General features: G+C 66.6%; 51 protein-coding genes and 2 tRNA genes (1 of these 53 running past the window's edge). 33 read left to right on the top strand and 20 right to left on the bottom strand.

What is annotated here, in order from left to right; genetic code table 11:
• A protein-coding gene (gene serC, locus QCD70_RS15565; RefSeq protein ID WP_301217922.1) for a phosphoserine transaminase crosses the window boundary here: on the bottom strand, positions 1 to 607 show its 5' portion. It extends 506 nt beyond the left edge of the window; only the first 607 of its 1,113 coding nucleotides appear in the window; its start codon is at positions 605 to 607; its stop codon lies beyond the left edge, outside the window.
• 88 nt (positions 608 to 695) lie between these two features.
• Here serC and QCD70_RS15560 point away from each other — a divergent pair, with 88 nt between their 5' ends.
• The 5 genes from QCD70_RS15560 (at position 696) to QCD70_RS15540 (ending at position 5,659) form a co-directional block, all read left to right on the top strand.
• Complete coding sequence (locus QCD70_RS15560) at positions 696 to 1,388, top strand: metal-dependent transcriptional regulator (RefSeq protein ID WP_055927500.1); 693 nt, start codon at positions 696 to 698, stop codon at positions 1,386 to 1,388.
• Between the two features lie 231 nt (positions 1,389 to 1,619).
• A complete protein-coding gene (locus tag QCD70_RS15555) occupies positions 1,620 to 3,335 on the top strand; it encodes a hypothetical protein (RefSeq protein ID WP_301217920.1) in 1,716 nt (571 codons plus the stop codon).
• Positions 3,336 to 3,572: 237 nt separating this feature from the next.
• Positions 3,573 to 4,532, top strand: coding sequence for a C40 family peptidase (locus QCD70_RS15550; protein ID WP_301217918.1), 960 nt, complete (start codon positions 3,573 to 3,575; stop codon positions 4,530 to 4,532).
• 347 nt (positions 4,533 to 4,879) lie between these two features.
• Positions 4,880 to 5,377, top strand: a complete 498-nt coding sequence (locus tag QCD70_RS15545; RefSeq protein WP_055927508.1) for an HNH endonuclease — start codon at positions 4,880 to 4,882, stop codon at positions 5,375 to 5,377.
• A 207-nt stretch (positions 5,378 to 5,584) separates the two neighbouring features.
• Positions 5,585 to 5,659, top strand: a tRNA-Arg gene (locus QCD70_RS15540).
• Between the two features lie 364 nt (positions 5,660 to 6,023).
• Here the strand turns inward: QCD70_RS15540 and QCD70_RS15535 are convergent.
• Together QCD70_RS15535 and QCD70_RS15530 are read right to left on the bottom strand one after the other, a co-directional pair.
• Positions 6,024 to 6,917: an O-methyltransferase gene (locus QCD70_RS15535; protein WP_301217914.1), complete on the bottom strand. Its 894-nt coding sequence runs from the start codon at positions 6,915 to 6,917 to the stop codon at positions 6,024 to 6,026.
• Positions 6,917 to 8,332, bottom strand: coding sequence for an ATP-binding protein (locus tag QCD70_RS15530; RefSeq protein ID WP_301217912.1), 1,416 nt, complete (start codon positions 8,330 to 8,332; stop codon positions 6,917 to 6,919). The genes QCD70_RS15535 and QCD70_RS15530 overlap by 1 nt, the downstream gene beginning before the upstream one ends.
• 73 nt (positions 8,333 to 8,405) lie before the next feature.
• On the opposite strand from QCD70_RS15530, the gene QCD70_RS19255 reads away from it, so the two are divergent.
• Positions 8,406 to 9,785, top strand: coding sequence for a DNA cytosine methyltransferase (locus tag QCD70_RS19255; protein ID WP_367316736.1), 1,380 nt, complete (start codon positions 8,406 to 8,408; stop codon positions 9,783 to 9,785).
• 165 nt (positions 9,786 to 9,950) lie between these two features.
• Here the strand turns inward: QCD70_RS19255 and QCD70_RS15520 are convergent, their stop codons facing one another.
• The gene (locus tag QCD70_RS15520) at positions 9,951 to 10,382 is read right to left on the bottom strand and encodes a hypothetical protein (RefSeq protein ID WP_301217907.1); all 432 of its coding nucleotides are present in this window, start codon (positions 10,380 to 10,382) and stop codon (positions 9,951 to 9,953) included.
• Between the two features lie 75 nt (positions 10,383 to 10,457).
• On the opposite strand from QCD70_RS15520, the gene QCD70_RS15515 reads away from it, so the two are divergent.
• The 3 genes from QCD70_RS15515 (at position 10,458) to QCD70_RS15505 (ending at position 12,253) form a co-directional block, all read left to right on the top strand.
• Positions 10,458 to 10,895, top strand: coding sequence for an iron chaperone (locus tag QCD70_RS15515; protein ID WP_301217905.1), 438 nt, complete (start codon positions 10,458 to 10,460; stop codon positions 10,893 to 10,895).
• 119 nt (positions 10,896 to 11,014) lie between these two features.
• The gene (locus QCD70_RS15510; protein WP_301217903.1) at positions 11,015 to 11,572 is read left to right on the top strand and encodes a hypothetical protein; all 558 of its coding nucleotides are present in this window, start codon (positions 11,015 to 11,017) and stop codon (positions 11,570 to 11,572) included.
• A 174-nt stretch (positions 11,573 to 11,746) separates the two neighbouring features.
• Positions 11,747 to 12,253 (top strand): hypothetical protein, encoded by a 507-nt coding sequence (locus QCD70_RS15505; protein ID WP_301217901.1) that lies wholly within the window; start codon positions 11,747 to 11,749, stop codon positions 12,251 to 12,253.
• 46 nt (positions 12,254 to 12,299) lie between these two features.
• Here the strand turns inward: QCD70_RS15505 and QCD70_RS15500 are convergent, their stop codons facing one another.
• The 5 genes from QCD70_RS15500 to QCD70_RS15480 are packed head-to-tail and all read right to left on the bottom strand — an operon-like array spanning position 12,300 to position 15,453.
• Entirely contained in the window at positions 12,300 to 12,656 is a 357-nt protein-coding gene (locus tag QCD70_RS15500; protein ID WP_301217898.1) for a gamma-glutamylcyclotransferase family protein, read from the bottom strand.
• On the bottom strand, positions 12,643 to 12,948 hold the full coding sequence (locus tag QCD70_RS15495) for a CBU_0592 family membrane protein (RefSeq protein WP_301217895.1): 306 nt from the start codon (positions 12,946 to 12,948) through the stop codon (positions 12,643 to 12,645). The genes QCD70_RS15500 and QCD70_RS15495 overlap by 14 nt, the downstream gene beginning before the upstream one ends.
• Entirely contained in the window at positions 12,945 to 14,324 is a 1,380-nt protein-coding gene (locus QCD70_RS15490) for a hypothetical protein (protein ID WP_301217893.1), read from the bottom strand. Before QCD70_RS15490 ends, QCD70_RS15495 begins: the two co-directional genes overlap by 4 nt.
• Positions 14,321 to 15,019, bottom strand: a complete 699-nt coding sequence (gene folE / locus QCD70_RS15485; RefSeq protein WP_301217891.1) for a GTP cyclohydrolase I FolE — start codon at positions 15,017 to 15,019, stop codon at positions 14,321 to 14,323. The genes QCD70_RS15490 and folE overlap by 4 nt, the downstream gene beginning before the upstream one ends.
• Entirely contained in the window at positions 15,019 to 15,453 is a 435-nt protein-coding gene (locus QCD70_RS15480) for a 6-pyruvoyl trahydropterin synthase family protein (protein ID WP_301217888.1), read from the bottom strand. Before QCD70_RS15480 ends, folE begins: the two co-directional genes overlap by 1 nt.
• A gap of 245 nt (positions 15,454 to 15,698) precedes the next feature.
• On the opposite strand from QCD70_RS15480, the gene QCD70_RS15475 reads away from it, so the two are divergent.
• The 5 genes from QCD70_RS15475 (at position 15,699) to QCD70_RS15455 (ending at position 21,440) form a co-directional block, all read left to right on the top strand.
• Positions 15,699 to 17,936, top strand: a complete 2,238-nt coding sequence (locus tag QCD70_RS15475) for a glycoside hydrolase domain-containing protein (protein WP_301217886.1) — start codon at positions 15,699 to 15,701, stop codon at positions 17,934 to 17,936.
• Positions 17,933 to 19,219, top strand: coding sequence for a glycosyltransferase (locus QCD70_RS15470; RefSeq protein WP_301217883.1), 1,287 nt, complete (start codon positions 17,933 to 17,935; stop codon positions 19,217 to 19,219). Before QCD70_RS15475 ends, QCD70_RS15470 begins: the two co-directional genes overlap by 4 nt.
• Positions 19,220 to 19,222: 3 nt before the next feature.
• The gene (locus QCD70_RS15465) at positions 19,223 to 20,275 is read left to right on the top strand and encodes an acyltransferase family protein (RefSeq protein ID WP_301217881.1); all 1,053 of its coding nucleotides are present in this window, start codon (positions 19,223 to 19,225) and stop codon (positions 20,273 to 20,275) included.
• Positions 20,276 to 20,369: 94 nt separating this feature from the next.
• Complete coding sequence (locus QCD70_RS15460) at positions 20,370 to 20,660, top strand: DUF4190 domain-containing protein (RefSeq protein ID WP_301217879.1); 291 nt, start codon at positions 20,370 to 20,372, stop codon at positions 20,658 to 20,660.
• A 150-nt stretch (positions 20,661 to 20,810) separates the two neighbouring features.
• Entirely contained in the window at positions 20,811 to 21,440 is a 630-nt protein-coding gene (locus QCD70_RS15455; RefSeq protein ID WP_301217876.1) for a DUF6630 family protein, read from the top strand.
• Between the two features lie 3 nt (positions 21,441 to 21,443).
• On the opposite strand, the gene QCD70_RS15450 is transcribed toward QCD70_RS15455, so the two are convergent.
• On the bottom strand, positions 21,444 to 23,480 hold the full coding sequence (locus QCD70_RS15450; protein WP_301217874.1) for a flavin-containing monooxygenase: 2,037 nt from the start codon (positions 23,478 to 23,480) through the stop codon (positions 21,444 to 21,446).
• Positions 23,477 to 25,930 carry a 7,8-didemethyl-8-hydroxy-5-deazariboflavin synthase CofG gene (gene cofG / locus QCD70_RS15445; protein ID WP_301217872.1) on the bottom strand — a complete coding sequence of 818 codons (2,454 nt, stop codon included), beginning with the start codon at positions 25,928 to 25,930 and terminating at the stop codon, positions 23,477 to 23,479. The genes QCD70_RS15450 and cofG overlap by 4 nt, the downstream gene beginning before the upstream one ends.
• 212 nt (positions 25,931 to 26,142) lie before the next feature.
• Here cofG and QCD70_RS15440 point away from each other — a divergent pair, with 212 nt between their 5' ends.
• From QCD70_RS15440 to QCD70_RS15425, 4 genes are all read left to right on the top strand, one after another.
• Positions 26,143 to 26,973: an amino acid ABC transporter substrate-binding protein gene (locus tag QCD70_RS15440; protein WP_301217870.1), complete on the top strand. Its 831-nt coding sequence runs from the start codon at positions 26,143 to 26,145 to the stop codon at positions 26,971 to 26,973.
• A gap of 54 nt (positions 26,974 to 27,027) precedes the next feature.
• On the top strand, positions 27,028 to 27,696 hold the full coding sequence (locus QCD70_RS15435; RefSeq protein WP_301217869.1) for an amino acid ABC transporter permease: 669 nt from the start codon (positions 27,028 to 27,030) through the stop codon (positions 27,694 to 27,696).
• A complete protein-coding gene (locus QCD70_RS15430) occupies positions 27,683 to 28,483 on the top strand; it encodes an amino acid ABC transporter ATP-binding protein (protein WP_301217867.1) in 801 nt (266 codons plus the stop codon). Before QCD70_RS15435 ends, QCD70_RS15430 begins: the two co-directional genes overlap by 14 nt.
• A 93-nt stretch (positions 28,484 to 28,576) precedes the next feature.
• On the top strand, positions 28,577 to 29,329 hold the full coding sequence (locus QCD70_RS15425) for a helicase associated domain-containing protein (protein WP_301217865.1): 753 nt from the start codon (positions 28,577 to 28,579) through the stop codon (positions 29,327 to 29,329).
• Here QCD70_RS15425 and QCD70_RS15420 read toward each other — a convergent pair.
• Positions 29,298 to 30,083 carry a DUF817 domain-containing protein gene (locus tag QCD70_RS15420; protein ID WP_301217863.1) on the bottom strand — a complete coding sequence of 262 codons (786 nt, stop codon included), beginning with the start codon at positions 30,081 to 30,083 and terminating at the stop codon, positions 29,298 to 29,300. The genes QCD70_RS15425 and QCD70_RS15420 overlap by 32 nt on opposite strands.
• Positions 30,084 to 30,155: 72 nt before the next feature.
• On the opposite strand from QCD70_RS15420, the gene QCD70_RS15415 reads away from it, so the two are divergent.
• From QCD70_RS15415 to QCD70_RS15390, 6 genes are all read left to right on the top strand, one after another.
• Complete coding sequence (locus QCD70_RS15415; protein WP_301217860.1) at positions 30,156 to 30,602, top strand: pilus assembly protein CpaE; 447 nt, start codon at positions 30,156 to 30,158, stop codon at positions 30,600 to 30,602.
• A gap of 115 nt (positions 30,603 to 30,717) precedes the next feature.
• A complete protein-coding gene (locus QCD70_RS15410; protein WP_301217858.1) occupies positions 30,718 to 30,942 on the top strand; it encodes a hypothetical protein in 225 nt (74 codons plus the stop codon).
• Positions 30,943 to 31,064: 122 nt separating this feature from the next.
• On the top strand, positions 31,065 to 31,238 hold the full coding sequence (locus QCD70_RS15405; protein ID WP_082479635.1) for a CsbD family protein: 174 nt from the start codon (positions 31,065 to 31,067) through the stop codon (positions 31,236 to 31,238).
• Between the two features lie 121 nt (positions 31,239 to 31,359).
• On the top strand, positions 31,360 to 32,361 hold the full coding sequence (locus QCD70_RS15400; RefSeq protein ID WP_301217853.1) for an acyl-CoA dehydrogenase family protein: 1,002 nt from the start codon (positions 31,360 to 31,362) through the stop codon (positions 32,359 to 32,361).
• Complete coding sequence (locus QCD70_RS15395; protein ID WP_301217851.1) at positions 32,355 to 33,737, top strand: PIG-L family deacetylase; 1,383 nt, start codon at positions 32,355 to 32,357, stop codon at positions 33,735 to 33,737. The genes QCD70_RS15400 and QCD70_RS15395 overlap by 7 nt, the downstream gene beginning before the upstream one ends.
• A complete protein-coding gene (locus QCD70_RS15390; RefSeq protein WP_301217849.1) occupies positions 33,734 to 34,438 on the top strand; it encodes a glycosyltransferase in 705 nt (234 codons plus the stop codon). Before QCD70_RS15395 ends, QCD70_RS15390 begins: the two co-directional genes overlap by 4 nt.
• Before the next feature lie 43 nt (positions 34,439 to 34,481).
• Here QCD70_RS15390 and QCD70_RS15385 read toward each other — a convergent pair whose 3' ends face one another.
• A complete protein-coding gene (locus QCD70_RS15385; protein WP_301217847.1) occupies positions 34,482 to 35,561 on the bottom strand; it encodes an LLM class flavin-dependent oxidoreductase in 1,080 nt (359 codons plus the stop codon).
• 130 nt (positions 35,562 to 35,691) lie between these two features.
• Between QCD70_RS15385 and QCD70_RS15380 the strand changes: the two genes are divergently transcribed.
• The gene (locus QCD70_RS15380) at positions 35,692 to 39,480 is read left to right on the top strand and encodes an AAA family ATPase (RefSeq protein ID WP_301217845.1); all 3,789 of its coding nucleotides are present in this window, start codon (positions 35,692 to 35,694) and stop codon (positions 39,478 to 39,480) included.
• A 9-nt stretch (positions 39,481 to 39,489) separates the two neighbouring features.
• On the top strand, positions 39,490 to 39,729 hold the full coding sequence (locus QCD70_RS15375) for a hypothetical protein (protein WP_301217842.1): 240 nt from the start codon (positions 39,490 to 39,492) through the stop codon (positions 39,727 to 39,729).
• Between the two features lie 39 nt (positions 39,730 to 39,768).
• Here the strand turns inward: QCD70_RS15375 and mscL are convergent, their stop codons facing one another.
• Genes mscL through QCD70_RS15360 form a run of 3 tightly spaced genes read right to left on the bottom strand, consistent with a single transcriptional unit; the run spans position 39,769 to position 41,222 of the window.
• Complete coding sequence (gene mscL / locus QCD70_RS15370; RefSeq protein ID WP_301217840.1) at positions 39,769 to 40,200, bottom strand: large-conductance mechanosensitive channel protein MscL; 432 nt, start codon at positions 40,198 to 40,200, stop codon at positions 39,769 to 39,771.
• Between the two features lie 44 nt (positions 40,201 to 40,244).
• Positions 40,245 to 40,595 carry an FmdB family zinc ribbon protein gene (locus QCD70_RS15365; protein WP_301217838.1) on the bottom strand — a complete coding sequence of 117 codons (351 nt, stop codon included), beginning with the start codon at positions 40,593 to 40,595 and terminating at the stop codon, positions 40,245 to 40,247.
• A gap of 48 nt (positions 40,596 to 40,643) precedes the next feature.
• Complete coding sequence (locus QCD70_RS15360; protein ID WP_301217835.1) at positions 40,644 to 41,222, bottom strand: 5-formyltetrahydrofolate cyclo-ligase; 579 nt, start codon at positions 41,220 to 41,222, stop codon at positions 40,644 to 40,646.
• 85 nt (positions 41,223 to 41,307) lie between these two features.
• On the opposite strand from QCD70_RS15360, the gene galU reads away from it, so the two are divergent.
• From galU to QCD70_RS15330, 6 genes are all read left to right on the top strand, one after another.
• The gene (galU, locus tag QCD70_RS15355; protein ID WP_301217832.1) at positions 41,308 to 42,198 is read left to right on the top strand and encodes a UTP--glucose-1-phosphate uridylyltransferase GalU; all 891 of its coding nucleotides are present in this window, start codon (positions 41,308 to 41,310) and stop codon (positions 42,196 to 42,198) included.
• Between the two features lie 48 nt (positions 42,199 to 42,246).
• Positions 42,247 to 42,900, top strand: a complete 654-nt coding sequence (locus QCD70_RS15350; protein ID WP_301217830.1) for a GNAT family N-acetyltransferase — start codon at positions 42,247 to 42,249, stop codon at positions 42,898 to 42,900.
• 87 nt (positions 42,901 to 42,987) lie between these two features.
• Positions 42,988 to 43,881 (top strand): hypothetical protein, encoded by an 894-nt coding sequence (locus tag QCD70_RS15345; protein WP_301217827.1) that lies wholly within the window; start codon positions 42,988 to 42,990, stop codon positions 43,879 to 43,881.
• Positions 43,882 to 43,938: 57 nt separating this feature from the next.
• A tRNA-Ala gene (locus QCD70_RS15340) sits at positions 43,939 to 44,014 on the top strand.
• 127 nt (positions 44,015 to 44,141) lie between these two features.
• Positions 44,142 to 45,527 carry a magnesium chelatase gene (locus QCD70_RS15335; RefSeq protein ID WP_301217824.1) on the top strand — a complete coding sequence of 462 codons (1,386 nt, stop codon included), beginning with the start codon at positions 44,142 to 44,144 and terminating at the stop codon, positions 45,525 to 45,527.
• Complete coding sequence (locus QCD70_RS15330) at positions 45,520 to 47,523, top strand: vWA domain-containing protein (protein ID WP_301217821.1); 2,004 nt, start codon at positions 45,520 to 45,522, stop codon at positions 47,521 to 47,523. Before QCD70_RS15335 ends, QCD70_RS15330 begins: the two co-directional genes overlap by 8 nt.
• A gap of 25 nt (positions 47,524 to 47,548) precedes the next feature.
• Here the strand turns inward: QCD70_RS15330 and QCD70_RS15325 are convergent, their stop codons facing one another.
• Genes QCD70_RS15325 through QCD70_RS15310 form a run of 4 tightly spaced genes read right to left on the bottom strand, consistent with a single transcriptional unit; the run spans position 47,549 to position 54,053 of the window.
• Positions 47,549 to 48,409 (bottom strand): Fpg/Nei family DNA glycosylase, encoded by an 861-nt coding sequence (locus tag QCD70_RS15325; protein ID WP_301217818.1) that lies wholly within the window; start codon positions 48,407 to 48,409, stop codon positions 47,549 to 47,551.
• Between the two features lie 44 nt (positions 48,410 to 48,453).
• The gene (locus QCD70_RS15320; protein WP_301217816.1) at positions 48,454 to 51,861 is read right to left on the bottom strand and encodes an error-prone DNA polymerase; all 3,408 of its coding nucleotides are present in this window, start codon (positions 51,859 to 51,861) and stop codon (positions 48,454 to 48,456) included.
• A 12-nt stretch (positions 51,862 to 51,873) separates the two neighbouring features.
• The gene (locus tag QCD70_RS15315; RefSeq protein WP_301217814.1) at positions 51,874 to 53,418 is read right to left on the bottom strand and encodes a DNA polymerase Y family protein; all 1,545 of its coding nucleotides are present in this window, start codon (positions 53,416 to 53,418) and stop codon (positions 51,874 to 51,876) included.
• The gene (locus QCD70_RS15310; protein ID WP_301217811.1) at positions 53,415 to 54,053 is read right to left on the bottom strand and encodes a hypothetical protein; all 639 of its coding nucleotides are present in this window, start codon (positions 54,051 to 54,053) and stop codon (positions 53,415 to 53,417) included. Before QCD70_RS15310 ends, QCD70_RS15315 begins: the two co-directional genes overlap by 4 nt.
• 91 nt (positions 54,054 to 54,144) lie before the next feature.
• On the opposite strand from QCD70_RS15310, the gene QCD70_RS15305 reads away from it, so the two are divergent.
• Positions 54,145 to 56,739 (top strand): DEAD/DEAH box helicase, encoded by a 2,595-nt coding sequence (locus QCD70_RS15305; protein WP_301217808.1) that lies wholly within the window; start codon positions 54,145 to 54,147, stop codon positions 56,737 to 56,739.
• The last annotated feature ends 440 nt before the right edge of the window (positions 56,740 to 57,179 follow it).

Here is a 57,179-nt window from a genome sequence, read left to right as displayed (position 1 = left end):
AGAGGCCGCCGTCCGACGCGAAGTTCTTCTGCGGTGCGAAGTAGTACACGTCGGTCTCGGCGGCGTCGAACTGGATGCCGCCGGCCGCGCTGGTCGCGTCGACGACGGTGAGCGCGCCCGCGTCGCCGTGAACTCGTGAAACGGGAGCCATCACACCGGTGCTGGTCTCGTTGTGGGGCCAGGCGTAGACATCCACGCCCTCGACGACCTCGATCTCGCTACGCGACCCACCGGCGGCGTTGATGACGTGCGGTGCCTCGAGCCACGGGGCCTTCGCGGCTGCGGCGAACTTGGAGCCGAACTCGCCGAAGGTGAGGTGCTCGCTGCGCTTCTCGATGAGACCGAATGCGGCCGCGTCCCAGAACGCGGTCGAGCCGCCGTTGCCGAGCACGACCTCGTAGCCTTCGGGCAGAGAGAAGAGGTTCGAGAGGCCGTCGCGCACCGATCCGACGAGGTTCTTGACCGGTGCCTGGCGGTGAGACGTACCCAGTAGAGAGGCGCCTCGGGTGGCGAGGTCGACGAGCTGCTCGGGCCGCACCTTCGACGGTCCGCAGCCGAAACGGCCGTCGGTGGGCAGAAGGGCGCTGGGAATTGTCAGTTCAGGCATGGGGTTAAGTCTAGTGAGCCGAGCCTTACCCACCGTTCTCAAACGTTATGGTGGAGGCGTACGTGCGCAACTTCCTAAGGAGTGATCGTTGGCCGATCTCATTGACACCACGGAGATGTATCTCCGCACGATCCTCGAACTGGAGGAGGAGAACATCATTCCGCTGCGCGCTCGGATCTCGGAGCGCCTCGGCCACTCAGGCCCCACGGTCTCTCAGACGGTCGGCCGCATGGAGCGCGACGGGCTCGTCGTGGTCTCCGGAGACCGCCACCTCGAGCTCACCGGCATCGGCCGCACGAAGGCCGTCCATGTGATGCGCAAGCACCGCCTCGCCGAGCGACTGCTCAGCGACGTCATCGGGCTCGACTGGGAGTACGTGCACGAAGAGGCATGCCGCTGGGAGCATGTCATGAGCGAGCAGGTCGAACGTCGCATCATCGAGATGCTCGATCACCCCACCGAGTCGCCCTACGGCAACCCGATCCCCGGCCTCGACGAATTCGGCGACGCGGCAGCGGTGCCGTTCACCCGCGGCGTGGTCAACCTTCTCAGCCTCGTCCACGGTGCCGTCGGTCCGCAGACCAAGACCATCCGCCGCCTCGGCGAGCCGGCGCAAGTCGACCCCGAGCTTCTGCTGCAGCTCAAGCAGTTCGGCGTGGTTCCCGGCAACAAGGCCGCGTTCTCGCAGGTCGGCTCGTACATTCTGGTCGAGGTCGAGGGCTTCCCCGAGGGCCTCGAACTGCCCAACGAGGTCGCGGGTCACATCTTCGTCGGCATCTGACCGACAGGAGCGCATCCTGTCTGCGCGCTGGTCGCGGCCTGACAGCTGGCCGGGCCAGAGTGACAGATGAGGGAGATTCGCATACCCTCGAACAGTTCCCCCGCTCGTTCGGGCGGCGGAGCGCCGGATCAGGATGCGCCCTCCGACTGTCTCCTGCACTACCCGGACCCGTTCTGCGCCCAGACGGTCGGACATGTCTGCCATTGATGGCGTCGAAGGATCTCAAGCCCCGTGGTCGAACCCGCTGAATCGCAGAAGAACGTCGAGCATCCTCGACGACGCCGCGATTCACGCACGGCTCCGCCCGCCGCTCCGCTGAGCCGCCGGCAGCTGCGCGATCGCGAGCAGGCCGAAGCCGAGGCCGAGGCGCAGCACCGCGCCGCCGCAGCCCAGGCCGCCGCCGGGCTGAGCCGCCGCGAGCGGCGCGAGCGCGAGCTCGACGAGCGCTACTCCGAACGGCCCGCCGTCGTCGATCGGGTTCCGGATGCCGTGGCCGGGCCCGTCGCGCCCGTTGCGCCGCAGCCCGTGGTCGAGACGGTTCGCCTCGTCGAGCCGGAGGCTGTGCCGGAGCCGGATCCCGCGGCCGAGCCGGAGCTCGCGCCAGCGCCGGAGCCCGTCGTCGTCGCCGAGCTCGTGGAGACGCCGCAGCCGGAGGCTCCTCCCGCCGCCGACGCCCCGACCTCTCGGCGTGCGCGCCGCGCACGCGCCGCGGCCCCCATCGACGTCGACACCGCGGTGACGCACGAGCCGGCCCCCGAGCCGACGCCGGAACCGGCACCCGAGCCCGCCGTCGAGACGGTGGCTGAGACTCCCGTCGAGACGGTGATCGAAGCCAGCGGAGAGACGGCGATCGAGCCTGCCGTCGACGAGCGGATGCTCGCCGTCGCCAATCTCGAGACCGTGCCTCTCGAGATCGAACTGGTGGCGCAGCATCCGGTGGTCGAGGGCGAGACCGCCGAGCACATCGCGGCCGAGACGGTTCTGAGCGCCGAGGTCGACTTCGCCGAACCCCACGTGGCACCCGAACCGATCTCCGCGCTCGCCACGTCGGGAGCCGACGAGGCGCCTCCGTCTGTGCCCATCGCCTCGCCGCGGGTGCGACGCTCCGTGCCCGTCGCCGAGCTCATGTCGTCGTCGAGCGGCACCTTCGTGTCGCACGCCCGCTCGCAGCCGATCAAGCGCCGCGTTCTGGCCGGCTTCGTGATGATGATCGCCGCCCTGTTCGTGGTGTCGCTGTCGATTCCGTCGCTGGGCTTCGCGACTCCGTCGGACTTCGCTGCGGTGCAGAGCGTCGGCGACGTGACCGACAGCCAGAACCTCTCCGTGGGCGAGGGGCCGGCGCTGAACGCGGTTCGCGACGACTTCTACGCCGAGGGCGCCCCCGGCTCCCTCTACTCGACGACGAACAGCTACGTATCGAAGGAATCGCAGAAGCTCGCCCAGGAGCTGATGGCGGCCGTCGCGGCCGGCAGGCTCAAGGGCTCTGTACCCGATCACATCCCGGAGATCCAGGCACTGGCCGACGGCGTCGTGAAGCCCGACTGCGGAATCGACCTGCGCATCCTGCAGGTGATGGTGATCGCCGTGCGCACGTTCAACACCGTGGCGGTGAGCGACATCAACCGCAAATGCACCGGCCAGATCGAGGGTGGCGGAACGAGTTCGTCGCACTACATCAACGGTGGCGGCCACGCTGTGGACTTCTACCTGATCAACGGGGCCTCCGTTCCAGGCGCCGATGCGAACACGGTGAAGTTCGCCGAGACCCTCGACCCGATCATGCCTCCCGGCTCGAACCTGGGCCAGAGCGAGTGCCGCGCATCGGCCGGAATCTCGTTGAACCTGCAGAACTTCAAGGAGTTCAGCGACTCGTGCACCCACATGCACATCGACGTGGGAAGCGCGACCGAGGGTCTCAACGTGAACCTCGACACCGACTTCAAGTAGCGGTTTTTGCTGAGATCCATTCATCTTCTCCGTTACCGATTCGTTAAAAATGTCCCTTCGAAGGTGACAAAACGGTAACGCTCCCGTACCATCGGACGAGTCCAGACGGCCACATCCCGGCCTTGGACGGCGTCGAGACACCTCTTTCCCCCGTCTCTCGGCGAGCGTGACCCGCAGACAATTCAGTGGGACGGGGCGGCACCCTAGATGCTGCGAGAGGTGCCGGAGGTACAGATCTTGACCGAACTTCGTGAGCCGCTGGACGCCCCGAACGACCAGCAGAACCCGAACACCTCGATCGACACCCCAGCCGGTGTGAGCCGCACGGCCGCAGTGCCCGGATCGCGCCGCGAGCGTCGCGAGTCCGAGTCCGACATCGTTCCGTCGGTGCCGCGACCCACCACGGCGGTGACCCGCTCGGCGACGTCGATCATCGCGGCGCCCCGCGCATCCGCACCCGTCGCCAAGGCGACCGTGCAGACCGCCCCGCCGCGCCGCTTCAAGAAACCGACCCGCCGCAACGTCGCGGGTGGGGTCGTCATGACCTTCGCCCTGGGCCTCATCGCCACGATGGCGCTGCCCGCCTACGCATTCGGCAACGGCACCGCGGGTTTCGATGCGAACAATTCCACCGACTTGGCCGGAGCTGCGCAGAGCATCACGGTCGACGACACCGCCGCGGCGCTGGCCGTGAGCCGCGACGCCTACACCGCTCCCACGAGCGAAGAGCTGCAGGCAGCGCGCGACGCCGCCGCGGCCGCGGTCGCCGCCACTGAAGCCAGCACGGCCGCAGCCTCGACCGCCTCCGCCGAGGCCCCCGCCACCGGAACCTTCGCCGTCAACCCGCCCTCCGGCTCCTACAGCGGCCAGGCCGTCGTCGACTACGCCGAGCAGTTCGTCGGCGTCGTTCCATACAGCGCCGGCGCCACCCCCGAGGCCGGTTTCGGATGCGACGGGCTCACCCAGTACGTGTTCGGCCAGTTCGGCATCTACCTGCCGCGCATCGTCGGAAACCAGGCGGCCATGGGAATTCGCGTCTCGCCCGAAGACGCCCAGCCGGGCGACCTCGTGGTGTGGCCGATGTACCACATCGGCATCTACGACGGAGCCGGCGGAGTGATCGACTCGCCCGATTGGGGCCGCATGGTCGAGCACCGCGCGCTCTGGGGCAGCTACTATTTCGTGCGCATCGTCTAGATGCAATCGTCGCTGGCCGGTTTGTGAACAATCGGTTACAGCTCACCCGAACGGCGTGCCACGAATTTGTGGTACGCCGTTCGTGGGTTAGCCTTACTGCAATTATTCGAGCCTTTAGAGGAGACCTCGTGATATCTGGCAGGAGCATCCGCACCACGGGTTGCCGCCTGCTGAGTGTCAGGAGGCACACGAGTGGACGTTGTCTGAGCCGGGTTCGGCTCAGTTAGGGTGCTGTCATTTCGACGGTGCCCTTTTTTTGTGTCCATTTGCTCTTGTAATCGCTTGAAAATCGATGGGTGACACATCGGGTCCCTGCAAGCCGTGCAGGGCAATTCGAAAGGGCAACAATGCGAACACTTGTTTTGAACGCGGGATACGAGCCACTCGGAGTGGTCTCGTTCAAGCGCGCCATCGTTCTCGTGATGAACGAGAAGGCGACCATCATCGAGAGCGACGTCGAGCATCCGGTCTGGGCCACCTCTGGCCTGTTCGATCGGCCGAGCGTGATCATCCTGACGCGCTACGTGCGCATCCCCTCGACCAGGCTCATGCCCGTGTCGCGCAGGGGAGTGCTGCGCCGCGACGGCATGCGCTGCCTGTACTGCGGGGGCGCAGCGACCACCATCGACCACGTGCAGCCCAAGTCGCGCGGAGGCAAGGACACCTGGGAGAACCTCGTGGCCTGCTGCCTGCGCTGCAACAACATCAAGAGCGACCGCACCCCGGCCGAGATGGGCTGGACTCTGCGGGCCACGCCGAAGATGCCGCACCAGTCGGGCTGGACGGTCCGCGGAGCGGAGCGCGCGGAGCCGGCCTGGGAGGGCTACATCGAGAGCGCGGCGTAGCAGCTGGCTATCGAACGGCTTCGCCGTGCCCTATTTATTGACGGCTTCGCCGTGTTGACTGATTTGCGCTGGTCGAGTAGCCAAAGGCCGCCCGCGGCCGACGCGTATCGAGACCACCATCCCGCCGGATGCGCTGGTCGAGTAGGTCGCGCAGCGACCGTATCGAGACCACCCGACCTCGCCTCTAAGCTAAACTCCTAAAGGCCAGCCTCTGTAGCTCAATGGAAGAGCAATTCCGTCCTAAGGAACAGGTTGGGGGTTCGAGTCCCTCCAGGGGCACCAGACGAATCATGTTGATCCTCGGCTTGGTATTGGCAACTATGACGCCGCGACGGATCGGCTACTTCGGCGAGATTGACATGTTGGTCGTGGCCTGAGGGATCAACGACTTGAGAAGTAGCCGACGGCCTGTGGCTCGCACTTGCAGATTCTCCTAGCAACACATGTGTTCCTACATAGGGCAGACATGGAGGCCAATTTACTTCGCAGTTGGCGGGAGAAGCTCATTGTGATCGAATACTCCGCGCTACGTAGGATCGATTCTTCCCATTCAGGGCTAGTGGGGCAGTTGGCGAGCCCACGAGCGGTCAGTCGGGAGGAACCAACAAACCGCGAGGGTTCCCTCGGCTCACAAGATTCGTTCTGATTAGCGCGAGCCGACTCGCCACCGATAGACCTGAGCAAAAGCTTTTATCTCCGCAGACGAAATTCCTCTGATCTGCGGTAGTGGAGTCGGGATTCCAACAAGCTCCGTTTCCAGATAGGCGATTTCTTTCTCGGTGAGCACGGGCACGTTTATCTCGAATGGGTCGTCGTCGCCGCGAATGAAATGAAGATCCTCGAAGCGGCACGAATCAATTGTCCGATCTAAAGACGAGCTGGTGGTGATGCCACCCCATGTCAGCATCTTCGCGTCATCCGCGTAGTGAAAGTTGAAGAGTTGACGAAAAGGCAAACCGTGAGCCTGCCTTCCAGCCGCGTGCGCGGTTGCTTGGAGAACGCTTCGTTCGAGTTTGGTGGGTCCCCAGCCTGCCATGTCTTTCTCGGTGAGGGAGTCGTCTACGTGGCTGCCTAGGCTAGCGCGGAGGTTGCTCAGACGTTCAGGAACCGGGACTTTTGTCGTAGCGCCATTTACGGTGACAATGACGATGCTGCCAGGTTGGCTGGAGCGCACAACGAAGTCAACGTCTCGCAGAATGTCGGTGGTGAGCACGTCGGTGTAGTCGAGCCAAGTTATGGACAATTGAGTCCAGTCAACTTGAGGGAGTTGGTCGCGGGCTTCGCCCATTAGAACACGAATGCTCTTATAGGGCTTGTTGAAGTCGAGCCGGTGCTGCATGTTCGTGTCGCGCTCAATACTCGTCATCTGAGGAACGCCGAGTCCCCGGTGGAACTCGACGAAGTCTATAAACTCCAACCCTCCAAAACCGACGTATTGATACTTGACGAGAGGAGCAATCGCGGTCAGCCTTCGACAGGCATCGACAATCATCATGCGTTGAGCTGCCTTTGCCGGCCGAAACTCATACTGACGTGCCATCAGTCGATCTCTTGGTCGTAGAAGTAGTCGAAGGTGAGGCGGCCAACTTCAGAACCGCTGCTTGCCCCTATCGCTTGGGCAACCTCCTCAAATCGGTCCAAGTCAACGGCATACTGGATACGTTGAATCTTGGGTGTTGGAGGAGCCTTCGGCTTGGGTGGCGGAGCAGCCGGAGTGACCATCTGCGACGAAGTCGCGAGCGAACTGATTGGTTTGTCAGGTGTTTCGTCCAGAGCTACGAGCAAATCGGGCTTCACATCCTCGTCCTCAACACGAGCGCGTACCTGTTTTGCGCGGTTAATCACGGCTTGCACTGCGACTAGCGTTGTCTTCATTTCCGACTGAACCGCCCGGAACACAGGTGAGTCACGGTCGACGGCGGTCTTTGTTGTGTTCCACGGCAAGAGGCTGGCATCGTCTGCCGAAAGGTAGACGAAGCCTCTGAAGAGACGGTACTGGGGGTGGTACGCGGCTGCTGGATTGCCCCACCCAGTGATGGGTGTCCTGTCTGCGACGAGCAACAGCCTGTCGTTGCAGAAGAGGTACCACCCGGCGTCACCAGGGTCTTGGAAGTTCTCTGCCTGACCATCGTCCTCGGGATCGATTTCTTTCTCGCGCTTCGGCGGCGCTACGGTTCCGGCATAAAGCTTCACATCCACAACGCCGCCGTCAGCCCCAGAGACTTGAAATTCTTTGAAGACCGGTCGCACAACGTCTGATGCTTGGAGTGATGGCCTCGACGCCGAAAGTGGCTTGTCGCTATTGAGAAACAGTTGTAATCCGCTCTGGATTGACTCTTGATGACGAATCCGCAGTTCAGTCCGCAGCGCCTGCACGATGGTGGGATCGTTCAGATCGTCTTGGACACTCGGATGAAGGTTCGTCACCGAGATCATCGTTCCTGCTGCCTCGATCGGCAAGAGAGAAATGTTCTCTTCTACTCTGTTGAACTGGAATGTCCAGTCGCCCTGGATGGCCCAGTCCTCAACGTCTACTTCCAGATCGAAGCGTGAGCCGTCATCCTTGCCGGTCGCACCGCGGTGGGCAGATTCGACAGAAAAAGCGTTCCCGATCTTGAATATGGCGCGTTTCATTCCGACACCGAATTGACCAACTGAGCGTTTCACGCCCGTGAAACTTTTGGAGCGCCCGAATCGGAATGCGTAATGTCGAGCGATTTCAGCCGAGATGCCACCTGAGTTGTCCGCAATTGTGAAGGAGCCATTGCCGAAATTAATCTTCACCCATTGTCCCGATAGATCGCCATCGGGGTGGAGGCCGCGTGCTCCGTCCACGCTGTTGTCGAGGAGATCAACGATGGCGGGGAGTAGCTCGATGTCCTTCGTTAGCATTTCGATGAAGAAACGTTTCTCGGCGCCAGCATCGATCGTCGTGTCAGGGGTAGATGTGACCATTTACACATGATGCCCGACTTCTGCTGGCCCGAAGGGAACACGGGGTCTCTAGTTGCGTGCGTTCGAGTGCAAGATGTGCGATCGTCGTAGGATGCCTCTATCCACTAGCCGAGCGCGTTCGACGCGGCCCATCGCAGTAGATCTTTTCGCCGGCGCAGGCGGAATGAGTCTCGGGTTTGAACAGGCAGGCTATGATGTGGTCGCTGCTGTGGAATACGATCCCGTTCATGCCGCTACTCATGCCTTCAACTTTCCTCAGGGTGAGGTCGTATGTCGTGACGCCTCGAAGCTTCTGCCTGTTGATGTGATGGCAGCTGCCGAGCGCGGCTTTCGGCGGCTCCACCCCGGTGTCCCTTGGCCGGGCCGGATCGATGCACTGATCGGCGGCCCGCCTTGTCAAGGTTTCTCCACTGGGGGAAAGCGCGAACAGGGTGACGAGCGCAACAACCTGCTTCTGCATTTTGTTCGAATGGTTGAAGAGCTCAAGCCACAGACCTTCTGTCTGGAGAACGTGGCGGGCCTGCTCGAGAAGAAATTCGATGACGTTCGCGAGGAAGCGTTCGACCGACTCCGAAAGGCTGGGTATTCGCTCTCTGGGACCGACAAGCCCGTGAACAGTCTTCATTTCGGTGTGCCGCAGACCCGCCGGAGAGTCATCGTACTGGGGGCGCTGGGTGGGGCCGCTCCGTCGCGTCCTGTTCCCATCGAGGGCGAGGTGTCAGTGGAAGAAGCCCTTGATGGGCTGCCGTCGCCTATCGACTATGACGGACTGCTCGAATCGGATGAGGTAGAACTCAACCCAGAGGATGCTAAGAGGCGAGCATCGATCAAGAGCCCATACGCGCGCGCATTAGCTGGTGTCGACGTACTGCCTGGTGACAAGTCGAGACCAAGGTTGTGGGAACCATCCCGCTTGACAGGGTCGCGTCGGACCGTTCACACAGCGGAGACGGTCCAGCGGTTCGCGCTAACCGAGCGCGGAGCGGTCGAACCTAAGAGTCGCCTATACAGGCTCCCACTCGATGGGCCTTCTCGAACGCTAAGGGCGGGCACTGGCTCTGAGAGAGGGTCGCATACGTCTCCGCGGCCGATTCACCCTCATGAGAATCGTGTTGTAACTGTGCGGGAAGCGGCGCGGCTGCATGGCTACCCAGACTGGTTCCGGTTCCACACCACCAATTGGCATGGGCATCGACAGGTCGGCAATAGCGTCCCGCCGCCACTCGCGCGAGCGGCAGCTCTCGCGCTCCTGGGATCACTGACCTATGCGCCGAGCGCGCTTCGCGCTGCAATATCGCTCGGAGATGCATCCCTATTGACGCTGTCTCGCACGAAAGCGCAGCCAATAGTTGATGCGCTGGTCGACGAACTACCGGGGAAGAGGACGAGGAGACCGACCATCAAGATTGATGACGGCGACACGTTTGACGCCCGTGAAGCCGGAACCGGGTAAACATTCGCCCGATGCGGCGACGCTGATGGGCGGATGGTTCTGCTGTCGTTATGATTCAACGGGTGATGGTGCCGAGGAGAGTTCGTGCCTCAAGTTTTAGGCCAATGCGAGTTGCTAAGTTGAAGGCAGAAAACCGACGTTCGAATTATTCCGCGGCCTTTGGGCTCACATCGACGCGCGCAGAATGAGGTCCGCGATCGCCTTCTCTACCGCAGGCGTCAGCGTCATCACCGCGAATGACGTCGGCCACATCTCTCCGTCGTCGAGGGCCGCGTCTTCACTGAAGCCCAGGGTGCAGTAGCGCGTCTTGAACTTGGCCGCGCTCTGCACGAACAGGATGACCTTGCCCTCTGTGTTCGCATAGGCCGGCTGGCTGTACCAGGTCTTCGGCATCAGCTGGGGTGCGTGTTGCGCGACGAGTTCGTGGATGCGGCCCGCGATAGCGGCATCCGATTCGGGCATCTCTGCGATCGCCTTCGCTACGGCCTTCTCGCCCGCCTCGCGGTTCTTGCCCGCCTTGGCCTCGTCGCGCAGCTCCTTCGCGCGCTCCTTGACGGCGTCGCGTTCTTCTTTGCTCAGTCCTTCGGCAGCGGCCATGGTGGTCTCCTTCGGTCGTTCATCAACAGAGGCGCCACATGTGTGCGGCGGTGTTTTCAGAATAGGGATGCCCGCATGCTGCGCGCTTCTTCGATCCTGACCGATATTGATCAGCGCGACGAGGCGTGGGATTCTGGGCGCATGACAGAGAGGTTCACCTCGGTCGACGAGTACATCGAGTCGCAGCCCGCCGAGCAGCAGGCGATCCTGCGCGAGATCAGACGAGTTCTGCTCGAGGCGGTGCCCGGCGGTGAAGAGAAGTACCGCTATGACATGCCCGCCGTCATGTTCGACGGCCGCTACGGGCTGCACTACGCCGCCTGGAAGAAGTTCGTCGGCCTCTATCCGGTCGCTCGGCTCGACGACGGCGAACACGACGCGCTCGAAGAAGAGATCGCGCCCTATCGCGCAGCCAAAGACTCGATCAACTTTCCGTACTCGAAACCGATCCCGTATGACCTGATCGGGCGGGTGGCCGCGGCGCTCGCGGCGCGGCGAGTCGAGAGCGCCTAGAAGACAACGAGAATCTGTCGCCCGACTTCGATAGATTTGCCGAGGGTGATCGATTCGGGGACCGCTTGCTCGCCACGACTGATGTCGCGAATGAGCGGCCCGACGAAAGAAGTTTCAGCGTGCACAGAATCCTCGATCGCACCGCGGGTAGCCGCATGAGGGCGGCGGCCCTGCTCATGGTGACGGCCGCCGTCGCGGTCGGGCTCGTCGGATGCACTCCTGGTCCGCTCTCCGACGACCGGAGCACAGAGCCGACGACACAGAATTCACCTCCCGCCCAGGCCGGCGAGGCGCCTACCGTCGAGATCTCCTTCGAGCACGAGGGCAGGGAGGTTACGGTGACCGGCCACCCCGATCGCCCGCTCTGCCAACCCGACGGCGCCGCGCAGTGGAGTACGTGGTCGGCAGCCGACGACTCGGGCGCGAGCATCCCAGATAGGGCAGGCGATGATGTGTTCGTCGGCGCATGGGCCGTATCCGACTTCGCCGTCTTGTTCACCGGCAAGGGTGCCGTGCTGAACGAGGACGACGGCATCATGTTTGGCACCGAGATTCCGGGTGAGGTGCTCATCCTCGAGAGGTCATCGACCGATCTGCGTGTTGCCGAGCTCGACACCGACGACGCCGTCAGAGTCGACGCGACCCTCACGTTCGCGCTCGAGTGCGCGGCCGATTAGAGGCTGCCGCCGCCCAATGATTTGCTTGCGGCAATGCGTCGACGGCTACTCAATAAACAAGAAGAAACATTCGCCCGACTTCGATAGATTCGTCGAGGGTGATCGATTCGGGGACCGCGCACTCGCCATGGCTCATGTCGCGAACACGGCGGCCCGACGAGAGAAGTCTTTAGCGTGCACAGAATCCTCGATCTTCGAATCACTCGCTGGCCGATCAAACTGGCCTACATCGTCGTCGTCTGCCTGATCAGGTACCCCTTTCTCGCGCTTCTCTCGGCTGTGGGCCTGCACCCTCTTGCCGTGAACATCATCGATTCGATCGTGCTGCTCGCGGTGATCTTTCTGGCCACGCGCATTTTTCGGGGCGCAGGAGAACCGGTCACTCCCGCGCGCCCCTGGTGGCAGATGACCGCGTGGCCCAAACTCAGCCGGCGATTGGGCATCCTCCTGTTGGTCGGCACAGCATTTACGCTCGTATTCGTTGTACTCACCGTGACCGGCGTTATTGAGGAAAGCGCTTCGAACCGCCTCACGCTCGGCGAGTGGATAGCCAGCCTCGTGTTCAACGTGATCGTCTGCGCTTTCTACCTGAATTCGGCAATCAGGCAGACTCGCGGCGGCGTCACGCGGCCCGTGTCGCCCGCAGCCCCGACGTTCAAACCGTGGAGCAAGCTCGGCTAACCGGGAGTCAGGCGCGGGCTACGAGTGGTCGGCCGACGCGCTCCAATCAGACGGGGAAGTAAACCCAAGCCTCGATCTCGTTGTCGATCCGGACTAATTGCCGCGCGTATTCGGGGGCCTCGAAGCCGTCCGCAATGCGCAATTCTTCTGGTGTCAGTGCGAGAAGCTGCCCTCTCAAGATCGAATCCGGATGAGCGGATGGTTGGAGAACGAGTCGGGTGTCGCTCGTGCCGAAGATCGGGTCGTGATGATCTGCGGGTACCGGAACCTCGATGACTTCGAATCCTGAGAGGTGAGCAGGCCGCGACTCGAATGCGCGTCCGAACATGGCTTCTTGAACCTCTCGTCTTTGCAGAGCTCCGTAGGAGAAGACCAGAAGATCCGTCGAATCATCGTGCTGCATCGGTGACTCCTTCCGGATCTGCCACATCTGTATGTGACGCCTTGATCCTCTGCCGCAGCCAGGCGATGCACCCGTAGATGCTGATCGCCAGCCAGAAGATCTCGATGATGGCTGACGATAGGTTCCAATGAAAAGCCAGCGAGAAGAGTACGAGCACCGAGGCTGTGGCGTTGAGGGAGGAATAGCTGAGGTCGCTGACTTTGAGAACAGATATCTGGAGAAGAAAGTAAGTCACTACGACAATCGAGACGCCGACAATGCCGACAATATTTGCGATTTCTGGAATGTTCACGGAACGATTCCTTTCAATTTGTATGGGCCAAGGGAGTGTGACCGTGCTTTTACAGAACGAACAGCGGAATCGACGTGTTCGATGATGTTCTTCGCCGTCTTGGTTGCAGAGACGGGACGGCCCGCGAACATGATCGGTTCGTCGTGGTACCAGCCTTCATAGAGACCTCGCTGGGCCTCGAACTCGACGCGGATACGAAGTAGGTCGAACCACGAAAGCTTCATCAGGTGCGTCGCATCGTTGAGGTCGTCAGTGCCGAGTATGTCTCGGACGACACCCCGCAGGCCCATGATTCTGGGGTCTCTCGATTCTTCTGATTCCGCTTGCAGATGCCTTAGCGGGGCGCCGAGGGTTTCCCTGAGGCGTTCCGTATCTGGGTGCTGCAAGCCGTTCACAATGTCGCCTATCTTCTCGAACAGGCTGTCCATCGGATGAACGACAATATGGAGCGGCCACAGGTAGATCGACGAGAGGTAACTCCAGAGGCGGGTGGAGAGGGGGTCGTTGTTGTGGCCCTTCCCTATCGTTTCCACGAAGGATGCGACTGCCTCGAAGTAACGGATGGCATGAGTCAATATCGCTTCGTGATCATCGGAGGTCAACAGACCTGCAGTCAATGAACGATGAGTGCGATGCGCCCAGTATTCATAGTTGAAGGTGCTCATCATGTCTGCGCCCCAGGATTCGACGTCTGCGGCTGCGGCAGCCAAAGACATCGGACTTAGCTTTCCGATTCCGAACGACGGATTGGTGTAAAGCGCGATGTGATGCAGATAGTCGTGGATGGCGTGATCCCAGGCGTGATCATATAGCTCGACCACGTGCTCAAACCCACTGGTTTGCAGAAGTCGCATTACCTCGGGATCGAGCGTAGTCACGCTAAGCAATACTCCGGCGCCTCGCGCGTCGTTCAACTCACGATCAATCCTGATGAAGCCCCAACTATTGACATAACCATCGAACGTGTATGTCCTCGGGAAGGAGAACGTGAGGTCGTGCGAAACAGCTAGTGCGTCTCTAATACTCGGATGCACCACACGGTCGGTGAGGTGGGTCTTCTCGCTCGTTACGTCCTGGAAAAATGACTCCGAGATCGTATGGTTTCTCGAGATGTAGAGCACTCCGCTCGCGACGGGTGCCTCCTGAAAGAGCGTCTCGAGGTTGCGCCCGCCGCCGAGTCCAGGCCAATGCTCAGCCGATCTGATCTCCGCTTCCCAAGCGTGAAGGAAGGGTGCAACCTCTCTGCACTCGCGCTCCACGAGAAGATCGAAATTTTCCGTTTGAAGGCGACGAACCATGTGGTCGAAGTTTCCACCGTCGCGAAAATCTGCGACGTCGATATCCCACGCGATTCGATCGGTCAGGAAGCGGCTCACGAGAGCTGGCTGCTTGTATCGGGTATTGCTCCGAAGAATTCATCTCGGATCGGGCCGCTGAGGAACTGTCCGCCGAGGTCGATGGTCCTCGTCAGCGCGTTGTGGTCTCGAATTCCACGCATTCGAACGCAGAGATGTACGGCATCGACGGCGACGGCGACGCTCTCGGTTCCGAGAATCTCTGCCAGTTCCTGAGCGATCTGGCGCGTCAAGCGTTCCTGTACCTGAGGGCGGCGGGCGAAGTACTTCGCTACTCGATTGAGTTTCGAAAGGCCGATAACTCGATCTTCCGGAACATAGGCAATGTGGCAGTACCCGAGAATCGGAACGAAATGATGCTCGCAAATACTTTCGATCGAAATACCGGTCTCGATGAGGGGAGAGCGATAGCCGAACGTGTTCGATTGTGTAGTGATCTTCGGATACGCCGCCTCGCTCAGGCCCTCGAAGACTTCATGGACCAGCATCTTGGCATAGCGATTCGGCGTGTTTCGGATCGAATCGTCATTCAGATCGAGTCCGAGAGTGGCGAGGATCTCCCTGAAGTTCGATTCGATCCGGTGAACTTTCTCGGCATCGGTGAGGCCATTCTCGTTCCAGGGGTACGGAATGCGCAGCGATGTGGGGGATGGGCTCAGCATGGTTTCAATCGATTCATCCAGCGTGTCGACTGCTGACTTGCGTAGATCGGTCATCAGCGTGAAGCCTCCGCGATGCAGTTGCTGGTCTCTTCTACGCTCACTTTCGTCACTGTGACGCCCGTGCCCTGCAGCGCATCTGGGCAGACCTCATCGAGAAGAAAATGCGCCATCTCTTCGGCGGTCGGATTGAAATCACAGACGAAAGGGTCTTTCGCGCGAGGCATCGACAACAGGGCTGCGAGAACGTCGGTGTCGTGCCTGTTCACGAGAAACGTGTGATCCCAGTTTGTATCGATCCAACCTCCAACTTTCTCTTTGAGAACGCCGAAGTCGATCACACGACCGATCTCGTCTAGGGAGCTAGCTGTCGCGGTGATGCGCACATAGTAGTTATGGCCGTGAGCCGTCGAACATTTCGATTCATGATTCATCACTCGATGCCCGGCACTGAAATGCAGTCGGCGGGTGCATGTGATCAGAGAATTCATACTGTGGCTTTCGTTTGTGGAGTCCCCCGTCCGCACACGACCATAGCCACTTCGGTGGCCCCCTAATGGGGTGCGTCGATCTCGTAATCGGCATTTAATGCTTGTGAAACGCTCCAGACATATCACACAATACGAGCCGGATACACGACCGTTGGCCCTGCGTTCATCTGCCCGCTCCGGCTGGTTCACCCTTCGGATGCCGTCGGCTCTTAGCGTCACATCATGAATCGACGGCCGGCGCTCGCATGATCGGACACGTCGACCCCTTCATCGGGTCCGAGCCCACCGCCCTGACCCCGCAGACCGGGCTCGCCGCCACGTGGTGGTGGCCGAAGCCCCAGATCGGCAACACGCATCCGGGCGCCACCTACCCGCTCGGCATGGTGTCGGCCTGCGCCTATTCCGGCGCCTATCCGACCGGCTACGGGCGCTACGACCTGAGTCTCGAGGGCGTGCCCTCGACCCTGCACGACCGGCCCACGGCATCCGGATTCACGCACTTTCAGCAGTCGGGCACCGGCGCGATTCGCAAGTACTACAACTACTTCCGCGTCACGCCCATGGTCGAGCCACTGGATGCGTTGGGCAGGCTCTGGAATCTCACGGACGAGACCGCAGAGCCCGGCTTCTACAGCGCCACGCTCGACTCCGGCGTGCGAGCAGAGCTGACCGTCGGACCGAAGAGCGCCGTGCACCGGTACACGTTCCCGGAAGACCCGAGGGCGCGCGTCGTGATCGACTTCTCGCTCGGCGGCCTGTCGATTCCCTACGGCGCGACGATCCCGCTGCGCGCCCACCTCGAGACCCTCGAGCCGGGCGTCGCGCAGGGCGAGATCGTGGTCGAGGGCACGCCGATCGCCGTGTACATCGAGTGCGACACCCCGCAGTGGCGGCAGATGCTGTTCTACGACCGCCGTCTGATGCCGGGCGGCAAGCGGCTCGATTTCGACCACATCAGGCCCACGACCCTGAGGCCGTTCGGGCTCATGTGGGCGGGGCCGTCGAGGGCGGGCGAGACCATCGAGCTGCGCATCGGATTCTCTCTGCGGGGCGTCGAGCAGGCCCGGCGCAATCTGCGAGACGACTGCGGTGACGGCCCGGCGCGCTTCGATCCGCGGCGCGAGAAGACGAAGCGCACGTGGCGCAAGCAGCTCAAGTCGATCGCCGTCAAGACGAGCTCGAGCGAGCGGCAGACGGTGTTCTCGACCGCGCTGTACCACTCGCTGATCAAGCCCTGCCTTGCCCCGTCGGAGAGCCCCTTCTGGCCGAGCGACGGGCCCTTCGCCTTCGACATCAGCACCATGTGGGACATCTACCGCACGCAGCTTCCACTGCTCACGGCACTGATGCCCGAGCGCGCCGTCGAGCTGGCCAACGCGCTGCTCACCATCTGCGAGGAGGAGGGCAACTTTCCGATCGGGTACCGGATGGCGCGGGGGAGCGACCGCTTCTCGCGGCAGGGCAGCGCGCTCGCGCACACCTTCCTCGCCGACCTCTGCCAGCTCGGCCTGCCCGGCATCGACTGGGAGTGGGCGCTCGTGCACATGTCCGACGACCTGCGCCGCACCTACGGCGAGGAATTCCTGCTGCACGGCGAGGCGCATCCGATCAGCCACACCCTCGACCTGGCCTTCGGGTACTGGGCCACGGCCAAGGTCGCGCGCCGCGTGGGAGACACGGCGCTCGCGGAGCAGTTCGAGGCGCTCGCCGAACGCTGGGTCAACGCATTCGACCCGTCGAGCGGGCTGCTGAAGGACTCCACCTACTACGAGGGCACCCGCTACAACTATTCGTTCCGCTTGCTGCACGACATGGCGTCGCGCATCGAGCTCAGCGGCGGCGCCGACGCATTCGTCAGACAGCTCGACGAGTTCTTCGGCTACGGCGCTGCCGCCGTGACGCAGCCGGGCAACAGGCCCGGCGTCGTCGAGATGCTCGCCGGCTACGAGCTCGGACGCTTCGAGGGCCTCAATAACGAGCCCGACATGGAGGCTCCCTGGGCGTACCACTACGCCGGGCGCCCGGACCGCACCGCCGAGATCGTGCACAACGTGCTGCTGCAGCAGTTCGGAACCGGCCGCGGCGGCCTGCCAGGCAACGACGACTCGGGCGGGCTCAGCTCGTGGAACGTGTGGGCCTCGCTCGGCCTCTTTCCCGTCGCCGGCCAGAACGTCATCCTCGTGAACGCGCCGCTCTTCGCGAGCGCGACCATCGCGGTGGGCGACGAGAGCTTCCGCATCCGCACCCGCAACTTCGTGGAACCCGTGCACGGCGGCCCTGTGCAGTACGTGCAGTCGATGCAGCTGAATGGCGCACCGCTCGACCGCAGCTGGATCAGCGGATCCGAGCTGCACCGCGGGGGCGAGCTTCTCGTAGACCTCGGCCCCGAGCCCAGCGACTGGGCCACGACGAACCTTCCTCCATCGCGTCCAGGCCCGGTACGCGAACCCGCCGTTCCACCAATCCAGGGAGTACAGCCATGACCACCATCGACAACCGTCTCGTGATCATCGTGCGAGCCGATCCGGTCATCTGCGGCCACTCCGTGGAGGCCCGCAACCTGGCCGAGACCGCCCTCGAGCGCGGCTTCGACGAGGTGCGCATCATCACCTGGCCCATCGACGTGCTCGAGCGCGCCGGGCTCCCGCTCAAGCCGCTCGACTCGGTTCTGCCCTACAGCGACGGCATCATCGTCGAGCGCCCGGCCCCTGTCGGCGACTACAAGGTGCCCGACGGTCGCCACCTCGCCGGCATCACCGGCCGCCTCGTCGAGCTCTTCACCGACGGCGTTCCCACCGTGTGCCTCTCGCTGTACCTGAGCCCGCACACCATCGCCGCCGCCGATGCCGTTCGCGCGGCGCTCGGAACCGGCCTGCCGGTGAACGTCACCACCATCGCCGAGGCCGTGGGCTCCGACGTGACCAACGTGGTGCGCACCGCCGTCGAGGAGGGCAGGCTCGGCGCCGCGGCCCACATCCTCACCAGCTACCTGAGCCAGGACTACTGCGTCGCCGTCTCGGACTACACCCGCCAGCTCATCATCAGCGAGGCCGAGCGCGTCGACGAGCAGCACGGAACCCGCTTCGCCGAGCAGTGCCGCGCCAAGATCCGCGTCTCGTACCCCGCCATCGACGCCGACGCCTACGTCGATCTCGACGACGGACTGCTGAACGAGGTGCTCGCCGCCCGCGGACTCGAGCGCGACGGCTACGTGCTGTTCCTCTCGAGACTCACCCACGCCAAGGGCGTCGAAGAGCTCATCGAGGGCTTCGAGCGCAGCGGCGTGCACCGCGACAAGACCCTGGTGATCGCCGGCCGGGGCCCGCAGGCCGACGCATTCCGCGCGGCCGCCGCGGCATCCGGGGTCTCGTCGCGCATCCGCTTTCTCGATGACGTGGGAGACGCCGAGAAGCCGTACCTGATGAAGGGATGCGCGGCGTTCGTTCTGCCCAGCAAGCCGCGGCCGGAATTCGTCGAGACGTTCGGCATCGCGCTCGCCGAGAAGATGCTCGCCGGCGGCGGCCCGATCATCACGACCCTCACCGGCGGTATCGGCGAGGCGATCGGCGACCACGCGATCGTGGTTCCCGTCGAAGACCCGGATGCGATCGCCCGGGCCCTCGTGCGGGCTCTCGTCGAGACCACGGCCGACGAACGCGAGGAGTGGGCTGCCCGCGCCCGCGAGTACGCCCTGCAGTTCGACCGCCGGGTGGTCTTCGACCGCATGTTCGAGCCGGTCGTGCGTCGGGCCGTTCCGGTGAGCTAGCGGGTGGGCGCCCGGCTCGCCTGGGTGGATGCCGCGCGCGGCATCTGCGTGCTGCTGGTCGTCCTCCTGCACGTGCGGATCTTCGTGTACGCGCCCCTGGCGCCGCCGACGAACGGCGTCGAGATCTGGACGCAGCTCACCGAGTTCTTCGGGGCGTTCCGTCTTCCCCTGCTGTTCGTGGTGTCGGGCCTCGTCGCCTCGAAGCGGGTGCGCGCGGGGTGGAGCGACCGGCGCACGGTTCTGCGGGCGGTGTCGCTGTACTGGCTCTATCTGGTGTGGCTGACGGTGTATGCGGTGCTGTCGATCGTGTTCATCTCGCCGGGGATTCCCTTTCGGGTGATGACGCCCCTGCACTACCTCGAGCAGGTGTTCGTGCCCGACTCGATGCTGTGGTTCATCTTCGCGCTCGCGGCCTCTGTCGTGCTGCTCGCCAGCCTGAAAAGGGTGCGGCCGGCCGTGATGCTGGCCGTGCTCGCGATCGCCTCGGTCGCGACGGGGGCCGTTCCCCTGACGAGAGATGAGGCGCTCTGGCTGCACGTCGTCTACTACGCGGTGTTCTTCGCGGTCGGCGTCTACCTCGCGCCCGCACTGCGCGCGCTCGCCACGAGCCGAGTGCGCTGGCGCGTGCCCCTGGCCGTCGGCGCGTTCATCGCCTGCCAGCTTCTGTGGCAGCAGAGCGTCGAGGGCACCGTGCTCGAGAGCGCGCTTCGACTGCTGCGAGACAGCTCGGCCGTCGTGCTGTCGATCGTGGTGATCGCCCTCCTCGTGCGCTGGCAGCCGTTCGCGGCGACGGCCTCGGCGATCGGCAGGCGCACGCTGCCCGTCTTCGTGCTGCAGCTGCCGCTGATCTGGGTGCTCTACCTCCTGCCTCCGGTGGAGTGGTCGCTCGATGTCGCGTGGATCCGCCATCTGGCGCCGCTCCTCTGCACGGCGCTGATCGTCGCGGCGAGCCTCGGCATCCACTCGCTCGTGATGCGCGGATCAGGGCGCGTGCTCTTCGGGCTGCCGCAGGGGTGGCGCCGCCGAATTCTGCAGAGGGTCGCATCCGAGACATAGGGCGGGCCCGACCCTCATAGGTCGCGAACCTGCGGTACGGTGTGGGCGTTCCGCGTGATGATCACGCTTCCTTTCACCGATGGAGAACTCACCGATGACCACCCCCTCGTACACCCCAGCGCCGACCGCCTCGAACAAGAAGACCCTCGCGATCCTGTCGCTCGTCTTCGGCATCGTGAGCATCGTCTTCTGCCTGTTCCTGCCCATCATCTGGATTCTCCTGGCCATCGCCGGCGTCATCCTCGGCTTCATGTCGCGCAAGCGCGAGCCGCAGGCCCGCAGCCTGTCGCTCGCCGGCATCATCCTGAGCTTCGTGGGCATCGCCGCGAACATCGTGTCGATGATCATCGGCGCCGCGCTCGCGGTCTCGATGATGCAGAGCTGACACTCTGCCTCGTGTGAACGGGCTGCACCCCGCCGGATAATCGGCGGGGCGCGGCCCGTTCGCGGTTGATAAGGGGGATGCGCCGGCAGGCCGAGGGTGTCAGGCTGGTGATACGCGAGGGCGGCCCGCTCTCACTGGGAGGAGACGGCCATGGCGTGGAACCCGTTCCGCCGCAGGTCCGATCCTGAAGCCGCGCCGCGGCCGGTCTCCGAGAATCGGCCGCAGGCATCCGATGATGCCGTCGCCGCGCGCTGGCGTGAGCTCGCCGCCCTGCTGACACCGGATGCCGGGCTCGCCGAGGTCGTGCTGCTCGCCCACGGCTCGCCGGCCGACTACCTGCGACTGCACGTCGCAGAGGCCGAGAACCGCGGCCTCGAAGACGACGACGTCGACCCGTGGTTCGCCCTGATCGACTGGCTGGTCGAGAACGAGCTCGCGCACGAACTCGACTGGAAGGAGAACGCGGCCGAACTCGCCTGGGGACTCAGTCGCATGAGCGCCGTGCTCTCGAGCGGCGTCGACCTGCAGTCGGTCGACGACCCCGACGCGCACCTCACCTTCGGCATGCTGCGCGCCAATGAGATCCTCGCGCCGGCAGGGCTCGAGCTCGTGGTCTTCGACATCGACTCCGACTCGTTTCCCGTCGTGCTCGTCGAGACGGCGACGCACGATCGCATCGTGGCGCTCGCGTCGGAGCTGGGGCATCGCGTCGACGTGATGACGATCGAGCGTGCCCGGCACGAGGGCGGACGCGACTACACGGGCGAGATCGAGCTCTGAGGCTCAGACCGCCGAGTAGTTCTCGGGGTCGAAACGCGAGAGGCGTCGCTGGAAGGCGTAGGCGAAGTCGGGCCACAGCAGTGTGAGCCGCCCGCTGCGCTCGTCGACGTACCAGCTCTCGCATCCGCCGGTGAGCCACACCGACGACGCGGCCTTCGCGTCGATCTCGCGGATGTAGGCGTCTTGAGCGTCGAGAGACACGTCGAGGGCGTCGATGCTCTCCTCGTCGCGATGATCGAGAGCGGCGAGCACGTAGTCGAGCTGCGCCTCGATCATCACGACGGCCGAGTTGTGGCCGAGACTCGCATTCGGTCCGTCGAGCACGAACATGTTGGGGAAGCCGTGCACGGTGGTCGAGGCGTGAGCGCGCATGCCGGTGCTCCACGCGTCGGCGAGACGGATGCCGTCGGCCCCGAAGGTGCGCGCCGCGAACGGCGGGCGCGTCGACTCGAAGCCTGTGGCGAAGACCAGCACGTCGAGTTCGGCGCTGCGGCCGTCGGCCGACGTCGCGACGTTGCCCGAGATGGAGCGGAGCGCCGACGGCTCGAGCGTCACGGCGGGGGAGGCGAGGGCCGGGTAGTAGTCGTTCGAGATGATGACGCGTTTGCAGCCGATCTCGTAGTCCGGCGTCGCGGCGGCGCGCAGCCCCGGATCGGCGAGCTGCGCCTCGAGGTGCCCGAGCGCGCGGTCGCGCAGCCGATCGATGTAGCCGGGCACGCGCATCCGCTCGGCGAATGCCGTCTCGGCGCCCCAGAAGAGGTCGTCGCGCATCGCCGCGCGCGACGCCGGATCAGCGGCGAAGCCGGCCTGCTCGTCGGGCGTGTACCGCCGGTCGGGCCGCGGAACCACATAGGGCGCGCTGCGCTGGAACACCACGACGCTCGCCGCGGTCTGCGCGAGCTGCGGAATGAGCTGCGCCGCCGACGCTCCGGTGCCGACCACTCCGACGCGCCGACCCTCGAGGGTTACCGAGTCGTCCCAGGCGGAGGAGTGCATCACCGGTCCGGGAAACGCGTCGAGTCCGGGCACGTCGGGCATGCGCGCATCCGACAGGCGCCCCGCGGCGACGATGAGCGTGCGGCACACGTAGTCGCCCGCACCGGTGCGCACCCGCCAGCGCCGGTCGTCTGCGATCCAGCGCATCTCGAGCACCTCGGAGCCGAGTCGCAGGTGCCGTTCGAGGCCCTCGGTGCGCGCGGCATCGCGCAGGTAGCCGTGGATCTCGGGGCCGCTCGCGAAGAAGCCCGACCAGTCGGGCTTGGGCAGGAACGAGAACGAGTACAGGTGCGAGGGGATGTCGCACGCGACGCCGGGGTACACGTTGTCGCGCCAGGTGCCGCCCACATCGTTCGCGCGCTCGAGGATCACGAAGGACTCCTCACCCCGCCGGGCCAACCGGATGCCCGCGCCGAGTCCCGCGAAACCGGCGCCGACGATCACGGTGTCGACCTCGGTCGCGCCGTCGAGCGTGGTGCGCGAGGCGGCGTTCCGGATGCCTGCGGCGGCGTCGGTCGACCGGGTCGCCCCGGGCGCGCGGTCGGCCTCTGCGCCGTCGATGAACTCCTCGATCAGGCTCAGGATTCGGGCCGGCCGGTCGAGCAGCGTGCGACGGGCGTCGCCGGTGGACAGCACGAGAACGCGCGACGCGTCGATGCCGCCCGCAACCACGTCCGCATCGGCGGGGTCCGGATCGATGAGCACGATCCGCCCGATGAGCGAGCCGCCGTGGCGTGCCGCTCGGGCCGCCTCGGACGAGTGGCCGCCGATCGCCACGACGGTGGCGTCTCCGACGGTGTCGGCCAGGCACTCGTTCCAGTCGATGACGCGGCGGCCGGCGGGGTCGGGCACACGGATCGCGAGCACGTCGCGGGTGCGCGCCAGCATCGGCCGGAGGAAGTCGATGTCCGCGGCCGTGCCGCCGCCCGGGCCATGCAGCAGCACGACGACGGAGCGCGACACGGCCGACGGGCTCGCGCCGACACGCGCAGCGCTCGCAGCCCCCGCAGCCCCCGCCGTGCGCGCCTCGTCGTGCAGAGTCATCGCTGGGCGGGCTCGAGCAGACTGCGTCGCTCGGAGATCGGCAGCTGCAGCCTCGAGGCGGGCGGCGCATCGGCGCGGCGCGCGTACGCCAGCTGCTCGCTCGTCGGGGACCCGTAGTCCGTTGTGCGCTGGCGAACACCCCGCCCGATCTCGGCAGCCGTGCGTTCGAGGTCGGCGATCGTGAGCGAGCGGTGCGCCTCGGCTCCGGCCTCGGGCCTCGCCGTTCCGTCGAGCAGCAGTCCGCCGAGGTCGTCGGCGCCGCCGCGCAGCACCGCCTGACTCTCGGCGAGTCCGAGCTTCGTCCACGCCGCCTGCACATGGTCCATACGGCCGTGCAGCAGCAGGCGCGCAACGGCGTGCACCGCGCGGGACTGGCGCGCATCCGGACCGGGGCCGGCGACCCGCGCGACCCGCGCCGGGGCATCCAGTCGCACGTAGGGCATCGGAATGAACTCGGTGAAGCCGCCGGTCTCGTCGTGCAGACGCGCGAGCGATCGCAGGTGGGCGAGCTGCTGCTCGGGCGTCTCGACGTGTCCGTAGATCATGGTCGCGGTGGAACGCAGGCCCGCGCGATGCGCGGCCGTCATCGAGGCGATCCACTCCGACGCGGGCGGGTCGCCGCCCTCGCTGAGGATGCTCCGCACGCCGTCGTCGAGGATGCGCGCGCCCGTGCCCGGCACGCTGTCGACTCCCGCGTCGCGCAGCGCCGACAGATACTCGTCGAGCGGCAGGCCGAGGCGCCGGGCTCCGTCCGAGATCTCCGTCGGACGGAATGCATGGAGATGCAGGCCCGGTTGGCGCGCACGGATGGCGCGCACGATGTCGAGGTAGGCCGTGGCCGGCATGTGGAGAGGGACCGCGCCCTGGATGCAGAGCTCGGTGGCTCCGAGCGCCGCGGCCTCGTCGGCAAGGTCGCCGATGTGTTCGAGGGTCAGGCCGTTCGCCGCGTCGAGTCCGTACAGAGAGGAGTCGATGTTGCGGTTGATCACGAAGGTCACGTCGTCTCCGACGGTGTCGCGCCGGATGTCGTCGGCCAGCGAGGCGAGCACGTCGAGCTCTGCGCCCGTCGCCTGGAGCAGGTCGAGGTAGTGCCCGTCGCTGAGGCCGGCCGGGGTGGTCGAGGCGGCGAGCAGGGCTTCTCCCTTCGACAGGCTCATGGAACGACCGCTCATGGAACGACCGCTCGGGGAACGTCGGGGCCACGGGCGGCCCACGACGGGGGCGTCCTCCTGGGCGAGTCCGTTCGGCGCGGCGAGTGCCTCGACGTGCGGCCGGATGCGGGCGTCGATCCATTGCTCGGGGTCGCCCACGAACTGCGGATGCGCGGTGAGCCGCTCGCGCAGCTCGAATCCGGCGTCTCGCGTGAGCGCCGCGAGGGTGTCGAGCTCCGGCCAGGGGCGCTCGGGGTTCACGTGGTCGGCGGTGAGCGGGCTCACTCCGCCCCAGTCGTCGATGCCGGCCCGCAGAAGCAGTCCGAGCTCGTGCGCATCGGTGAGGTTCGGCGGCGCCTGGATGGTGGCATCCGGGCCCATCACGACGCGGGCGACGGCCACTGCGGCGACGTACTCCTGCAGCGCGAGGTCGACCTCGTTCTGCATCGCCGTGCGCGGCTTCGCCCGGAAGTTCTGAACGATCGTCTCCTGGATGTGCCCGTGCCGCTCGTGCGAGGCGCGGATCTCGAAGAGCGCCTCGGCGCGTTCGGCGTTGTTCTCGCCGATGCCCAGCAGCACGCCCGTGGTGAACGGGACCTTCGACCGGCCCGCATCGTCGAGGACACGCAGCCGCAGTGCCGGATCCTTGTCGGGGGAGCCGTAGTGCACGCCGCCCTTCTCCGACCAGAGCCGCGTCGCGGTGGTCTCGAGCATCATGCCCATCGAGGGGGCGACAGGCCGAAGCGCCTGCAGCTCGCTCCACGACATCACCCCGGGATTCAGGTGGGGGAGCAGCCCCGTCTCCTCGAGCACGAGAATCGCCATCGCCCTGATGTAGTCGATCGTCGACGAATAGCCGTCGGCATCCAGCCATTCGCGCGCGACCGGCCACCGGTTCTCGGGGCGGTCGCCGAGGGTGAACAGCGCCTCCTTGCAGCCGAGTGCCGCGCCCGCCCGTGCCACCTCGAGGATCTCGTCGGGCGACATGTAGATGGGCTTGCCCTTGGTGGCGAGCTTGTTCGGCGTCTCGACGAAGATGCAGTAGTGGCAGCGGTCCTGGCAGAGGTGCGTGACCGGAATGAACACCTTCTTCGAGTAGGTGATGACGCCCGTGCGGCCGGATGCGTCGAGTCCCTCGTCGCGCAGGCGGGACGACACGGCGAGCAGCCGGTCGAGCTCGCCGCCGCGGGCGGAGAAGAGCAGCTCGGCGTCGGCCTGCGTGACGGTCTCGCCGCGCTCGACGCGCCCCAGCGCATCCTGGATCTCGTGCACATCAGGAACGGAGAAGTCGTCGATCATCGGCATCTTTCGTCGCGGGGGGAGTGATGGCTGGTACTCGACAGAGGACCGTTGAGCCCAAATCCAGGCCCGCGTGCTGATTGCCTACCACTATACGCGCGGCTCGATTTCGGATGCCCCGCGCGGCCCGTCATGCGGCGTCACGGAATTTATAGGGCGGCTCGGGCGCTGGCTACTGTGGACACTTCCGCCCACAGCAAAGGACTACCCCCGTGAAACGCGCCACCTCTCTTGTCGGACTCCTCTCTCTCGCCGCGGTGACCGCGCTCACGCTCGGCGCATGCTCGAGCCCGGCGTCGACCTCCGACGACTCCACGAGCGGCAGCAAGCTGAAAACCAACTCGCTCGCGGCCATCCAGGAGGCCGGCGTGCTGACGGTCGGCACCGAGGGAACCTACAAGCCGTTCAGCTATCACGAAGACGGCACCGGCGACCTCACCGGCTACGACGTCGAGATCATCACCGCCGTCGCCGACAAGCTCGGTGTCGACGTGAAGTTCGAAGAGACCCAGTGGGACGCGATCTTCGCCGGCCTCGAGGCGGGTCGCTTCGACGTGATCGCGAACCAGGTGTCGATCAACGACGAGCGCACCGCCAAGTACGACTTCTCCGAGCCGTACACCGTGAGCCCGGGCGTGATCGTCGTGAAGGACGACAACACCGACATCACCTCGTTCGCCGACCTGGCCGGCAAGACCACGGCCCAGTCGCTCACGAGCAACTGGTACGAGCTGGCGCAGGAGAACGGCGCCAACGTCGAGGCCGTCGAGGGATGGGCGCAGGCCGTGGCCCTGCTCGAGCAGGGGCGCGTCGACGCGACGGTCAACGACAACCTCACCTTCCTCGACTACGAGAAGCAGAAGGGCGACACCGGCCTGAAGATCGCGGCCGAGACCGACGACCCGTCGCTCAACGCCTTCGTCTTCACCAAGGGGAACACCGAGCTGCAGGAGGCCGTCGACAAGGCGCTCGACGAGCTGCGCGCAGACGGAACCCTCGCGGAGATCTCCGACAAGTACTTCGGAAGCGACGTCACGCAGTAGCGCGGCCACGAAGTAGGGTCGATCGATGACACCCCCGTGGGCGAGGATTGACGTATGAACGAATCGCTGTGGGATCTGCTGCTGCGCTCGTTCCTGCCCATCGTCGGCGGGGCTGTCACCGGCACCATCCCGCTCGCTCTGCTGTCGTTCGCCCTGGGACTGGTCATCGCCCTCGGCATCGCCCTGATGCGGCTGTCGCGCATCAGCGTCGTGTCGGGCATCGCGCGGGTGTACATCTCGATCATCCGGGGCACGCCGCTTCTGGTGCAGCTGTTCGTGATCTTCTACGGACTGCCGTCGATCGGCATCCTCGTCGATCCCTGGCCGAGCGCCATCATCGCGTTCTCGCTCAATGTGGGCGGCTACGCGGCCGAGGTCATCAGGGCGGCGATCCTCTCGGTGCCCAAGGGCCAATGGGAGGCCGGCTACACGATCGGCATGTCCCGCGGACAGACGCTCGTGAGGGTGATCCTTCCGCAGGCCGCGCGGGTCTCCGTTCCGCCGCTGTCGAACACGTTCATCAGCCTCGTCAAAGACACGTCGCTCGCCTCGCTCATCCTCGTCACCGAGCTCTTCAGGCAGGCGCAGGAGATCGCGGCGTTCAGCCAGGAGTTCATGGCGCTGTACATCGAGGCGGCCGTCGTCTACTGGGTGATCTGCCTCGTGCTCTCGAGCGCCCAGTCCGTGCTCGAGAAGAGACTGGACCGCTATGTCGCCCACTGACCCCCTCGCACCCGCGCCGCTCGACGCACCGATCGAGGCGCCGCTGCTCGTCGCGCGCGGAATCCGCAAGAGCTTCGGCGACGTCGAGGTTCTCCAGTCGATCGACCTCACCGTGCCCCGTGGCAACGTCGTGGCCCTGATCGGGCCGTCGGGCTCGGGCAAGACCACCGTGCTGCGCTCGCTCAACGGGCTCGAGGTTCCCGAGGCGGGCACGGTCGAGTTCGCCGGCGGCGACGTGGTCGACTTCGCCCAGCGCCCGACGAAGAGGCAGCTCGCGTCGCTGCGCGACCGCTCCGCCATGGTCTTCCAGCAGTTCAACCTGTTCCCGCACCGCACGGTTCTCGAGAACGTCATCGAGGGCCCGGTGCAGGTGCAGAAACGACCGAAGGCCGAGGCGACAGCGGATGCGCGTGCGCTGCTCGAGCGCGTCGGTCTCGGCGCGAAGGCCGACGCGTATCCGTTCGAGCTCTCGGGCGGGCAGCAGCAGCGGGTGGGCATCGTTCGCGCCCTGGCGCTGAAGCCGCAGCTGCTGCTCTTCGACGAGCCCACCTCGGCGCTCGACCCCGAGCTCGTCGGCGACGTGCTCGATGTGATCCGCGAACTCGCGACCGAGGGCTGGACCATGGTGCTCGTGACACACGAGCTGACGTTCGCCTCCCACGTGGCCGACACGATCGTCTTCATGGACGGCGGCGTGGTCGTGGAATCGGGTCCGCCGTCCGAGGTGCTGCAGAATCCACGCGAGCCGCGCACGAAGCAGTTCCTGCACCGCCTTCTCGACAGGTAGCCGGCACCCTCGTCGCTCTCCCGACGAGCTCTCTGGCGAAAGGATCGGAAGTTCTGACATACTGGGCGCCGTTGGGGGAGTACAGGAGCTGACATGGCGTCCCCCCATGACGAACGATGGAACATCCATCTCCAGAACTACCGGGCCTTCGTGCGTGTCCACGGCCGCCATCCTCGACGGCCCTCCGTCGATCCCCTCGAGGCGAGGCTCTCGGAGTGGGCCCACGAGCAGCGTCGACTTCACCGCGGACAGCGTGATCAGTCGCTGCGACAGGATCGAAGGGTTCAACTCGAGACGATCGACGGCTGGGAGTGGAATCCCCGTCGCGGGCCGAGTCCGCGGTCGGACCACTGGGAGAATCAGCGCGCGGCCGTCGAGCGCCATTTCGCGGAGCAGGGACGGTACCCGCGACTCACGGCCGACGATCCGCACGAGCGGCGCCTCGCCGGCTGGGTCAAGAACCAGGTCGAGCGTCTCCCGAGTCGAGACGACGAGCTCGGCCGCAGCCGCTACGAGGCCGTGCTGGCGACCCCGGGCTGGCCGTCTCGTCGGGAGCAGACCTGGTTGCAGATGGTCCAGCTGCTCGAGCACTTCGTCGATACGCACGACAGGCTCCCGAGGCGCACTCCCGCCCGCACGGCCGACGTCTCCGACGACGATCGGCACGAGCACATGCTCTCGATGTGGTGCGCCAACCAGCGTCGATTCGAACGCATCGCCACCGCGGACAAGCCGTATCCCGAGGAGCGCAGGGCGCGCCTCGACAGGGTGGCCGGCTGGAGCTGGTCGAAGCGGATCCAGCGGGTCAGGCGAGTCAAACGCTCAGTGATCTCTTACGCTGCTTGAACCAGAGCACGAGCATGAAACTGAAGATCACCAGCACGGTCCACGACCCGATCTTGCTCGCGTGCACGAGAGTCCAACCCGCCTCCTGGTCGGGATAGCTCCACGCGCCCAGCCGTGTCGCGATGTTCTCGGCGAACCAGATGAAGAAGCCGATGAGAACGAACGATACGAGGAGAGGCATGCGGTAGATCGTTCGGCGCACCCGGAAGCGCACCCAGGTGCGCCGCAGGATGACGGCGGCCACGACGAGCAGCAGCCAGCGCACGTCGGGCAGCCAGTGGTTCGTGAAGAAGTTCACGTAGAAGAGCACGGCCGTGATCATGGTCGGAACCATGGGGACCGGGTCGATGTCCAGATCGAAGCGGCGCCAGGCCTGACAGATGTAGCTCGCCACAGCCGCGTACATGAAGCCGCTGTAGATGGGCACGTCGCCGATGCGCAGCAGGCCCGCATCGGGATAGCTCCACGACCCCACGGAGACCTTGAACAGCTCGAGGCCGAGGCCGAGCACATGGAACAGGCAGATCACGAGCAGCTCGTCGCGCGTCTCGATCTTCGTCGCGACGAGCACGATCTGCACGATGATGCAGTACACGAGCATCGCGTCGTAGCGGGCCACCCCGACATCGACGAAGTGGGTGATCGCGAGCCCCAGCACGATCGAGAAGGCGAACAGGCACGACAGGGCCTGCTTCCAGCCGAAATCGAGCAGGTCGAGCAGAAGGGAGCCGGCCCGCGAGGTCGTCGAGGTCATCGCCGGAGCATATCGTGCACCGATGGTCGTCTCTCGGGGCCGCGGCGCAGCATCCGGAGCCATAATGTCTGAATGATCACCGTCGAACTCGCCCGATCGCTGCGCGCTGCCGGACTGATCTGGAAGCCCGCCTCGGGCGATCGATTCTCGATCGACACTCCGGCGTTCGACCCCGAGGCCCTCGACGCAGAGGTCTTCACCGTGAGCGACATGACCATCGAGGCGCAGCACTATCCCACGGGCACGATCCTCGGATTCAACGGCACCACCGAGTGGGCCCTCGACTCCGTCGACCTGCACGAGGCCCTGTGGCTGCCGCGCGAGGACCAGCTGCGGGAGATGCTCCGCGGTGCGTTCCGATCGCTCGTGCGCCTCGAGACGTCGGAGGATTCGGCACCGGAGTACCGGGTCGACATCGTCTTCCGGGGCGAGCCGTCGAGCCACGTCGCGGCCGATCCCGCAGAGGCGTACGGCCGCGCCGTTCTGATGCTCGTGTCGGCGTCCACCGCCGCGGCCTGAGCGCGGCCTGCACGTTTTCCCGGGCCGTGCCGAGGGGTGGACGCGGAGCCGAGCGATCCGGGAAACTGAGGTCAACCGGGAACCGTTTCCGGAGTCGACAAAGGGGTTAGATTCCATGGCTGACACGTATCGCGCACTGCTTCAATCGGGCGGACTCTCCGAAGACAAGGAGACCGTCGAGAACTTCGTCGACGGAAAGCCCCGCGAGACCATAACCGAGGTCTTCGATGTCGAAGGCGAGTCGCAGGAGCGGGTCTGGCGGCTCGTTCGCCCCGTCACGCCCGAGCCCATCTCCTACGAGCTGGTCGGCGATGCTCCGGGCGAGGAGATTCCCAACTGACCCACTCGTCCGTAACCGATCGTTCGAGGCCTGACAAGCCCCATACCCGGAGCGTGCGCGAGGCGTAGGTTCGAAGGCGAACCGGAACTCACAAGGATTCCGGCGGACGAAAGGTGGATGCCATGGGACTCGACGACAAGGTCAAGAACGCTGCAGCCGACGTGGCCGGTAAGGCGAAAGAAGCCACCGGCAAGCTCACGGACAACGAGCGACTCGAAGCCGAAGGCAAGGCCGACCAGGTGGGCGCTGACGCCCGCAAGGCCGGAGAGAACGTCAAAGACGCTTTCAAGCACTGACGATACGCGCGCGGCCGGAGGTCGACGCGTCATCACAGGAATGCCGGGGTACCGCAGGTGCCCCGGCATTCGTGTCGTACGGGGCGATCGCCCACCTTCACGCCCAGCAAGGAGCTTTTCGATGGACGACGCCGACCGGGTCGATTCCTGGGCCGAAGGGGCGGCCGAGGTCGACGGCGACCCGCATCGGGCCGTCGCCCTCGCGGTGGAGGTAGGCCGAAGCGCGCCTCGGCCGGGCAGCGGTGACACTCCCGCTCTGTTCGAGCTGCTGTCCGCGCTGGGTCGTTCCGATCTGACGGCCGCTCGCGTGGTCGAGGCGCATCTGGATGCCCGCGCGATCCTCGGCGAGGCGGGTCTCGATCCGCAGGCGGGCGCGTGGGGCGTCTTCGCCGCGGAGGCGCCGGGGGTGCGACTCGATGCCCACGAGGTCGATGGCGGATTCGTGCTCTCGGGGACCAAGCCCTGGTGCTCCCTGGCCGGAGTTCTCGATCGGGCGCTCGTGACGGCGCACACGGACGGCGGCCATCGACGGCTGTTCGAGGTGGATCTGCGGGTTCCCGGCGTGAACGTGCGGTCGGGCGAGTGGGTCGCGTTGGGCCTGCAGGGAGTTCCGAGCGGCTCCGTCGACTTCTCCCAGGTCGCCGCCTCTCCGGTGGGCGCCGACGGCTGGTACCTCGACAGGCCCGGATTCGCCTGGGGCGGCATCGGCGTGGCCGCATGCTGGCTGGGCGGAGCGGAGGGTCTCGCTCTCCGACTGTGGTCTGCCGCGCACTCGGCGAATCGTGAGCCCGACCAGATCGCCCTGATGCACCTCGGCGCCGTCGACGCGCAGCTGTTCGCGGCGCGAGTGGTGCTGACGGATGCTGGCAGGCGCATCGATGATGGCCATGCTGCGGGAGTGGAGGGCAAGCTCCTCGCCGCGCGCACGCGCATCGTCGTCGCGAACGTCGTCGAAGACGTGCTCCGCCGCGCCGCCCACTCGCTCGGCCCCGCACCGCTGGCCCTCGATGCCGATCATGCCCGCCGAGTCGCGGACCTCGAACTCTATGTTCGGCAGCACCACGCGGAACGCGATGACGCAGCGCTGGGTCGTCGCCTCCTCGAGGGCGAGCGACCGTGGTGAGCTTCGACCATCGCGACGAGGGAACGACCAACGCGACCTGGCTCGCCACCGACTCGTGGGGCGAGACCTCGCGGGTGAGTCTCGACGGCGTGACCCTCCTCGTGGTCGTCGCCGCCCATCCCGACGACGAGACTCTCGGAGCGGGCGGCCTGATGGCCACGGCATCCGCCGCCGGCATTCCCGTGACCGTGATCGTCGCCACGCTGGGCGAGCACTCGCATCCGGATTCGCCCACCGTCTCGCCGACCGAGCTGGCGGCGATCCGCCGGATCGAGGTCGTGCGGGCGATCGACGAGCTCGCTCCGGGCTCCGCGGTGCACCTGCTCGGGCTCCGTGACGGAGGCCTCCGCGAGCACGCAGAACCTCTTCGACGCGCCGTGGCGGCGGCCATCGACGGCCGCACCGGGGTGCTGGTCGTCTCGCCCTGGCGCGGCGACGGGCATCCGGATCACACCGCAGCGGGCGACGCCGCGGCCGCGGCGGCCGAGACCCAGGGCGCCCAGCACCTGGAGTACCCGATCTGGGGCTGGCACCGGCTGACTCCCGACTCGCCGGAGTGGCCGTGGGCGCGCGTCCGGGCCCTGCCGCTCGGACAGGACGAGATCGCGCGCAAGGTCGCGGCGCTCGAACTGCACCGGAGCCAGACCGAGCCCCTGTCGAGCCTTCCCGGTGACGAGGCGATCGTGTCGCCGACGTTCTCCGAGCACTTCCAGCGCGACGTCGAGACCTTCTTCGCGAGCGCGGGTGCGGCACGGCCGCAGAGTCGTTCGCACACCTCGCTGGCCCAGGGCTACTTCGACGCCTTCTACGAGGGTCGCGCCGATCCATGGGGCTTCGAGACGCGCTGGTACGAGGGCCGCAAGCGCGCGCTCACCCTCGCCGCGCTTCCTCATCGGCGGTACGCCTCGGCCCTCGAGGTGGGCTGCTCCATCGGGGTGACGACGGCCGAGCTCGCCCCCCGGGTCGATAGGCTCTTGGCCATCGACATCGCCGAGGCTCCACTGGCTGTGGCGCGGGAGCGTCTGGCCGGGCAGCCCGGGGTGAGATTCGAGCGGCGTACGCTCCCTCAGGAGTGGCCCGACGAGACATTCGACCTGATCGTCGTGTCGGAAGTCGGCTACTACCTGTCGCTCGACGGCCTCGAACAGCTCGTGGGGCGGGTCGCCGCCGGTCTGCGTGACGGTGGCGCCGTGATCGTGTGCCACTGGCGGCATCCGGTGACCGACTACCCGCTGCGCGGAGACCAGGTGCACGACGCGTTCCGGCACAGCGACGATCTCGTTCGCGTCGGCGGCTACGACGACGATGATTTTCTGCTCGACGTCTTCGGTGTTCCGGGAACGGCCTCGGTCGCCGCTGAGGAAGGACTCGTGTGACGAAACGCATCCGGACCATCGTCGTCGTGGTCCCCGCCCGAGACGAGCAGCGGTCGATCGGCCGGTGCCTAGACGCGCTGAACGCCGCCGCCGCCGCGCTCCGGCAGGCCCGCCCGGCCGATGGGCCCGACGTGCGCGTGGTCGTGGTGCTCGACAGGTGCCTGGATGACACGGCCGAGATCGTGGCCGGCCGCTCGGCGGTCCGATCCGTCGTCAGCTCGGCCGGCAGGGTAGGCGAGGCGCGGGCGCTCGGAGTGGAACGGGCGCTCGAGGCCGGCGACGCGGAGCCGCACGAGATCTGGATCGCGAACACCGATGCCGACTCGGCGGTGCCCGTGGACTGGCTCACGGTTCAGCTGGAGGCGGCCGAGGCCGGGCATGCCGCCCTGCTCGGCGCGGTCCGGCCGGATGAGGAGGGCCTCGACGCGGAACAGCTCGCGCACTACCTGCTGCGGCATCCGCTGCGCGAGAGCCATCGCAATGTGCACGGAGCCAACCTCGGGGTGCGGGCCGATCACTACCTCGCGGTCGGAGGGTTCGAGCCGGTGTCCACGGGCGAGGACGTGAGACTGGTCGCGTCGCTCGAACGACTCGGGCTGTCGGTTGCGAGCACGGGTCGCGCAGCCGTGCTCACGTCGTCGCGGCTGCTCGGTCGTGCGCCCGAGGGGTACTCCGACGTGGTGCGTGCCATCGCAGGGTAGTTTCATCGCCGGGTAGTCGGGCCGGGATCGGGCCCTGTCCGGGTCAGCCCCGCTGCTGCGCGAGGAGCTCGAGGGTGCGTTCCGCCGCCACGCCGACCTTCACGTCGTGACCCTCGTGGTCGCTGGCAACCGGTGACACCATCACTTCGTCGACTCCATACTTCGCGGCGAGGGCGGTGACCTGCGACCAGGCCGCTTCCGGCGTGTCGATGATCCAGCGGGCGGACTGGTCGGCGACGAGGTCCTCCTCCATGGGGCTCAGCGTGACCGCCTGCGCCTGCTCGACCGTCATGCGCGGGCCCAGGGTGCCGCCCGAGCGGAGTCTGGCCATGGTGATGAGCTGGGGGAGGGCGAGCGCGGACGCCTCCTCGCGTGTCTCGGCGACCACGGCGTTGACCGTGAGGAACGTCGCGGGCTCTGCGAGGGCGGGCGACGGCTGGAACTCGCGGCGATACAGGGCGAGGGCGTCGTCGATTCCCGACTGCCCGAAGTGGTGGGCGTAGACGAAGGCCAGTCCCTCGCGGGCGGCCAGCCGGGCGCTGTAGGTGCTGGAGCCCAGCAGCCACACCGAGGGAGACGACGACGTGCGCGGCGTCGACCTCAGCGTGTAGTCCTGGCCTCGGAGCGGAATCGCGACAGAGGGCTGCGAGACGGCGTCGAAGGGATCGGCGATCGGCGTGTCGAACGAACCGAGGAGGCCCGCCACCAGCTCGACGTCTCCGGGGAACGAATCCGCGCCGACCTCGTCGGCGCGGGGCCCGCGCAGCATGTAGGCGGTGACGGGGTCGGAGCCCGGGGCCCGCCCAATGCCCAGATCGATGCGACCCGGGTGCATGGCCTCGAGCAGCGAGAACTGCTCGGCCACGGTCAGCGGTGCGTGGTTCGGCAGCATGACGCCGCCCGAGCCGACCCGGATTCGGTGCGTATTCGCCGCCAGATGGGCGATCAGCACCGCCGGAGAGGTCGCCGCGACGGCCTCCATGTTGTGGTGCTCCGCCACCCAGAAGCGCGTGAAGCCGAGGTCGTCGGCCCGGCGGGCAAGCGACACGGCGGCCGCGACGGAGTCGGCCGTGGTCTGGTCGGTGCGCACGGGCAGGAGGTCGAGAACGGATAGTTTCAGCATCGATTGCGTCAACGTCGCGGGTGGCCGCTGCTATTCCGAAGCGACGACCGAAGCGGCCCAAACCCGACTAATGCGACGAAACCCCTTGCAGATGCCAGGTTTTCGGGCGTGGCGCGCTTAAGGTAACCGTGTGTGGCGCGCCGATAAGAAACTAGATGCAGACGGACTTCCGACTGTCGCCGACGACGACTCGTCGGCGTGGGGTCGCCAGACCGCGCCTGAAAAGGGCGGTCGACCTCTGACGAATCTCACCAGCGAGAGTCGGGTGGAGCCGAATCGAGAACGCTGGCGACACGAGCTCAGCCGGGTGGGTGGAGCATCGCCGCTCATCCACTTCGACGACTCGCCGCGCAACCGCATCGACCTCTCCGCGACGCATCCGGGCGGGCTCGCCCAGTTCATCACGGGCAACGCCACCCTTCTCAGCAGCCTCATCCGCGACGAACTCGCCCTGCGCACGGCCCGCCTCGCGGCGGCGGCGATCACCGACAAGGGCGTCGAGCTCCGCAGCGTGCGCGGCATCGACGCCGTGAACCTCGGCATTGGCTTCGCCGAATGGCGCGTCGAGCAGGAGTCATTCAGCGCCCCCGTGCTGCTGCGCCCCGTATCGGTGCGCCGCTACGGCCGAGACTTCGAGCTGAAGCTGCGCGGCGGCCCCGTGGTCAACCCCGAACTCGTGCGCGCCCTGTCCGACCAGTTCCAGATCGAGCTCGATGCCGATGCGCTCGTCGCGCTCGCCATCAACAACGGCGTCTTCAAGCCGCAGCCCGTCATCGACCAGCTTCGGGGCCTCACCTCGCAGCTCGCGTGGTTCAGCGTCAGCCCTCGGCTCGCCGTCTCGACCTTCGCCGATGTGAGCCAGGCGCTGGTCGACGATGCCGACGACCTCGCGCATCCGGTTCTCGACGCGCTCGCGGGCAACGTCACGGCCCGCCGCGGTGTGCAAGACGCCTACCACCCGGTCGACGCCACGTCTCAAGACCAGCGACCGCCCGCCACCGACACGCTGCTCCTCGACGCCGATCCCGAGCAGGAGAATGTGATCGCCCAGATCGGCGCCGGCAACTCGCTCGTCGTGAAGACGCTCCCGGGAACCGGGGGAACGCAGACGATCGTCAACGCCGTCGGCGCCCTGATCGCGCAGAACAAGCGCGTGCTCGTCGTGAGCCCGCGCCGCCTCAGCCTGCGGGGCATTGCCCGGCGCCTCACCGATGTGGGCCTGCCCGGGGTCGCCGTGTCGCCGCGAACCCTGCGCCGTGACCTCATCCAGTCGATCGGCCGAAACGAGAAGGCCCGGCAGCCCCACGTCGCCGACGTCGACGAGGCCCTCGTGCGCCTGCGCAGCGTGCTGCTCGACTACCGCTCGTCGCTCGGCCGGGTCGACCCGGTTCTCAAGGTCTCGGTTCTGGATGCGCTGCGCGAACTCGCGCGCCTCGAACTGCTGCAGACCCCTCCCTCCACCAAGGCGCGCCTCGACCGCCACGCCCTGGAGGGTCTCGCATCCGGTCGTGTGCAGGCCGCGAAGACGCTGAGTAAGGCCGCGGCCCTCGGAGAGTTCCGCTACGGACCCGACGACTCGCCCTGGTACGGCGCCGCATTCGCCACGTCCGACGACGCGCACAGCGCTCACCAGCTGGCCAAGAAGCTGCACAAGACCGACCTGCCGAACCTGCTGTCGGGCGCCTGGGAACTGATCGGCCAGACCCGCATGCGGCCCTTCGCGACGCTGACCGAGCTCGGCGTCTACCTGCGCCTGCTGCTCGACCTGCGCGAGACGCTCGACAAGTTCCTGCCCGTGGTCTTCGACCGGTCGCTGACCGAGCTCATCGCCGCCACCTCGAATCGTCGAGACTCGCCTCAGCTCTCGTCGACGAGCCGCCGCCGGCTGCGCAGCCTCGCCCGCGAGTACGTGCGTCCGGGCGTGCACATCGGAGACCTCAACGAGGCCCTGAAGCACATTCAGCAGCAGCGCACGCTGTGGTACCGCTTCGCCGCCGCGGGAATCCCGCCGGAGATCCCGATCGGCATCGCCGACGTGCAGGTCGCCTACCAGCGTGTCACCGAAGACCTCGCTCAGCTCGACCTGCCGCTGGGATCGGTCGGCACGGCGCGCCAGCTGTCGAGCCTTCCCATCGAAGAGCTCGTGTCGCTGGTCGAGGGTCTGGCCGCCGACTCCGAGGTGCTGGCCAACCTGCAGGAGCGCACGGCGCTTCTCGACACGCTTCGCGAGCACTCGCTCGACCCCCTGCTCACCGACCTGTCGCAGAGGCACGTGCCCGAGAGTGCCGTCGCAGACGAGCTCGAGCTGGCCTGGTGGCAGTCGGTGCTCGAGCTGATGCTGGCCAACGACCGTGCCCTGCTCGGCGCGAACACCTCGGTGCTCGACCGGCTCGAGGCCGACTTCAGGCTGGTCGACGAGGCGCACGCCTCGGCGAGCGGTGCCCTGCTGGCCTGGCAGCTGGCCGAGACCTGGAGCGTCGGGCTCGTCGACTACCCCGAAGAGGCGGCCGCGCTCAAGAACATCCTGCGCACCGACGGCGTCGACTCGCAGGCGCTGCACGAGGCCGCGCCGCACCTGGGCCGCGTTCTCGCGCCGGTCTGGCTCGCCTCGCCGTACGAGATCGCAGAGATCTCCGACTCCCTGCACTTCGACACCGTGATCCTGGTCGATGCCGGAGCGACGACCCTGGCCGAGAACGTCGGAGCCATCCGTCGCGGGCGCCAGGTCGTGGCCTTCGGCGACCCGGTCACGCAGACGCCCTCGCGATTCGACATCGCCATAGCCGCAACGCCCGAGTCGTCGAACCGCGCCCAGCCGCAGCAGTCCGTCGAAGAACTGCACGCCGAGTCGGCCCTCGCCCGTCTCGCCGAGCTCGTTCCGACCCTGCAGCTGACGCGCAGCTACCGTGCGGGCGGCGAAGACCTCGCCGAACTCGTGAACCACCGCTTCTACGGCGGCAAGATCGACTCGCTGCCCTGGGCCGGCACGTTCCTCGGCCACGGCAGCCTCGCGCTGCACTACGTCGAGGGTCGTGGCGGCATGCCCGACGCCGAGACCGGAGCGGTCGAAAGCGTCGACGACGAGGTGGATCGCGTCGTGGCCCTCGTGCTCGATCACGCCATCCACTACCCGGGCGAGTCGCTCATGGTCATCACGGCCAGCCCGCGTCACGCCGTGCGCGTGCAGCAGGCCGTGCTGTCGGCCTTCGCGAAGCGCAGTGACCTCAGCGACTTCATCCTGAAAGATCGTGCCGAACCGTTCATGGTCGCCACCCTCGACCAGTCGGTCGCGCAGAGCCGCGACCGCGTGATCTTCTCGGTGGGCTACGGAAAGACCACACACGGCCGCGTGCTCACGAACTTCGGTGCGCTCGGCCGCCCGGGCGGCGAGCGACTGCTGGCCGTGGGCATGACCCGCGCGCGCCGGTCGATGGATATCGTCAGCTGCTTCCACCCGCACGACATCGACGAGGAGCGCATGGCCCACGGCATCGTGGCGCTGCGGCAGATCCTCACCGAGGTCGAGACCGGCCCCACGCCCGACACCTTCTCGAGCCCGGGCGACGCGCTGCTCATCGATCTCGCGCGTCGACTCGGAGCCCGTGGCCTCGACGTGGCGTTCGAACACCGCGGCAAGCTGACGCTTGTGGCCTCCCACGACGGTCGGGCCATCGCCATCGAGACGGATTCGGTCGTGCACGCGTCTAGCCTCAGAGAGTCGCTGCGCCTGCGCCCCGACATGCTCAGGAGGCTGGGCTGGCACTACCTCCGGGTGCACAGCTTCGAGCTGTTCAGCGACCCCGAGGCTGTCGCCGCACGCATCGCCCAGGTCATCGGGGTGCGCGAGCTCAAGGCCGTCGACAGACCGGCCATCTCGCACAGTTCAGACGAGACGGCGCCGCTTCCGTTCTCCCGGTAGGCTCCCGAGGTGCCGACAGAGACGAACGAACCCGATTCCGGGCGCCCCGGTACGCCGATCCGGCGCACGGGGCGACGACGGGTGACGACGGATGCCGTGGCCGGCTCGGACCCGACACCCCAGCGGGCAGACGGCTCGGCCGTCGAGAAGGCCGACGAGGACACGGATGCGTCGTGGGGCGCTCCGTCACCGCGCGGCAGCGACAGGAACGACGACAGACTGAAGCTGGAGAAGCCGCCTCACTGGTGAGCGGGCCGTGCCCCTGAGCAGGACCTTCCTCTGAACGGTTCAGGCGTCGTGCGGGGTGCCCGACGACGACGTCTGCTGCTTGGCGAGCAGGTCGCGGATCTCGGTGAGCAGCTCGGCCTCGGTCGGGGGAGTCTTCACCGTCTCGGCCGGCGTCGGCTGCTGCTTCTTGATGAAGGCCACCTTCTTGAGGTGGTTGATCGGCAGCACGAAGACGAAGTACACGACGACGGCGACGATCAGGAACTGGATGATCGCGGCGAGCACGGTGCCCACCTCGATGGTGCCCTTGCCGACGGCGATCGGGAACGCTCCGACGAGGCTCTCGGCCCCGCCCACGGCGCCAAGCACAGGAGTTATGACGTTATCGACGATCGAGTTCACGACCGCGGTGAAGGCCGCTCCGATGACGACGGCGACGGCCAGGTCGATGACGTTCCCGCGGAGAACGAATTCCTTGAATCCCTTGAACATGGTGGTGCCCCCTCAGCTGTGCTTACAGTTCTCGTCTACCAGTATTACTTGGCCGCGGCGGACGACGAGCTCGACCCCGACGATGACGACGAGGAGCTCGAGCCACCCGTGGTCGACGGCGCAGACGGGGCCGACGGCGCGGCGGGCTTCGAGGAGGACGACGAGTCGCCCGATCCACTGGCCTTGCCCGTGCTGCCCGTGCCGCTCGATTTGTCGGCCGCGCGCGAGTCGGTGCGGTAGAAGCCCGAGCCGTTGAACGTAACGCCAACGGCGCTGAACACCTTGCGCAGTTTGCCGCCGCAGACAGGGCACACGGTGAGCGAGTCGTCGGTGAACGCCTGGTGGATGTCGAAGGCGTTCGTGCACTCGGTGCAGCGGTAGGAATAGGTGGGCACGGGAAAGACTCCTTGGAACGGTGAGGAAGAGTGCCGAGCGGCGCTGGTCTAGAACGTGTGGATCTGCGTGGGGGTGACGATGCCGTCGACGGGCTGGTCGTGGATCTCGCGCGGAACGGACTCGAGGAGTTCGTCGTCGAAGATCACGGCGTAGACGGGCGGGCACTTCTGCATGCTGCCCAGCGTCTTGTCAAAGTATCCCCGACCCCAGCCCAGCCTGACCCCGGATGCGTCGACCGCGGCCGCCGGAACGATGATGAGATCGACGTCGTTGATCACCATCGGCCCGAGAATCTCGCCGACGGGCTCCGGCATGCCGAAGAGCCCCTCCGCCTCGGACTCGCCGTCGCCACGGGTCCAGTCGAGCAGGCCGTCTTCGCGGGCGACGGGAAACAGCACGCGGACGCCGTTCGCCTCGGCCCAGTTGAGGAACTCGCGGGTGTTGGGCTCGTGCGTGGCCGACAGATAGCACGAGATGAAGGTCGCGCCCGAGTCGGTCACCAGCTTCTGCAGGTTGCGGGTGAAGCCCTCGGTGGCAGACGCTCTCTCGACGGAGGTGCGGGTGCGGCGGCGCTCACGGAGCTCGGCTCGCAGCGCACGCTTGATATTGCTCGGGTCGGTGACCATCTAAGAGATTTTAGTTGCATGGATGTATCGGCCGTGTTTCGCAATCCGGCGCGCCGACCGCTCGGCATTGGATAGCCTTATGCCCATGGGGATCAAGATCACAAAAGCCGTCATTCCTGCAGCCGGATTGGGAACGCGTTTCCTGCCCGCGACCAAGGCGCTGCCTAAAGAGATGCTGCCCGTCGTCGACAAGCCGGCCATCCAGTACGTCGTGGAGGAGGCCGTGAAGGCAGGACTCGACGACATCCTCGTCGTCACGGGCCGCAACAAGCACGCCCTGGCGAACCACTTCGACCGCGTCACCGAGCTCGAGGCGACCCTCGAGTCCAAGGGTGACGGCAACAAGCTGCGCATGGTCAACGAGGCCACAGCACTCGCCGAGATGCACTACGTGCGCCAGGGCGACCCCCGCGGACTCGGCCACGCCGTCTCGCGCGCACGCATGCACGTCGGACACCAGCCCTTCGCCGTTCTCCTCGGAGATGACCTGATCGATGCCCGCGACGAGTTGCTGTCGCGCATGATCGAGGTCGCCGAGACCCGCACGGCCAGCGTCGTCGCTCTGCTCGAGGTCGACCCGTCGGTGGTGCACATGTACGGCGTGGCATCGATCGAGGAGACCGACGAAGACGACGTGGTGCGCATCACCGGCCTCGTCGAGAAGCCCTCCGCAGAAGACGCCCCTTCGAACTACGCCGTGATCGGCCGCTACGTGCTGCAGCCCGAGGTCTTCGACGTGCTCGAGAACACCGCACCGGGCAAGGGCAACGAGATCCAGCTCACCGATGCTCTGGAGACCCTCGCGGCGGACACGTCGATCGCGGGTGGCGTGTACGGGGTGGTGTTCCGTGGTCGCCGGTACGATACCGGAGACAAGCTCGACTACATCAAGGCCATCATCCAGTTGGCGAGCGACCGCGACGACCTGGGCACCGACCTCCGACCCTGGCTCAAGGAGTACGCCAAGGGCCTGTAGTCGCCCCGAAGATCCACCACCACGCAGAAGGAATGACTGTCACCGCCGATGTTTGTTCCCACCCTGTCCGACGGTCCGATCGTCATCCGCCCCATCCGGGTGCGTGACGCGCGGGCGCTCGAACGCGAACTCATGGACAACCGCGGCTGGCTGCGCAAGTGGGAGGCGACCAACCCGCACGGCCCGATGTCCTTCGACACGCGGGCGAGCATCCGGTCTCTGCAGAGCAACGCGCGGGCCGGCTACGGCCTGCCCTTCCTGATCGAGTACAACGGTGAGCTGGCGGGTCAGCTCAATGTGTCTTCGATCAGCTACGGGTCGGTGTCGTCGGCCAGCATCGGCTACTGGGTGTCCGAGCGGTTCGCGGGCAAGAACATCACGCCCACGGCGGTGGCGCTCGCCTCCGACTACGCGTTCTTCCAGGTGGGTCTCCATCGCATCGAGATCTGCATCCGGCCCGAGAACGGCCCCAGCCTTCGCGTCGTCGAGAAGCTCGGCTACCGCTACGAAGGCCTGCGGCGACGGTTCATCCACATCAACGGCGACTGGCGCGACCACTTCTGCTTCGCGCTCGTCTCCGAGGAGCTGCCGGTCGGCGTGCTCCGCAGGTGGAAGGACGGACGCGTTCCCGCGGGCGAGGGCACCGTGCCCCTCGTCGACCGGGAGGCCGCGCAGCGGGCGATCGAGACGCTCCCGCGCTGATCGCCTCAGCGCGAATTGGCTGCAGGCTCTTCGCGACACACGCAGGCAGACGGCCTCAACCGCTCCGCTCTCTCATACCGTAGAGGCATGACAACGGACTGGCTGGGCGGGGGCCTCATCATCGCTGTCGCAGCCGGGCTGTGGCTGATCTATTTCATGCCGACCTGGTCTCGGCGCCGCGAATACTTCGCGACCGAACGCAACGCGGTGCGCCTGCAGCAGACGCTGCGCATCCTCGCAGAGACGAGCGAGGTGCCCGACGAGATCCGGGTCGCTACCACGGCGCGCAGCGTCGCAGAGCAGCAGCGCTACCTGCGCCAGGTCTCGCAAGACGCCACGCCTGTCGCCATCCTCATCGCGGCCCGCATCAAGCGTTCGCGCGCTGTCACCACGGGCATCCTGCTGCTCTCGATCTCCGTCGCCGTGCTGGCCGGCTTCCAGATCTCCCTCGCGGGAGCCTGGGTCGTCGTCGCCATCGGCGCCTCGGTGGCCTCGCTCTGCGTGGTGATGCTCGGCAAGCTCGCCCGGGCCGGTCGTAGCCTGCGCCTCCCTGCGCCGAAGCTCACCGTGCACGATCAGACGCTCGTCGACCACGGCGGCTCGTTCCTCGAGGCCGAGCCTGTGCAGGTCGCCGCGCCGGTCGCCCCCAGCGAGTGGACTCCGATTCCTCTCCCGAAGCCCCTGTACGCCGCGCGCGTGTCCACTCCCGGGCTCGCCACGGCCCTGCCGTCCGTCGCGCGAGAGGTCTCGCTCGAGATCGAGGCCGATCTTCGTCGGGCCGCATCGGATGCCGAGAACGCCCTGCGCGCAGCAGCGTCCGCCGGGCCCGCGGTCGCTCCCATCGAGCTGCCGCTCGCACCCGTCGCCGAGCCGGTGGCGCCCCGCCCGCCCAGCCGTTTCGCATCCATGGGCATCGTCGACACCGACGACCGCTCGGGGCTCGACCTCGACGAGGTTCTCGCACGCCGCAGGGCAGGCTGACACCCCGCCCGGTTCGAAGTCGCTGCCGCGGTCGTGATAGTCTTCCAAGGCAGTTCCGGGGCATTGGCGCAGTTGGTAGCGCGCTTCGTTCGCATCGAAGAGGTCAGGAGTTCGAATCTCCTATGCTCCACCAGAACAGCACGAAAGAAGCCCCGACCACGGTCGGGGCTTCTTCTCGTTTCGGCCGTCTTCTCTCAACCTCGACAATTCACAGTCGCAGCAGGGACAGCACCGTCTGACGCGGGAGTAGCGTTGCAGAGATGACGCGTCCCCTCATCTCCACAGTCGGTCAGCTCAAGGCTTCGGGCCACGTGCAGAAGTCCCTTCGAGTCGAGATCCGCGACAACCTCCTGTCGGGTCTCCGCGAGGGCCGCGATCCCTGGCCGGGCCTCCACGGCTTCGAGGCCACGGTCATCCCGCAGCTCGAGCGGGCGCTCATCGCCGGGCACGACATCGTGCTGCTGGGCGAGCGCGGGCAGGGCAAGACCAGGCTCCTCCGCACGATGGTCGGCCTGCTCGACGAGTGGTCGCCCGTCATCGACGGATCCGAGCTCGGAGAGCATCCCTTCGAGCCCATCACCAGCCAGAGCATCCGTCGCGCCGACGAGCTCGGCGACGAATTGCCCGTCGCCTGGAGATCCCGCGACGAACGCTACGCAGAGAAGCTCGCGACTCCGGACACGTCCGTCGCCGACCTCATCGGTGATGTCGATCCGATGAAGGTGGCCGAGGGCCGGAGCCTCGGAGACCCCGAGACCATCCACTTCGGCCTCATCCCTCGAAGCCACCGCGGCATCGTCGCGATCAACGAGCTGCCCGACCTGGCGGAGCGCATCCAGGTGGCCATGCTCAACGTCATGGAGGAGCGCGACATCCAGATCCGCGGCTACGTGCTGCGGCTGCCGCTCGACGTTCTCGTGGTCGCCAGCGCGAACCCCGAGGACTACACCAACCGCGGCCGCATCATCACTCCGCTGAAAGACCGCTTCGGCGCCGAGATCCGCACGCACTACCCGCTCGAGCTGGCCGACGAGGTGTCGATCATCCGGCAGGAGTCCGACCTCGTCGCCGAGGTTCCCGACTACCTCGTCGAGATCCTCGCCCGTTTCACGCGGGCGCTCCGCGAGTCGGCATCCGTCGACCAGCGCAGCGGCGTGAGCGCCCGGTTCGCCATCGCCGGAGCGGAGACGATCGCTGCGGCGGCCATCCATCGCGCCACGCGGCAGGGCGAACCGGATGCCGTGGCCCGGCCCGTCGATCTGGAGACGGCTGTCGACGTGCTCGGCGGCAAGATCGAATTCGAGTCGGGGGAGGAGGGCCGGGAGGACGAGATCCTCGACCACCTTCTGCGACGAGCCACGGCCGAGACGGTGCACTCGTATCTGCGGGGCATCGACTTCAGGGCCCTCGTCTCCGCGGTCGAAGACGGCGCCGTGGTCACGACCGGCGAACAGGTCTCGGCACGAGAGTTCCTCGGCGGCCTGCCCGTGCTCGGCGAATCCGACCTGTACGACCAGATCACCGACCGGCTCGATGCGCGCACGGATGGGCAGCGTGCGGGCGCGATCGAACTCGCGCTCGAAGGCCTCTTCCTCGATCGCCGGATAAGCAAGGCGAGCGGCGGAGGCGAGACGATCTATGGCTAGAGCCAATCGACGGCTCACCCGGGCGTCGCGCTACGGCAAGTACGCCGGAGGGCCCGATCCGCTCGCGCCGCCCGTCGACGTGAGGCAGGCGCTCGACGCCATCGGGGAGGACGTGATGGCGGGATACTCTCCCGAGGCATCGCTCCGCGAGTTCCTCCGCCGGGGCACCGACGACAAGCCCGGGCTCGACGACCTCGCGCGCCGGGTCGCGGAGAGACGACGAGAACTCGCCTCGAAGCACAACCTCGACGGCACTCTTCAGGAAGTGAAGAGGCTGCTCGACAAGGCCGTGCTCGAAGAGCGCAAGCAGCTGGCCCGCGACGTCGACATGGACGACGACGCCCGAGCCCTCGCCGAGATGCAGCTCGGTGCCCTGCCGCCCTCCGCGGCGGCGGCCGTGACGGAGCTGAACGACTACGCATGGCGCAGCACGGAGGCACGGCAGGACTTCGAGCGCATCAAAGACCTGCTCGGCCGCGAGATGCTCGACCAGCGTTTCGCCGGCATGAAGCAAGCCCTCGAGAACGCCGACGACGAAGACAGGGCGGCCATCGCCGCCATGCTCGCCGACCTCACCGCGCTGCTCGACAGGCACGCGCGGGGCGAGGCCGATCAGCAGCAGTTCGACGAGTTCATGCAGGCTCACGGCGACTTCTTCCCCGAGAACCCCCGCACCGTCGACGAACTCATCGACGCCCTCGCCGAGCGCGCGGCGGCGGCCGCACGAATGCGCAATTCGATGAGCCAGGAGCAGCGCGACGAACTCGACGCACTCGCATCCCAGGCCTTCGGCTCGCCCGAGCTCGTGTCGTCGTTGGCCACCCTCGACGAGCAGCTGCAGTCTCTTCGACCAGAAGCCGACTGGCGCGGATCGGAGAGCATGAGCGGCTCCGAGAGCCTGGGCCTCGGCGACGGAACAGGCGTCTTCCAGGACATCGCCGAGCTCGACGCTCTGACCGAGCAGCTGGCCCAGGGCTACGGAGGATCGCGGCTGGATGATCTCGATCTCGATGCCCTCGCCCGTCAGCTCGGCGACGAGGCATCGGTGGATGCGCGCACCCTGAAGCAGCTCGAGACCGCGTTGCGCGACTCGGGAACGATGAAGCGGGCCTCCGACGGAACCCTGCGGATGACGCCGAAGGCCATGAGGCTGCTCGGCAAGTCCCTGCTGCGCGACGTCGCCACGCGACTGTCGGGGCGTCAGGGCGAGCGGGACGTGCGCCAGGCGGGTGCCGCCGGCGAGCTCTCCGGCGCCACGCGCGAGTGGGCGTTCGGCGACACCGAGCCGTGGGATGTGACGCGCACGATCACCAACGCCATCTCACGCACCGCGGGTGGCGGGGGAGCCGTCGGCCAGGGTGTGCGCATCGAGATCGGCGACGTGGAGGTGCAGGAGACCGAGGCGCGGACCCAGGCCTGCGTCGCCCTGCTGGTCGACACGTCGTTCTCGATGGCCATGGACGGTCGGTGGGTTCCGATGAAGCGCACCGCGCTGGCCCTGCACACCCTCGTGACCAGTCGCTTCCGCGGCGACGACCTGCAGCTCATCGCATTCGGTCGGCAGGCGGAGGTCATGGAGATCGAGCAGCTCACCGGCCTCGAGGCGGAGTACGAGAAGGGCACCAACCTGCATCACGCCCTTCTTCTCGCGAACCGGCACTTCCGCAAGCATCCCAACGCGCAACCCGTGCTGCTCATCGTGACCGACGGTGAACCCACCTCTCACCTGGAGTCGAGCGGAGAGGTGTTCTTCGACTACCCGCCGCACCCGCTCACCGTGGCGTATGCCGTGCGCGAGCTCGAGAACTCCATGCGGCTGGGGGCATCGACCACCTTCTTCAGGCTGGGCGAAGATCCGGGACTGGCCCGGTTCATCGACTCGATGGCCAAGCGTGTCGGCGGGCATGTCGTCTCCCCGGAGCTCGACGACCTCGGTGCTGCCGTGGTCGACTCCTACCTCGGATCTCGCCGTCCGGACTCGTCGTTCGGCTGGTGATGCTCGCGCCCTGAAGACGGAACGCCTACTTCAGCAGACGGGAGAGCACCCTGTCGGCCAGCGGCTTTCCGCCGGTCTGGCAGCTGGGGCAGTACTCGAGTGTGCGGTCGGCGAAGATGACCTGCCTCACGGTGTCGCCGCAGACGGGGCACTCCTCGCCGGCCCGACCGTGCACGCGCATCGCCGTCTTCTTCTCGCGCTTGAGATTCGACGCGCCGACTCCCTCGGACCGGTCGATCGCCGACTGAAGGGTCTCGCGCACGGCGTCGTAGAGCTCGGACGCCTCGTCGTCGTTCATCGCGGCCGGTTTGTAGGGCGACATTCGGGCGACGTGCAGGATCTCATCGGAGTAGGCGTTGCCGATGCCGGCGATGCGCGACTGATCGCGCAGCACACCCTTGATCTGCATGCGCCCCGCCGACGACAGGATGCCGCGGAAGGCCTCGCGGGTGAACGCCGCGTCGAGCGGATCGGGGCCGAGCCGCACGATCTGGGGAATCTCGTCGACGTGGCGAACGATCCAGATGGCGACGCTCTTCTTCGTTCCCGCCTCGGTGATGTCGAAGCCGGAACCGTCGTCGAGGACCAGCCGTGCGGTGAGCGGGCCCGACGACGGCTTCGTTCGGGGAGGGGGTTCGGAATCGCGCCAGCGGATCCAGCCGGCACGGGCCAGGTGCAGCACGAGATGCACCTCTCCGATGCCGAGGTCGAGGAACTTTCCGTGTCGGGCGATCGATTCGACGACCTGGCCGTTGAGGCTCGAGACAGGCGGGTCGAAGGTCTTGAGGGCCGAGAACGACACCATGTCGAGACGGGCCACGGTGCGACCGAGCAGGCGGGCGCCCAGATCGGCGACGAGCGCGTGGACCTCGGGGAGTTCTGGCACGCACCCAGTCTCGCTCCAGCCCCCGACATTCGTCTACGGTGCGGTCACCGGAAGTCTCGCGATCGGGTGCGCGTCTGCAGCGGAAGCTCCTCGAACCGATCGGCCACCACGTTGATGATGCCCTCGGGCGATCGCTCGAGGATGCCTCTCACGACGAGGGCGGGGGACTCGCGCGCGAGCCGTCGATAGCGATTCCACACGCCCGTGCTGACGACGACGTTGAGCATGCCGGTCTCGTCTTCGAGGTTCATGAAGATGATTCCGCCGGCCGTCTGAGGGCGCTGGCGGTGGGTGACGGCTCCGCCGGCGAAGATCCGTCGGCCCGTCTCGGCGCGTGCCAGAGCCGAGATGGGCGAGACGCCGCGGGCGGTCAGAGCGGCGCGGGCCTGGCTGATCGGGTGGTCGTCAGGCGAGATTCCCGTCGACCAGATGTCGTAGGCCAGGCGTTCGGTCGACGAGAGAACGGGAAGCAGCGGCGGTTGCACGCTGACAGACGAGCCCTCCAGCTGGTCTGCGCGTTCCTTCGACGCCTCTCCGGCCTGCCAGAACGCCTCGCGCCGGCTGACGCCCAGCGAGTCGAATGCCCCTGCGGCGGCGAGGGCTTCCAGCTGCTCCGTGGTCAGCCCCACCCTGCGCGACAGGTCGGCGAGGTCGACGTAGTCGCCGGACCGGGTGCGCTCGTCGACGATGCGTCGCGCGAGATCGGCGCCGATTCCGGTGACCCCCGCGAGTCCGAGGCGCACGGCGAAGCGTCCGTCGCGCCGATGCATCGCCGAGAGATCGGGAGCGCCACGATCGAACGGGCCGACCGGCGGCTGGTTCGGATCGCAGCACTCCGCCCTCGGGTCGCGGTGCGCTGCTAGGTGCGGATCGATGGCCTCGAGCGTCGCGTCGGGCAGAGACGACTGGATGCTCGGTCGCCGCACGTCGACGCCGTGCCGTCGTGCGTCTGCCGTGAGCGTGAGAGGGGAGTAGAACCCCATGGGCTGAGCCCGCAGGAGCGCCGCGAGGAAGGCTGCCGGGTAGTGCAGCTTGAGCCAGGCGCTGGCGTAGACCAGCAGGGCGAAGCTGAGCGCGTGGCTCTCGGCGAAGCCGAAATTGGCGAAGGCCTGGATGCGCGCGTAGATGTCCTCGCTCGTCTCGATGTCGAGGCCGTTGCGCGCCATCCCCTCGAACAGGGTGGCCTTCAGCGACTCGATCTTCTCGACGCCGCGCTTGGACCCCATCGCCCGCCGCAGCAGATCGGCGTCGGCGGGCGAGCAGCCTCCGACGGCCATGGCCATCTGCATCAACTGCTCCTGGAAGAGCGGCACCCCGAGCGTGCGCTCCAGCACGGGCTCGAGCAGGGGATGCGGATAGCTGACCGCCTCTTCTCCCGTCTTGCGCCGCAGATACGGATGCACGGCGCCTCCCTGGATCGGTCCCGGCCTGATGAGCGCGATCTCGATGACCAGGTCGTAGTAACGACGGGGGAGAAGGCGCGGCAGGGTTCCCATCTGGGCGCGGCTCTCGACCTGGAACACACCCACGGCGTCGGCGCGGCACAGCATGTCGTAGACCCCCGCCTCCTCTTTCGGAATGCTGTCGAGATCCCACATCTCTCCGGTGTGCTCGGCGACGAGATCGAAGGTGTACTGCAGGGCCGCCAGGATTCCGAGGCCGAGCAGATCGAACTTGACCAGGCCCATCCACGCGCAGTCGTCCTTGTCCCACTGCAGGACTGTGCGGTTCTCCATGCGGGCGTGCTCGATGGGCACGACCTCGCCCACGGGATTCTCGGTCAGTACCATTCCTCCGGAATGGATGCCCAGATGCCTCGGCGCCTTGAGAAGCTGCTGTGCGAGCTCGGTCACGGCATCCGGGATGTCGTGGTCGTGGGACTCGGTCAGGGTGCCCCAGCGCTCGATCTGCCGTGACCACGCGTCTTGCTGCCCCTGGCTGTAGCCGAGCGCCTTCGCGACGTCGCGTACGGCGTTCTTGGGTCGGTAGCTGATGACGTTGGCGACCTGGGCGGCGTTGCGTCGCCCGTAGCGTTCGTACACGTACTGGATGACCTCCTCGCGCCTGTCGGAATCGAAGTCGACGTCGATGTCGGGTTCTTCTTCGCGTAGGGCCGACAGAAACCGCTCGAAGGGAAGGCCGCGGGCGATCGAGTCGACAGCCGTGATGCCGAGAACGTAGCAGACCGCCGAGTTGGCAGCAGACCCTCGGCCCTGGCAGAGGATGCCTCGGCCGCGGGCGAAGCCGACGATGTCTTCGACGATCAGGAAGTAGCCCGGGAAGTCCTTCTCCTCGATGACGGCGAGTTCTCGTTCGAGCCTCTCGTGCACTGCCGGGGTCGCATTCGGGTAGCGCCTCTCCGCTCCACGGCGCACGAGCTCGCGAAGCCAGGTGATGGGGGTGTGCCCGGCCGGCACGTCGAGCTTGGGCAGATTCGGGCGCGCCGAACGCAGCGAGAACGACAGATCGGCCGCCACGTCGACAGTGCGCTCGACCGCTCCGGGAAAGCGGGCGAACCGCGCCGCCATCTCGGCGCCGCTGCGCAGGTGCGCGTAGTCGGTGGCGGGCAGCCAGCCGTCCATCTCGTCGAGGCTGCGGCGGGCCCGGATCGCGGCGAGGGCGGAGGCCAGGGGATGCGCGTCCGGAGCCGCGTAGTGCACATTGTTGGTGGCGATCACGGGCAGACCGGAGCGCCGTGCCAGGTCTGCGAGCGAGTCGTTGATGCTCGAGGCCAGAGGATCTCCGTGGTCGAAGAGTTCGACGGCCACGTTGTCGTGGCCGAAGAGGTCGATGAGACGACCGAGCTCACGGCCGGCGCCCGCGACCCCCTCGCTCTGGAGGGCGCGTCTCACGGCACCCTTTCGACATCCCGTCAGCACCAGCCAGGAGTTCTGCGCCGACTGGGACAGCTCGTCGAGCGAATAGACGGGGTGCCCTTTCTCCGCCCCCGGCGAGAGTTGCGCCTGGGTGATCGCCCCGGCCAGACGGTGGTAGCCGGCCTCCTTGCGGGCGAGGACGACGAGGTGGTCTCCCTCGGGATCGGCCACGCCGTTCTGGGGAGCCACGAGGCCCAGCGAGAGCTCGGCTCCGAAGACGGTCGCGAGGTCGAGCCGTTCTGCAGCCTCCGCCATTCGAACGATTCCATAGAGGCCGTCGTGGTCGGTGAGGCCGAGGCCGCTCAGGCCCAGCCGCACCGCCTCCTCGACCAGGTGCTCGGGCGACGAGGCGCCGTCGAGAAAGCTGTAGTTGGAATGCACATGCAGCTCGGCGTAGGGCACGACTGTTCCCGATGGTCGATCGGCGAGGGGTGTCGGTTCATATGGCGCGCGCTTGCGCGACCATGCCGGGCTGTCGCCACCGTCGGCGCCGTGCGGGCGCTCATCGCGCCTCGCCGCTCCCGACGCGATCCGTTCGAACTCCGACCAGGGGATGGGCGGATTGGTCCACTTCACAGCGTGCTCCGTCTAGTCGTACCGGGCCTCAGCGGCCCAGGCGTGGTCTTCGAGAATCAGCAGCCAGGCCATGCCCGTGGAATCGATCATCTGGAAGCGTGCGGCGCTCCGGCGCGTGTCGGCGTCCCACCAGCGCTGATGCACGGGCCAGGGGCCGGCCCAGGCGGAGATCGTGAGCGGAGGGGCCTGATCGAATGCCATCCAGACAGGGGCGGTGTTCGTCGTTCCCCGCGCGTCGACGTCGACCGGTTCGCCGAGGGCGCCGCGCACCTCGGCGGGACGAGGCTGGCTGAACACCGTCGCAGGTGCGGGCGGGGGGATGCTGCCCGGCCAGGGAAGAGCGCGCTGCGTCTTGGGCGACTCGTCGCCCCAGGGAACGAGCACGCGTCTCTCTGCCAGGAACCGGCCGCCGCCCAGAGAGGGAGTCGATACCGCCCCGTGGCCGAGCAGGCTGCTCAATCGCGCCAGGGCGTGATGCACGCGCTCGTCGAGAGACGTTCCCCAGAGCCCGGCCTCGTGGTTCGTGCTCGCATCGACTCGAGAAGGAGCGATCTCTATGCGTTCGACGGGAGCCGACGGCCCCGCGGCGGCTCCGCCCGAACCCTGCAGCTGCCAGCGCACGCGATCGACCACATCGGCCGCCGAGAAATGGTGGGGATGCGACCAAGAGCGTTCGCTGTGGTCGCCGGACTCGCTGGTGACCGTGATGCGCAGGGCGGTGCAGACCAGGCCGGCGTGCGCGAGCCGTGCGATCATCGATTCGGCCTCCGCTCGAACTCCGAAGGCGATCTGGTCGACGCGGTCGAGAGCCGGCTCGAACGCGACGTCGGCTCCGAAGTCGGCCTCGGGGGCGTGTTCGGCTCCCGAGAGCCGATCGGTGGCGGATGCCCGGGCGTGCGCACGCAGGCCGGCCTCGGCGAATCGCACCCCGACGGCCGTTCGGTCGAGGGCGGCGAAATCGCCCAGGACGTGCAGACCCAGTCGACGTAGCACCGGTACGAGTGCGGCGTCGTCGAGCGTGGAGATGGGGAGAGGGGCAAGGAAGCTCTGCGTGGTACCGGGGTCGATGATGCGAACGGGAGCCGACTCCTGCGTGCGCAGGGCCGCCTGTTCGGCCCCGAACGGGCTGTCGGCGATGCCGACGCGCGCCGAGGCGACGCTCTCGGTCAGTGCCTGTCGAATGGTGGACGCCGCCTGCTGCTCGCCCCCGTAGAAGCGGGCAGGACCGCGTGCTCGAATGGCGCACAGCCCCGGGCGCAGGATGCGAACGCCGGGAACGAGTTCTTCGATCACGGTGACGACATGCTCGAATGCCCGGGCGTCTGCCTGCGCGTCGTAGGGCGCGACGAGCAGCTCGGGGCAACGGAGCTGGGCCTCTCGAACAGCGAGGCCCCGGCGCACTCCGGCGGCTCGAGCGAGTGACGAGCAGGCGAAGACCGTTCCGCGGTCGATCAGGGCTATCGGCAGCTCGTCGGTCAGCTCGAGGTTTCGGCGCGCGGCGACGATCGGCCAGTCGGGCACCCAGACCACGATGACTCGCGAACTCGAGACGTTCATCGGATCGTGCCCGCCGGAATGCGGAGCTCTGATCGGCGGGGTGCGCCCGCTCTCTGGCCTTGGCGGACTTCGACGTCGAGGCGACGATCGGCGAGGTGCCCATGGCCGTCGCCCAGGCCCGTCCACGACGACGAGACGACTCGGATCTCGGACTCCGGCTGGGGCCAGTCGCCCAGAACGAGCATGGTGGATCGCGCCTGTCGCAGTCGGGCGGAGAGCCGCGACGATTCTGACGCCGAGATGCGAGTCGGGGGCCGCGCGATCACGAGGCCGAGCACATCGGCCATCGCGCCGACCGTCGACATCCATCGCTCGCCCGGGTCGGAGACCCAGACGAGCCGATCGAGATCGATGCCCCAGCCGGCGGCGGCTTCGAGGCCCAGGTCGGGAACGTCGAGCACCCCGCACCACTCGCCCTGCTGCGACGCGGCGGCGACGAGAGCGAGTGCCAGAGAGGTAGCACCCGTGAGCGAGTAGACCGTTCCGCGACGCAGGCCGCGGCCCAGAACCCCGCGCATCATCGGGAGCAGGGGGAATGCGTCGTCGTCGAGTCTGGTCGACTGCATCGACGAGATGCGCGCCTGCAGAGCCTGCCTCACCGAGGCCGGTGACTCCACAGCTGCGACCGAATTCATTCAGCAATATTCGAACATATGTTCGAACTTGTCAACGGGGTGACGGTGCCGGTTAGGCGCTCGGCCCTGCAGAGGGCAGGATCGATACATCATGACCGTGACTCTGCCCGAGGCCGCCGACAGCGACGACGACACCGAGCAGATCGGCGAGGCCGAAACCGCCTCGCTGTTGTCGCTGCTGCCCGAGGCCTTCGACGAGGACACGGTGTTCGGAGCCTTCGAGACCTGGGCGAGTTCCCGGGGCATCTCGTTGTACCCCGCCCAGGAGGAGGCGGTCATCGAGATCGTCTCCGGCGCCAACGTCATCCTGTCGACCCCCACCGGCACGGGCAAATCGCTCGTGGCCATCGGCGCGCACGCCGCGGCCATCGTGCGGGGGCAGCGCAGCTACTACACGGCACCGATCAAGGCGCTCGTGAGTGAGAAGTTCTTCGCGCTCGTCGACGTGTTCGGGGCGGCCAACGTGGGCATGGTCACCGGCGATTCGTCGGTGAATCCGGATGCGCCCATCATCTGCTGCACCGCCGAGATCCTGGCGAATCTCTCCCTGCGCCACGGGGCCGACACCGACGTCGGCCAGGTCGTGATGGACGAGTTCCACTTCTACTCCGACCCGGAACGCGGGTGGGCCTGGCAGGTTCCGCTGCTCACACTGCCGAATGTGCAGTTCGTGCTCATGTCGGCCACGCTCGGCGACGTGACCTGGCTGGCCAAGGACCTGACGGCGCGAACGGGCCGGGAGACGGCGGTGGTCACAGGGGTGGAGCGGCCGGTTCCGCTGCACTACTACTACGCCACGACGCCCGTGCAGGAGACCGTCGAAGAGCTGCTCGAGACGCATCAGGCGCCCGTCTACATCGTGCACTTCTCCCAGCTCGCAGCCCTCGAACGCGCCCAGGCCCTCACGAGCATCCGGGTTGCGACCAGGGAGCAGCGCGACGAGATCGCCGAGGTGATCGGCGGATTCAGGTTCACGACGGCCTTCGGGCGCACCCTCAATCGACTCATCCGCTCGGGCATCGGCGTGCATCATGCGGGCATGCTCCCGAAGTACCGCCGCCTCGTCGAGCAGCTCGCGCAGCGCGGGCTGCTCCGCGTCATCTGCGGAACGGACACGCTCGGCGTCGGCATCAACGTGCCCATCAGAACCGTGCTCCTCACGGCACTCACCAAGTTCGACGGCACCCGGATGCGCCAGCTCAACGCACGGGAGTTCCACCAGATAGCGGGTCGCGCCGGGCGGGCGGGCTACGACACCGCCGGCACCGTCGTGGTGCAGGCCCCGGAGCACGAGACCGAGAACCTCAAGGCGATCGCCAAGGCCGGCGACGATCCGAAGAAGAAGCGCAAGATCGTCAAGAAGCGCGCGCCGGAAGGCTTCGTCTCCTGGGGCGAGCCCAGCTTCCTGCGGCTCGTCGACGCCGAACCCGAGACGCTGTCATCGAGCATGCAGGTGAGCCATTCGATGGTGCTCAACGTCATCGCCCGTGAGGGGGATGCCTTCCGCGAGTTCCGGGAGCTCATCGAGACGAGTCATGAACCTCGGTCGAAGCAGCTCGCGCATCTGCGCCAGGCGCTCGCGATCTACCGCACGCTGCGCACGGCCGAGGTGGTCACCCAGGTGCCGCAACCCGGGGGCGCGCCCGATCGCATCCGGCTCACCGTCGACCTGCAGCCGAATTTCGCACTCAACCAGCCGCTCTCGCCGTTCGCGCTCGCGGTCTTCGACCTGCTCGATCGAGACAGCGAGACCTACGTGCTCGACATGATCTCGGTGGTCGAGTCCACCCTCGAGAACCCCCGGCCGGTGCTGTCGGCGCAGCAGTTCCTCGCCCGCGGTGAGGCCGTGGCGTCGATGAAGGCGGAGGGAATCGAGTACGAGCAGCGCATGGAACTGCTCGAACAGGTGACGTGGCCCATGCCCCTGGAGGGTCTGCTCGGCGAGGCGTTCGAGACCTACAGCGCATCGCAGCCGTGGATCGGCGACTTCGAGCTGAAGCCCAAGTCGGTGGTCCGTGACCTCTACGAGCGGGCGATGACGTTCGGCGACTTCGTGAACTTCTACAAGCTCTCCCGCTCCGAAGGGCTTGTGCTGCGGTATCTTTCGGATGCGTTCCGCGCGGCCCGGCAGACGATTCCCGACGAGGCGAAGACCGACGAGTTGCAGGATCTCATCGAATGGCTCGGAGAACTCGTGCGCCAGGTCGACTCGAGCCTGCTCGACGAGTGGGAAGAGCTGATCAACCCGAGCGACGACGGCGGCAGTGTCGAGAATCCCGGCATCGTGCCGCCCGCGCCGCGACTGCTCACCTCGAACACACGGGCCTTCCGCATCCTCGTACGCAACGAGCTCTTCCGCCGGGTGCAGCTCGCCGCCCTCGAGAACTACGAGGCGCTCGGCGAACTCGATGCTGCAGCAGGCTTCGACTCCGAGGCCTGGGCGAGCGCCATGGACAACTACTTCGACGAGCACGACGAGCTGCTCACCGGTGCGGATGCGCGCAGCGCCGCGATGCTCATCATCGACGAGCGGCCGGGGGAGTGGTCGGTGCGCCAGATCTTCGACGATCCGGAGGGCGACCACGACTACGGAATCTCGGCCGTCGTCGACCTGGCCGAGTCCAACGAGCAGGGCGTCGCCGTCGTGCGCATCACCGCCGTCGACAACAGCCCGCGCGCTTCCTGAGCAGCGGCGCCCGTTCCCTGAGCCTGTCGTTCCTTGGGCTTGTCGTTCCCTGAGCCTGTCGAAGGGCGCCACTTCCGCGGAAATCCGGGGCCGTCAGCCGCGACACGCCCGGGCTGCACGGCAATTTTGACGAGCGCCCAGTGTTTCCGTAATGTTTCCTCTTGTCACCCCACAGGTGCGGAAAGCCGAAGAGCTTCCGGCCTCAAGCGGGACCATCCCATAGTTCCAGATCAGAGTCTATAAACGACTCCGCATCTTGTTCTAGGATGTAAACCTTCCCAGTCGAACGTCGTTTGGTTCGATTTGAAGCGCCTGATTTCGGTCTTGTCGCTCGAATCGCTCGATTTGACAAGAACTTCGATCGGGTCTAGGTTTGAGAAGTTGCCTCGATGTGATGCTGTGCCGGTTGGTGTGGTTGATGTCGGGTGCGTCCGATCCTT

Origin of the sequence: Agreia sp. PsM10, assembly GCF_030433855.1 — a bacterium.
In the GTDB taxonomy this organism is placed as follows: domain Bacteria; phylum Actinomycetota; class Actinomycetes; order Actinomycetales; family Microbacteriaceae; genus Agreia.
The sequence above is the reverse complement of the archived record's forward strand: the minus strand, read 5'-3'. Positions and strand labels throughout refer to the sequence as shown.

Excerpts from the sequence above, each read along its gene's own strand:
- QCD70_RS15515 (WP_301217905.1), top strand. The coding sequence starts at position 10,458 with ATGCTGCGCGCTTCTTCGATCCTGACCGATATTGATCAGCGCGACGAG.
- QCD70_RS15415 (WP_301217860.1), top strand. The coding sequence starts at position 30,156 with ATGATCACCGTCGAACTCGCCCGATCGCTGCGCGCTGCCGGACTGATC.
- QCD70_RS15545 (WP_055927508.1), top strand. The coding sequence starts at position 4,880 with ATGCGAACACTTGTTTTGAACGCGGGATACGAGCCACTCGGAGTGGTC.
- QCD70_RS15420 (WP_301217863.1), bottom strand. The coding sequence starts at position 30,083 with ATGACCTCGACGACCTCGCGGGCCGGCTCCCTTCTGCTCGACCTGCTC.
- QCD70_RS19255 (WP_367316736.1), top strand. The coding sequence starts at position 8,406 with ATGTGCGATCGTCGTAGGATGCCTCTATCCACTAGCCGAGCGCGTTCG.
- QCD70_RS15520 (WP_301217907.1), bottom strand. The coding sequence starts at position 10,382 with ATGGCCGCTGCCGAAGGACTGAGCAAAGAAGAACGCGACGCCGTCAAG.
- QCD70_RS15315 (WP_301217814.1), bottom strand. The coding sequence starts at position 53,418 with ATGAACGTCTCGAGTTCGCGAGTCATCGTGGTCTGGGTGCCCGACTGG.
- QCD70_RS15480 (WP_301217888.1), bottom strand. The coding sequence starts at position 15,453 with ATGAATTCTCTGATCACATGCACCCGCCGACTGCATTTCAGTGCCGGG.
- QCD70_RS15305 (WP_301217808.1), top strand. The coding sequence starts at position 54,145 with ATGACCGTGACTCTGCCCGAGGCCGCCGACAGCGACGACGACACCGAG.
- QCD70_RS15405 (WP_082479635.1), top strand. The coding sequence starts at position 31,065 with ATGGGACTCGACGACAAGGTCAAGAACGCTGCAGCCGACGTGGCCGGT.
- QCD70_RS15410 (WP_301217858.1), top strand. The coding sequence starts at position 30,718 with ATGGCTGACACGTATCGCGCACTGCTTCAATCGGGCGGACTCTCCGAA.
- cofG (WP_301217872.1), bottom strand. The coding sequence starts at position 25,930 with ATGATCGACGACTTCTCCGTTCCTGATGTGCACGAGATCCAGGATGCG.
- galU (WP_301217832.1), top strand. The coding sequence starts at position 41,308 with ATGGGGATCAAGATCACAAAAGCCGTCATTCCTGCAGCCGGATTGGGA.
- QCD70_RS15310 (WP_301217811.1), bottom strand. The coding sequence starts at position 54,053 with ATGAATTCGGTCGCAGCTGTGGAGTCACCGGCCTCGGTGAGGCAGGCT.
- QCD70_RS15345 (WP_301217827.1), top strand. The coding sequence starts at position 42,988 with ATGACAACGGACTGGCTGGGCGGGGGCCTCATCATCGCTGTCGCAGCC.
- QCD70_RS15425 (WP_301217865.1), top strand. The coding sequence starts at position 28,577 with ATGGCGTCCCCCCATGACGAACGATGGAACATCCATCTCCAGAACTAC.
- QCD70_RS15500 (WP_301217898.1), bottom strand. The coding sequence starts at position 12,656 with ATGCAGCACGATGATTCGACGGATCTTCTGGTCTTCTCCTACGGAGCT.
- folE (WP_301217891.1), bottom strand. The coding sequence starts at position 15,019 with ATGACCGATCTACGCAAGTCAGCAGTCGACACGCTGGATGAATCGATT.
- mscL (WP_301217840.1), bottom strand. The coding sequence starts at position 40,200 with ATGTTCAAGGGATTCAAGGAATTCGTTCTCCGCGGGAACGTCATCGAC.
- QCD70_RS15460 (WP_301217879.1), top strand. The coding sequence starts at position 20,370 with ATGACCACCCCCTCGTACACCCCAGCGCCGACCGCCTCGAACAAGAAG.
- QCD70_RS15475 (WP_301217886.1), top strand. The coding sequence starts at position 15,699 with ATGATCGGACACGTCGACCCCTTCATCGGGTCCGAGCCCACCGCCCTG.
- QCD70_RS15455 (WP_301217876.1), top strand. The coding sequence starts at position 20,811 with ATGGCGTGGAACCCGTTCCGCCGCAGGTCCGATCCTGAAGCCGCGCCG.
- QCD70_RS15535 (WP_301217914.1), bottom strand. The coding sequence starts at position 6,917 with ATGGCACGTCAGTATGAGTTTCGGCCGGCAAAGGCAGCTCAACGCATG.
- QCD70_RS15470 (WP_301217883.1), top strand. The coding sequence starts at position 17,933 with ATGACCACCATCGACAACCGTCTCGTGATCATCGTGCGAGCCGATCCG.
- QCD70_RS15335 (WP_301217824.1), top strand. The coding sequence starts at position 44,142 with ATGACGCGTCCCCTCATCTCCACAGTCGGTCAGCTCAAGGCTTCGGGC.
- QCD70_RS15385 (WP_301217847.1), bottom strand. The coding sequence starts at position 35,561 with ATGCTGAAACTATCCGTTCTCGACCTCCTGCCCGTGCGCACCGACCAG.
- QCD70_RS15360 (WP_301217835.1), bottom strand. The coding sequence starts at position 41,222 with ATGGTCACCGACCCGAGCAATATCAAGCGTGCGCTGCGAGCCGAGCTC.
- QCD70_RS15350 (WP_301217830.1), top strand. The coding sequence starts at position 42,247 with ATGTTTGTTCCCACCCTGTCCGACGGTCCGATCGTCATCCGCCCCATC.
- QCD70_RS15530 (WP_301217912.1), bottom strand. The coding sequence starts at position 8,332 with ATGGTCACATCTACCCCTGACACGACGATCGATGCTGGCGCCGAGAAA.
- QCD70_RS15435 (WP_301217869.1), top strand. The coding sequence starts at position 27,028 with ATGAACGAATCGCTGTGGGATCTGCTGCTGCGCTCGTTCCTGCCCATC.
- QCD70_RS15400 (WP_301217853.1), top strand. The coding sequence starts at position 31,360 with ATGGACGACGCCGACCGGGTCGATTCCTGGGCCGAAGGGGCGGCCGAG.
- QCD70_RS15430 (WP_301217867.1), top strand. The coding sequence starts at position 27,683 with ATGTCGCCCACTGACCCCCTCGCACCCGCGCCGCTCGACGCACCGATC.
- QCD70_RS15330 (WP_301217821.1), top strand. The coding sequence starts at position 45,520 with ATGGCTAGAGCCAATCGACGGCTCACCCGGGCGTCGCGCTACGGCAAG.
- QCD70_RS15450 (WP_301217874.1), bottom strand. The coding sequence starts at position 23,480 with ATGACTCTGCACGACGAGGCGCGCACGGCGGGGGCTGCGGGGGCTGCG.